We start from the raw sequence: 57,671 nt of genomic DNA, 5'->3' as shown, positions 1-57,671 counted from the left end.
AAAAGATTTCCATTAAATAAAATGGAAAAACTCAGTATTGGCGCGTTTCCAATTAATCACCAAACAAGTTGGTATCAATAAGTGAGCGTTAAATCAAAAATCTATTCGGATTATATGCTAAAAAGACTAGTCAAATAGACTATAAGACGTTATACTTAATTCAAGATATAGAAAAAGGACCTAATGCCTATACTATAAAATAACTAGAAAGCGGGATGAGGAGTATGCACCCCTACCAAGAGTACATAGAAAAACTGGAAAAAGAATATAATAAAAGCATAAAAGATGTTATATACGATTATTATATTATCCAAGACGAAGGGCCGTCTGTTACAGCGAGAGAGCTGGACATCCCGCGCAGAGCCGTGCTGCATTTCATCTATGAATACAACCTTCGCCCGCTTAAACACCAAAATATTAAAAAAAAAGCAGTAATTTCACCTAACAACCTGCGCGCTGCGCAATAGATGTACAAAGCTGCCCAAAGTCATGAAAGAAGACTGGGGCAGTTTTTGTTTACTTAAAACAAAAAACCACAGGAGCTCTTGCGAGCTTCCTGCAGTTCCCGGTATTACATATTCAAATGATCTTTCAAAGTGGACTTAATCTCAGCCAACTCATTCTCATCCATCATATAATACCAAATGCCATCAATCGTTTCACCGTAGCCATCATCAACGATGATCTGGTCAACTTTGCCAACAGCATCGCGGTAATTCTTCTGGACTTCCATCATTTCGCTGAATTCCATATTCGTACGCACGTTATTGCCAAGTGCCGTGAAGATATCTTTATAGTTAACTAGGCTGTTAACCGAAGCGCCTTCGCGCATAATTCCTTGGATAACTTGTTTCTGGCGATCCTGGCGGCCGAAATCTCCGCGTGGATCCTCTTTACGCATGCGCACATAGCCTAAAGCTTCGTCGCCGTTCAAGTGGATTTCACCAGCCGAGTAGCCATCAAATGCCATCGGGCTGTTAACCGTTACGCCGTCAACTGCATCAACGATATCTTTAAAACCTTCCATATTGACCTGTACGACATAGTCAATCGGAATATCAAGTAAGTTTTCAACTGTAGCCATCGACATTTCAATTCCGCCAAATGCGTAAGCGTGGTTGATCTTGTCCATCATGCCGCGTCCGATAATTTCGGTATACGTGTCACGTGGAATCGACACCATCTTCGTTGTCTTGTCTTCCGGGTTAACCGTCAACACGACCATTGTATCGGAGCGGCCGCGGTCTCCTTCACGTTCATCGACTCCAAGGAGCAGGACAGAGAAAGGATCTTTTTCATTCAATTTCACTTCATCAACGCGCATATCCGAAACAGGGCGGTCAATTGGTTCGTGGATTTCATCCATTGTATTTGTGAAGCTGTTATACACACTGAACAGGTAAATCCCGACACCAATTACGATCAGTCCCAAAATCCCGACGATCCAGGGCCATTTTTTCTTCTTAGCCTTTTGTCGGCTTCTTTTCATGTTGTCTGTCCTCCGTTAGCTGCCGGTGAAATAAGCGATTAAAGCATCTGCCCATGTAGCGGCACCTGTATTATTAGGGTTGCTGTCTTCCGTTAAATATTCCTTAAGTGTCAAATCTTCTGTAGAAGGCCACCCGACCCAATGGTTAATATACGCATAATCGCGCATCTCCGCAAATTGTTCCAAAGCACTTACCTGTGTCTGGTAGAACTGGGCGCCGTAAATTGGCTGAGGCGGATGCAAGACCAGCTCGGCGTCGCTTTCAGCACTCAAAATCTCTCCGAACACATTTTGGATATGTACATGTTCCGTCTCGATTTCTACACGTCCGTTATTCTTTAACGTAAAAGGTTCCATCAATACGACGTCATAGCCCGCCGAAAGTTCCGGCCCGCTCATCAGAAATTCTTCAGAAGTCCCATCAAAAGACATGACTTCCGTTTCAACGAAACCTGCATATGAACTTTCCAAAGCATCAGTCAGCAGTTGAGCATAACCTGGTTCGCCATCATTCATCACTTCAGATCCAATGATTAGAAATTGAACCTTCTCGCCTTGTTCTTTCCTATTAAAGAACACTTCCTGGACTTGCGAATCCATCGAAGCAGTCAACCCGTCCAAATCGATATCCGCTGTTTCTTCCGATACTGCCTCCACGTCTTCTTCGGTTTCTTCTGCCGGAGCGGCAACAGTTGCCTGCTCGGCAGGTTTCCCGGCAGAAGCGAGTTTCTCTTTCCAGGACGCATAACTAAAAATCAAGATAATTCCACATAACAGTATAGATAGTCCAATGCTAAGCTTTTTCAAAACAATGATTGCTCCTTCCCAATACACTATATATAAAACTAAAGATAGCATAAATCCGTCTATTAGCCTAGAAATCTTTTATAAATTTGAAGTTAACATAGTCATGGATTATGCTATACTAGCATAAGTTGTTTAAAAAAGACCTTAAAGGAGCTACCACCTAAATGGAAGAAACTATCAGTTTACAGGATCTCTTCAAGACGATCCGCAAGCGTCTCGGCCTTATTGCGCTGCTGACAATCCTGGCAATCACGATTGCCGGAGTCATCTCATTCCTTGTCCTAACGCCTGTCTACCAGACTTCGACAGAAATCCTCGTCAACCAGAGCCCTGCTGAAACCGGCCAATTGACGAACCAGAACATCCAAACCGATTTGCAATTGATCAATACATATTCCGGAATCATCAAGAGCCCGGCAATTCTCGATCAAGTAGTTGAAGAAATGAACTTGGATATGACAACAGATCAGTTGACTAGTAAAATTACCGTCAGCAACGCCGACCAATCACAAATAGTTAACATTACTGTGCAGGACGAAGACCCGGCGATGGCAGTAGAAATTGCCAACACGACAGCTTCCGTATTTGAAAACGACATCCAGGAATTGATGAATGTCGATAACGTTACCATTCTTTCACCAGCAGTATTGAAAGAAAATCCTTCACCAGTAGCACCGAACCCGATGCTGAACATGGCAATCGCTGGAGTAGTCGGATTGATGCTTGGAGTCGGAATTGCATTCCTATTAGAGTATTTGGATACATCAATGAAAGACCAGCAAGATATTGAAGACGTTCTTGGTCTTCCGTTACTCGGTGTCATTTCACCAATTGTTGAAAAAGCCGAACTTGGACCGGACAATAAAACGACATCAAGAAGAAGGGCGGGGTAAAAGATGGCCAGAAAGAAAAAAGTTCTCCAGCAGACAGCACGTAAACTCATTGCATACACGACACCCCGTTCGTATGTAGCTGAACAATTCCGTACGCTGCGTACAAACATCACGTTTTCATCACCCGATGCAGACATACGCACCATGGTCGTCACATCAGCAGCGCCATCAGAAGGAAAGTCGACAACGTCGGCAAACCTGGCCGTGGTATTCGCACAGGAAGGCAAGAAAGTTCTTCTGGTCGATGGTGACATGCGTAAACCGACAACCCATTACACATTCCATACAGGGAATACAACTGGTTTATCAAGTGTATTAACCAGACAGACTACAGCAGAAGAAGCGATCCGCCCAACTGCGGTGGAACGTTTGGACTTACTAACGTGTGGACCGATTCCACCGAACCCGGCAGAATTGCTGTCATCGAAATCGATGGATGCGTTAATTCGCCAATTGAAAGGGATGTACGATCTGGTCATCTTTGATGCACCGCCAGTTCTATCAGTTACGGATGGTCAAATCCTTTCCAATAAATGCGAAGGAACGATTCTTGTAATCAACTCAGGCGGTACAGAGAAAGAAATGGCATTAAAAGCGAAAGAAGCGATTGAATCTTCGAATAGCCGGATAATCGGTGCTGTGTTAAACAACTTCGAACTTCCAAAAGACAGCAGCTATTATCAATATTACGGCGCAACGGAGTAAAAAGAGGCGACTCTTTTTACTCTTTCTTTTGGAAAAGACATGAAATATTTGGTAAAAAATATTACAATTAAAAATTAAAAAAATTAAACTACAGTATATATAGAAGAAACTCAAAATAACTTCTCTATTTACGGCCGACTAAGGAGGAACACCGAGTGATCGATACGCACGCTCATATACTTTCAGGACTGGATGATGGCGCACAGAACATGGATGAAACAAAGGCTTTGCTGCAAAAAGCTGTGGATGAACAGCTTACAGGTATTATAGCGACTCCTCACGCCTACCACCCAAACTTTAAAACGGATTTGGATAAACTAAAATTACAGCTTGAAAATACGCGAAGTTATTTAGCTGAACAAAACATCCCTCTTAAAATCTACAGTGGACAGGAATGCCGCTTAACAGAAAAACTGCCTGATCTACTAGATGAAGGCAAAGCATTAACGATGGCTGAGTCGCGTTATGTACTTTTAGAACTGCCTTCTTCAGGAGTGCCGGGCTATACCGTACCGATCATCCAGCAATTGATCACCCGCAATTATGTACCGGTCATTGCGCATGTCGAACGCAACCAGGGCATCATCGAGAAACCTGAACGACTGAATCGTCTATTGCTTCACGGGGCAATGGCGCAAGTGACGGCTGGTTCTGTATCCGGCCATTTTGGTAAAGCGATTCAGAAAACAGCTTTTGATCTCATCGAAGCTAATTTGGTCCACGTGTATGGATCGGATGTGCACAGCATCGATCAACGTCCCTTCCATTTTAATGCCGGACTGGATCTGTTGGAGAAAAAGAACCTGCATGAATTTGTCGATATCTTCCTTGAGAACAACGATCGGATACTGCTTAATGAAAATCTTCATGTGCTGGAGCCGCAAACTGTTCAAAAAGGGAAATGGTGGAAAATATTTTCTTAATATAATTAATAATATTTTTATAGTCTTTAGACCTATATTCTGTTGAATTTTTATGGAGGGCTGAAAATGTCTAGCGTTTTCAGCCCATTCTAGGATTTTCCCAACACAATCGACACAATTCGACAGTGACTTAGTATAATAGTCGTGTTACTATAAACTAAGTTTTTGTTATATATTCACTGCTTATGCAAAAAAATATTATTTCATAACAGAAAAGAGCGATTGTATGTCTTTGAAAAACCGAACATCATTACTCGCTGTGGTGGACTCTTTAATTGTATTTTTCTCTATTTTCATCGGATATTTTCTCCTCCACCCGCTGGTCAATCCCTTCGAAAGGCCTTTCCTGATAGCAAGCGCTATTACGATTTTTGCAGCCCATCACGCTTTTGCAACTTATTTTGGTCTTTACCGTAAAGTATGGGAATATGCTTCAATCGGCGAATTGAAGCTGATTTTTAAAGCTGTAGGCTTTTCAATTCTTGCTGTGGGTATAGTCCAATTCCTATTTAAAGGTGAAGTATTGTGGCGCGCCTTGGCGATCACCTGGATGCTTCATCTCTTATTAATTGGAGGATCTCGTTTGTCCTGGAGAATTTTCAGGGATTCGAAGTACCGTGTGAAAACGGGCGATTTAAAGCCAACCATGATTATTGGAGCCGGCCAAGCTGGGCAGATGGTAGCAAGACAATTATTGACCAATCCGGAAAACGGTTTGGTACCTGTCATTTATTTGGATGATGACGTCAAAAAGCATGGTTATGAAATTCATGGCATCCGCGTAGCGAACTCAGGCACCGATTCTATCGAAGAAATTGTTAAAGACAATGAAATAGAGCGGATTATTGTGGCGATTCCATCCATGAGCAGACAGGAAAGCGCAGAGCTGATGAAACGCTGTGTTGATACTGGGATCCACACACAAACAATTCCGATGATTGAAGACATCATGACCGGAAAAGTGTCTGTAACAGATATGCACGATGTAAAAATCGAAGATCTTCTTGGACGCGATGAAGTGCAGTTAGATATGAATAAAATCGCGAACCAGTTAACGGGGAAGACGATTCTCGTAACTGGGGCAGGCGGCTCGATCGGTTCAGAAATCTCCAGACAGATTATGCGCTTTGGTCCGAAGAAACTTCTGCTTCTTGGGCATGGAGAAAACTCAATATACCTAATTGATATGGAGTTGCGTAAGAAGTTGACACCCGATACTGAAATCATCCCAATTATCGCGGATGTACAGGACAGAGATCGCATGTTTACCGTTATGGAACAGTACAAGCCAGATGTTGTTTATCACGCAGCGGCACATAAGCACGTTCCTTTAATGGAAGGAAACCCGATGGAAGCGGTCAAGAACAATATCTTCGGTACGAAGAATGTTGCGGATGCAGCACACATCAGCGGAGTGAAAAACTTCGTTATGGTTTCTACTGATAAAGCCGTTAACCCACCGAATGTCATGGGAGCAACAAAGCGCTTTGCAGAAATGCTTGTGCAAAATTTGGCAAAACGTAGTGATACGAAATTCGCAGCTGTCAGGTTCGGCAACGTACTTGGCTCAAGAGGATCGGTTATCCCGCTCTTCAAGAAACAGATTGCAGCAGGCGGGCCGGTTACAATTACAGACAGTAAGATGACTCGATATTTCATGACAATTCCAGAAGCATCCCGTCTCGTAATTCAGGCAGGTACGTTAGCCGAAGGTGGAGAAGTCTTCGTGCTGGATATGGGCGAACCCGTGAAGATTGTCGATCTTGCGCGCAACTTAATCCGCTTATCAGGCTATACAGAGTTGGATATACCAATTAAAGAAACGGGTATTCGTCCTGGTGAAAAACTTTTTGAAGAGCTATTGAACGAGGATGAAATTCAGAGCGAAATGGTTTTCCCTAAAATATATGTGGGAAGAGCGAATCCGGCTGCAGAGCTTGAGTTGATGTTGTTGATGGAGAAGTTGCATGAGATGAGTAATGAAGAAGTTAAGGAAGTACTCATTGGGTTAGCGAATCGGAAGAATGTAGACATAGATAAGTTGCCAATTGGTACAGCTTAAAGAGCGCTAAAAAACTATTTAGTAACTAAAGTTAAATGTATTAAAAGGATTCGGTATGTTTAATGATTTTTCGATTTCTATACCATTTTTCATCAAGAATTTAGGTAAATTAACATTGCAAAGAGGTTTAAATATGATTTTTGATAAAGTAAAAAAAAGTACTTTTGGTAAAAACTTTCTCTATCTTTTTTCGGCTTCACTATTAGCGCAAATGTTCACTTTATTAACTTCTCCCTTTCTAACTAGATTATATTCACCAGAAGAATTTGGGGTATTTTCCTTTTATTTATCACTAATATCTTTATTAGTAGTTTTTACTACAGGAAGTTATGAATATAGTATAAATACTTTGTCAAGTGATCGAGAAAGTATAAATATGCTGAAAGTTATAGGATTTTGTATTTTATTTTCAGTAACATTTTTTTATGTAATTTCAGAAATACTTATTAATTTTGTTATTGGACCCACTAGTTTTTATAACTCGAATTTTAATTTTTTATTAGTAGTGACCTTATTTGTTATCAGTAGTTTGAATGGGATAACTTACTATCTTAACCGAAAAAAAGAATTTACAATAATATCAAAAGGAAATATTTATAAAAGTCTAATAAATAATTCTTTTTCTATTTTTCTCGGTGTGCTAGGATTAAATTTTATTGGATTAATTTTATCTCACATATTTTCTAACTTATTGGTATTGGTTCATAATTTCAAAAAAAGTGTGTTAAATAAGACTTTTTTTGAAAAGAAAACTGATTACTCGGATTTGTACTTAGTCGCCAAAAAAAATATAGAGTATCCATTCTACAATACTCCTTCTCTTTTTTTTAATAACGTTTCTTTACAAGCTCCAGTATTAATATTAATTAACTTCTTTACCGAAGCTGTTGTCGGCTTTTATTCGCTAACAGTTAGAGCAATTGGAATGCCTTTAACATTAATTTCTTCTACACTGTCACAAATATTTTTAAGTGAAATATCTACTTTAGAAAGAGAAGGGAAATCTTTTAAAAAAATATTATTGAAAACTTTATCGGTTATGGCAGTTGTAGGGATTTTACCAGTGGTGGTTATATTAATTTGGGGCGAATCGCTTTTTATTATAATTTTCGGTAATGAGTGGGCGTTAGCTGGAGAAATTTCACAAATAATAATTTTTTCGTATTTTTTCAAATTCATTATATCTCCTTTAAGTGTTGTATTTTATGTAACAAAAAAAGTGAAATTATTATCGAAAATTCAATTTGTTAGAAGTATTACAACATTGCTAGTTCTAATATTAAGTTCTTTAAACTTTGATCTTTTATCAGTTATCTTTTTCTATACAATTCATGAATGCGTATTTTATATAATATATTTATTATTCATTTTAAAAGTTTCAAGATGATATCGATATTTTTTGAGGAGACATTTAATGATTCTTTATTTATACTTTTGCATTATAATATTTGGAATTTCTTTATTTAAAAATGAAACTTACATAAATAATAAATATAACAAACTTGGATTGTTAATATTATTTGTTGGGTTTTTAACTTTCTCATTTTCAACTACAATTAATTCGTTTATTACAGGTGATAAAGCCATAAGTGACACTATAATTTATGTAAGGAATTTTTATGAATATGGAAATATGTCCATTAATGAAGTTTTTAAAAATAGTGATCATGAGCCTTTATTTCTAGTACTTTCGTGGATTATATATCAAGTAACGCCATCTCATTACATATACTTAATTATAATATGGTTGTTATTTAATTTTATATTAATATTTTCTCTTAAAAGAATGCTTTTATCGTCATCCTCTTTAATCTATGTATATTTAAGTTTTATGCTTTTACCTTTCTTACTACCATACTTAATTAATGGAATAAGACAAGGATTTGCAATGTTGTTCATTTTACTTTCTATTAGTTTTTTATATAAAACTAAAAAAATGTTGTATTTTTATTTGTTTTTAATAATAGCTTTAGGGTTTCACTATTCTGCTCTTCCATTTGTAATAATTTTGATATTAATAGCAAATATTAGGATATCTGTAAAATCTCTATTAGTAACTTGGGGACTTTGTACATTTTTTTATCTTACAGGTATTAATGAAATTCTTGGGAACGTATTTCTTAATAATATAGGAATACTAAGTAGTTATTCAGAATACTCTAGAGACGGAACTGTTAACGTAGGATTGAATGATTTTTCTTATTTATTATTTAGTTTTCTTTTTGTAATTTATGGACTAGTTTTTTATAAGAGATTTAATGCCAGTGATATTTTAATATACAAAGTCTATCTTGCTTTCAATATAATTTTTTTAATGCTAGGGTTTATAACTTATTCAAATAGAGTTAGTGCATATTCGTGGTTTTTTATACCTTTACTTTTATGGTTACCATTTACATATACTAATAATAGATATATCCGATCGCTTTTAGTAATGTTAACCATAGTAATTGGCATATTTAGTAATAGTTATTTCTATTTCACTAACTAAATACATGATTGAAGAATGGATGGATAATATGAGTGGAAGAAATTTATTTGAAAAGCATGAGAAAAAAATTAATTTTGTAGTCAGTTTAACAAAGTTAATACCTAAACCTTTTTTTATTTTCTTATGGAATGTCTCAAGCTCCTCAGAAGGTAAAATACCTTTATTGATAAGATATTTATTTTTAAAAAAATATTCTAGAAAATGTGGCACTAATATATTTGTTGGAAAAAATGTTGTAATTAAAAATGAAGAAACTATCGATTTTGGAAGTAATATTAGTATTCATGCTTTTTGTTATATAGATGGATATGGTGAAATTGAAATAAAAGATAGTGTTTCGATATCAAACCACTGTTCAATTATTTCGTTTAATCATACATACACGGATGCCGCCCTTGAAATTAAATATAACCCAGTCGAAAAAGGGAAAATTAAAATTGGTAGTGATGTTTGGATAGGGAGCGGATGTAGAATTCTCCCTAATATATCTATTGGTGATAGAAGTATTATCGCTGCCGGGGGCGTTCTAACTAAAAGTGTACAAGGAAATTCAATTTATGGTGGGATACCAGCGAGAAAAATAAAAGAAATATAAGAAAAAGGAGGTTTATTCATTTTGTTAACAGTTTTTACCCCTACGTTTAATAGAGGATATACCCTTGGTCGTTTATATAACAGCTTATTGAGACAAACAAGCAACGATTTTGAATGGATAATTGTGGATGATGGTTCCACCGATAACACACGAGAAGTAGTCGATAAATTTATTTCAGAAGGAAAAATTCCAATTACGTATATTTATCAGAATAATAGAGGTAAACATATTGCACACAATACTGGGGTTGAATATTCAAAAGGTGAATTATTTACTTGTTTGGATTCAGATGACTGGTTTTATGATGAAACTGTGGAGTCTATTCTAAAAAAATATTCTGTTATTAAAGATCGGAATATTGCAGGTGTAATTGGATTAGATACTTATGAAAATAATGAAATAATTGGAAGCTTGTTTTCTGAAAAACTAATTTTTGCAAGTTGGGAAGAGTTAATATTTAAATATAAGATGAAAGGTGATAAGGCTATTTTTTTTGTTACTTCTCTCCTTAAAAAATTTCCTTTTCCTGACAATGAAGATAAACATATGCCACCGAGTTATCAATTATATAAAATGAGCGGGAAATATAAATTCAGTTTAACTAACCAAAAATTAAAATATGTCGAGTACCTACCTGATGGTATTACAAATAACATTAGAAAAAAATACAAAACAGCCCCTAATAACTATTGTGAGTACAGGCTCTTAATGTTAAAAATTTCTCCATCACTTTTATTCAGAATAAAAAATGCAGTACATTACAATGTAAGCAGAATTTATTCAAATAAAAATAGAGATTTAAGTAATCTAAGTTTTGGTAACAAATTATTAATTTTTCTGAACTACCCAATCGGAAAGTTAATTTGGATGAGATTGGAAAAGAAGGAGTAAGATGTATAAATGAAAAAGGTATTAATTACTGGTGCAAGTGGGTTTATAGGTTCTCACTTAGTAAAAAATCTCTTGAAAAGAGAATATAAAGTTACTGGATTAGATAATATGAATGACTATTATTCTGTGGAATTAAAAAAGTCTCGCTTAAAGACATTAGAAAATAAAAATTTTAATTTTTATCAAGCAGATCTAGAAAATAGAGATGAAATAGAAAAAATTTTTTTAAATGAACAACCTGAAGTTGTCGTGAACTTAGCAGCACAAGCAGGTGTTCGTTACAGTTTAGAAAATCCACAAGCATACATTGATTCTAATATAGTAGGTTTCATGAATATTTTAGAAGCTTGTAGAAATAATGAAGTAAAGCATCTCCTATATGCATCTTCAAGTTCAGTATATGGGGCAAATACTTCCCTGCCATTTTCAGTCCATGACAACATCGATCATCCGTTAAGCTTATATGCTGCAACTAAAAAGGCCAATGAATTAATGGCTCATACATATAGCAGTTTATATAACATTCCAACTACAGGACTTAGATTCTTTACAGTATATGGACCATGGGGACGACCGGATATGGCATTGTTCATGTTTACAAAAAATATTATAGAAGGCAAGCCAATTGATGTCTTTAACAATGGAGAAATGTTAAGAGACTTTACTTTTGTTGATGACATTGTTGAGTCGATTTCTCGGCTTATTGAAAAACCAGCTAAACCCAATCCAGACTGGTCGGGAGATAAGCCAGATCCCGGTACAAGTTATGCACCATATAAAGTTTATAATATTGGAAATAACAGCCCCGTACGATTAATGGATTTCATAGAAGCTATTGAAGAGAAAACAGGTAAAAAGGCAATCAAAAACTTTATGCCACTTCAGGCAGGAGATGTTCCTGCAACTTATGCGAACGTTGAGGATTTGTATAATGAAATTGATTTTCAGCCAGAAACAAATATTAAAGATGGTGTAGGAAAATTCGTTGACTGGTATGTTGACTATTATGGAGTGAAATTATAATGAATAGAAAAATTGGCGTAGTAGGATTAGGATATGTAGGATTACCAGTAGCTGTAGCTTTTGGTAAAGAGCACAATATTATTGGATTCGATATAAATGAAGGAAGAATATCTTCATTAAAAAGCGGTACTGATTATACTAACGAAGTAACAGATAAAGAACTAACCGAAACATCGATTGAGTTCACTTCTGATCCTTCAAGATTAAAAGAGACAGATTTTATGATAGTGGCGGTGCCAACTCCTATTAATGAGCACAATCAACCTGATTTGACGCCTTTAGTTAAAGCATCTGAAACAGTGGGGAAAAACTTATCGAAAGGTACAATTGTAGTATTTGAATCTACAGTGTACCCAGGTGCAACAGAAGAAATTTGTGTGCCAGTACTTGAGAAGATTTCCGAATTAAAATGTGGAGAAGATTTCTTTGTCGGATACTCTCCGGAACGCATTAATCCAGGGGACAAAGAACATACTTTTACAACAATCACGAAAGTAGTATCTGGTCAAACGCCAGAAGTTTTGGAAATAGTTGCGGATACTTACGCGAGTGTAGTAAAAGCAGGTGTTCATAAAGCTAGTTCAATTAAAGTAGCAGAAGCAGCGAAAGTTATCGAGAACACTCAACGAGATGTAAACATCGCTTTGATGAATGAGCTGGCTTTGATATTCGATCTATTGGATATTGATACTGCAGAAGTTTTAGCTGCAGCAGGAACAAAGTGGAACTTCCTCAAGTTTTCTCCTGGCCTAGTAGGTGGTCACTGCATCGGTGTAGATCCATATTACTTAACGCATAAAGCGCAAGCAGTTGGCTATCAACCTGATGTAATACTTGCCGGCCGTCGAATTAACGATGATTTAGGTAAGTATATTGCCAGAACATTAGTCAAAAAATTGATAAAACAAGGAACACCGGTTCAAGGTGCAAAAGTCACAATGCTTGGTCTAACTTTTAAAGAGAATGTCCCTGATTTACGTAATTCCAAAGTAATCGATGTTATACGTGAGCTTCAGGAATACGATATTGATGTCCAAGTTACCGATGCTGAAGCAGGCGCAGAAGAAGCTAAACATGAGTATGGCGTGAACTTAATTCCTTTTAGCGATTTGGATAAAGCTGATGCAGTGGTTTTAGCGGTTCCTCATAGAAGTTACGTTGAAAAAGGGTGGACTAATGTTCAATCACTGCTTCATAACAATAAAGGAATTGTAGTAGACGTTAAAAGCATACTTCCTTTGCAAGAAAAACCTGAAGAGATTTCATTATGGCGATTGTAAGAGCAGAAGCACCAAAAATCTTGCAAGTCTGCGCAATTGATTTTTCTGTGGACCGACTTTTGAAACCGCTTATCCTCGAAAGCATGAATAAAGGATATGAAGTTCATAACGGCTGTGAAGATACCGGCTTTTTTACAGAACTTGAATCTGAAAACCTAACGATGGTTCGAGTGCCAATTGAACGTAAAATATCACCTATATCGAATTTAAAAGCTATTAAATCGCTTATGAGCCTGATGAAACAAGAAGAGTATGATATTGTCCATGTTCATACTCCGGTAGCAGCTCTGCTTGCTAGAGTAGCAGCGAAGTTAGTCGGACAAAAAAACATTGTCTATACAGCACATGGGTTTTATTTTCATGATGATATGAAGCCTCTGGTATATAAGGTGTTTTATACAATCGAGAAATTTGCTGCAAGATGGATGACAGATTGGTTATTAGTTCAAAGTATTGAAGATTACCAACTTGCTATAGATAACCGTTTTTCATCGAAAGAGAAGACTATTCATCTTAGTAATGGTGTCGATATCTGGAATCGCTTTAATATGAATCATACTTTTGATGTTGAAGGCATGAGAGAAAGTATCGATATAGAAAAAGATGATATCGTCTTCACTTTTATTGGCCGGCTGGTAAAGGAAAAAGGGATATTCGAATTAATCGAAGCGTTTAATGAGTTATATAAGGAAAACCAGCATGTGAAACTAGTGCTAATTGGTGGTCTTTTAGATAGTGAAAGAGATCAAGAATCCTATAACAAGTTAGAAGAACTCCTAAAGTCACCAGGAGTTAGACATTTGGGCTTTAGAAATGACACACCTGAACTATTGGCAGCCAGTAACGTTTTTGTATTGCCTTCTCATAGAGAAGGATTGCCTCGTTCTATAATTGAAGCAATGGGAATGGGGTTGCCAATCATCGCTTCAAATATTAGGGGCTGTAGGGAAGAAGTGTTTCCCGGAAAAAATGGTTTTCTTTTCGAAAAGGAAAATATAAATGAATTATATAAGGCTATGAAGCAAATGGCTACTGATGGAGAAATGAGAAAAAAATTCTCAATTAATAGCCGGACTATAGCAGAAGAGTTATTTGACGAACAAAAAGTACTAGCAAAGCAAATCGCACTTTTTGATAAATTGACGAAAGTTGTGAAATGATGAAAAGAACTTTTGACTTCATAGTTAGCCTCGGGGCTTTGATTATTTTATCTCCGATCATTTTGATAACTGCTTTGTTGATACGGATAAAAATTGGCAGTCCAGTTATTTTCAAACAAGAACGACCTGGCCTTAAAGGAAATCCCTTTTATGTTTATAAGTTCCGTACAATGACGGATGAACGGGACGATAAAGGAACCCTGTTATCAGATGATATAAGGTTAACTTCTTTTGGCAAGCTCTTAAGGAAACTTAGCTTGGATGAACTGCCACAATTAGTAAATGTACTTAAAGGAGACATGAGTTTCGTCGGACCACGGCCATTATTAATGGAGTATTTGAATTTATACAATGAGAGACAGTTGAAGAGACATGAAGTTCGACCTGGAATAACAGGATGGGCCCAAGTCAACGGGAGAAACGCAATTTCCTGGGAAAAGAAGTTTGAATATGATGTATGGTACGTAGAAAACCGTTCATTTTTCTTGGATATAAAAATTCTCCTCATGACTGTATTGAAAGTATTCAAGTCGGAAGGAATTTCTCAGGATGGTCAAGCGACGATGACAAAGTTCAAGGGAAACGAAAGCAGCAGGGGGCAGTAACATGAATGTGATTTTGATAGGCGACAGCGGACATGCTCGTGTAATAGCTGATAATGTTGTTTCCTCTGGAAACAAAGTGATAGCTCGTCTGGATGACAAGTACGAAGAACTTTTCAAAGAAGGCGAAATTTGGCTTGGACCGGTTTCTGAAGTCCACGGCTTAATTGACCAGGAAAATGCTAAAGTTATAATTGCGATTGGGTCTAACCCAATCCGCAAGAAAATTGTCGATCGCCTTGATTTACAGGATTGTCACTACGCTACTGTTGTTCATAAAGAAGCTATAATTAGCCCAAGCGTTTCCATCGGGCATGGCTCGGTTGTTATGCCCGGAGTAATCGTTAACGCGGCTGCTGCTATAGGAAAGCACGTTATATTAAATACTCGTTTGGTGATTGAACATGATTGCCTGGTGGATGATTATGCCCATGTTTCTCCGGGTGCTATGATAACTGGTGGGGTATCGATTCATGAAGGGGTTCATGTTGGGGCAGGAGCAACAGTAATTCCCACAAAGTCGATCGGTCAATGGAGCGTAATTGGGGCAGGATCTGTTGTTATAGATGACATCGAAGAATATTCTACGGCGGTCGGTGTGCCGGCTAAAGTCATAAAAAAAGAATCGAAAACAACAAATGCAGCTAACCGTTAAAAATTAGGAGAGATGGAAATGACAGATCGTATATTTCTTTCTTCGCCTCATATGAGTGGGAAGGAACAAGACTATATTAAAGATGCATTCACAACAAATTGGATTGCTCCTTTAGGACCCAACGTCGATGCATTTGAACGGGAAATTGCTAGTTACGTTAAAATGGAAGATGCTGCAGCTACAAGTTCTGGTACCGCGGCGATTCATTTAGCGCTAGAATTGTTGAACGTTGGAAAAGAAGACACAGTATTTTGCTCCAGCTTAACTTTTGTTGCTAGTGCTAATCCAATACTTTATACAGGAGCTACTCCAGTCTTTATAGATTCTGAAGAAAGTACTTGGAACATGTCTCCAGATGCATTGGCACGCGCAATGAAAGAGGCGCATGAGAATAATAAGCTGCCAAAAGCCGTTATAATCGTAAATCTATATGGTCAAGTAGCTATGATGGATGAATTGATGAATATCTGTAATCATTACGATGTGCCAGTTATTGAAGATGCTGCTGAGTCCCTTGGAGCTTCTTACAAAGGAAAAGCCAGTGGATCTTTTGGCAAGTTCGGTGTTTTTTCATTTAACGGCAATAAAATTATTACAACATCCGGTGGCGGAATGTTAGTATCCAATGATGTTGCTGCATTGAAGCAGTCTCGTTTCCTGGCCACCCAAGCGCGTGATAATGCATTGCATTATCAGCATAGCGTAGTCGGTTATAACTATCGATTGAGCAATATACTAGCCGGGGTTGGACGTGCGCAACTAGAGGTGCTTGACGAGCGTGTTGAAGCGAGGAGAGCTGTTTTTAATCGATATGTGGAAGCTTTTGCAGATATAGACGGAATAGACTTTATGCCTGAACTCGACAATACATATGGAAACCGCTGGTTAACGACATTGACCTTGGATCCTGAAAAGATTAAGGCAACACCATATGAACTTATTGAAGAATTCGCTAAAGAGAACATAGAAGCTCGTCCAGTATGGAAACCGCTTCATCTTCAGCCGTTATTTGAAAATGCTGTGTTCTATTCACACGATCAAAATGGGGCAGTCAGTGAGCGTTTATTTGAACAAGGTCTATGTTTACCAAGCGGATCAAACATGACTGAAGAACAGCAGGGAAGAGTTATTGATAAGTTTTTTGAAGTATTACAAAAAGAAAAGAAAAATCTACAGGCAAGTAGTAAAAGCAATTAACTACAAGCATCTATGACCGGTATCACGGTTATTAGATGCTTTTTTCTTTTGATATAAAAGATCGAGGAGTTAACCTTCTTTTAACCTGGTTTATATATTCTATTCCTACAAAGGATTTTTGTATTAGAATCGACCAATTATTGGAGGGGAAGAGATATGAAAAATCTTATTCTGAACCAAAATTATGGGAAGCTATATGAAGATGTCTATAAGGGGAAATGTGAGGTTTTTGAATTCCAAAACTCCTTGGGATCCGTAAAGCATCTATTTATAAAAAGAGAAGTGCCTAATCCGCTTGAAGGAGTGATTTACTATGATTTAATCACACCTTTCACTTATGGAGGGCCAGTTATTGAAGGATGTAAAGAAGAAGATAAATGGGATTTGATCAATGATTTTCAAAATGAATTTATGATGTATTGCCAGGAAAATAATATCGTTTCGGAATTTATCCGTTTTCATCCATTGCTATTTAATTCGATGGATTTTTTACATTGTTATGAGCTGGATTATGTGGAGGATTCTAGAGGGGTAAAGATATCAAGACACTCTAATCCCGTAACTGAAGGGTTTTCAGTCGATAGCATAGAAAAAATATTAGAAGCTTTTAAACAAGGTTTAAGTTATGAAATATTCCTAAATGAGGATAAAATAGAGGACTTTAATCATTTTTTTGAAAAAGGAAATAGCTATGCAGAACGAAATAGACAAAAATATTTGGAAGGATGTAAACGAGTACTGAAAGATCAAATAGTATTTGTGGAAGTGAGATTGAAGGAAGAAGTCGTAGGAATGGCAATGAGCTTTTTATATGATAGAACTATAACCACTCATTTATTGGTAACTAATGAGCTAGGTGACAGATTTAACGCAGCTTTTGTTCTGCACTATGGATTAACAGTATGGAGTAAGAGTAATGGAATAGAGATAATCCAGTTAGCGGAAAATTGGGTAAATAAAAGTGATGAAGAAAACTTAGCTTTTAAGGAGAATTTTAGTGTACTCTCAGATTATAAGTGTTGTATTGGGAGAAAAATTTGGAATGAAGTAATTTATGGAGAGTTGTGTGAGAGAGCAAAGATTGAAAAGTATATTGATTATTTTCCGGCATTTCGTGCCTCAGCAGAGAATAAAAATGCAGTTGAATATTAATAAGAAGAACCTAAGACTGAGGGATTATCAACTCCAAGTCCTAGGTTCTTTTATATCAAAAAAAAATTAAATAGTTTAGCAGAAATCTAAACATCTTTAATTATACATTTACAGCAAGCAGCAAAATACCTGCAGCCTTATACATTGCGTTGAATATCAGAATGTTTATTTGGAGTACTTATTTTGTGTGAAGATTTACGAATCAGGAATGCAATTATAATCCACATTAAAACAGAGATAATTTCGAACTTGTAAATAAGATGCCCTTCGAAAACCTGTAAGAACAATATTGCAATAAAGTATCCTAAAAGGATTCTGAAATCGAAATCAATTACAGTAGCTTTTCCTATCGCCAAAGCGAGCGTAATAAGCAGAATTCCCACTAATATTAAACCGATAATACCGCCATGGAAAAAAACTTGTACATACAAGTTATGTAAGTATCCATTTAACAACTCGAATTCAATATTATTACCTAATCCAGTCAATATCATGCCATTATTAATAACAACATCTGCAGCGTCTTTCCATATCCAATCCCTGCCATTAAAGACGTTCTCTAAGGTGAATATTTCACTCCGGTAAGTAATAATTTGGCTTAAGCCAGTGTGCTTTATATACATAGCGAAAACCGTTATTATTGGACTAATTAACATCATCGAAGCAATGATATAAAAGGTGTATTTGTGAAAGTATTTAGTAGCGAAAAAAACGAGTCCGACTATAAAGAAAGCTATTACAGCGGCTCTTGATGTTGCTGTATATAAAGTGATAACTAACAGAAGAGTCGAATATATATTAAGAGATCGTAATAGTAAATTTTTCTCTTTAAGATTAATCAAACAGAAGAACAATAGAAGAAAAGCAATTATTCCATTTGAGTTTGCTGCAATTAATTTATTGATAGACAACAAGGTCGGTAAAAAGAATATATTTGCGTAGATAAAGACAAAGACAATCCACATCCGTTTATCTACTATTCTATTCTTGAAAAATACGATTGCAGTAAAAAGCAAAACGATAGTGACGAAGTAAGTGATATATTCAAGTTTTAGCGGTGCATTGCGGTTGATATTCAATACATAATACGTAGCGAATAGTATCAGTGAACCTGAAACGAGTAAGTTGTTCTTATTGGTGATTAACTTTCTATCGATCAAGAGATGATAAATTAATACAATGGAAAGAATTATGATTGGAAAAATTAAAGACTCCTTGCTTGTAAAGTGATGTACAGTGAACTGCATTCCCATGACTATTAGAGTTGCAAATATAACGGCCGTTGCAATGAGTTGTGCAACAGGTCTTACTCTTGTTGAATCCAAATTCTTCACCTCAAAATCAATTTTGCAATCAGGACTCCATTCTATAATTAGAAGGCAGTATTCCAAAATCACACTTTTACTATTATATAACAATTTCTTATACAGTAGAACGGTGTAGTGAAAAACAGTGAAATAGTTAGAATGATAAAGCTCATTATGTGAAAATCCATTAAGAAGAGTATTAAGTATTTTAAAATAACTATCAGAGTTAATTTACATATTGCCTTTTCTTTACTGTATTAATTTAATCATTTTTGCTGAAAAAGCTTGTAAATATAGAAATATTAACCATTATTCATTAGAGAAATACTTTTACCCTGATTTTTTATATCCTTTAATTACCAAGAAAATACTAAAGTTACTTCCATTTTATTAAAAATCGTGGACACTGATGAGGGAAATCTTTATACTATAATAGTGTGTGCAAAAGAATCCGTTCTTCTGACACAAAATAACAACTTAGTGTTCCTTACATAAGTTATACAATGGAGAATGAACGTGAAAAATTTAAATGAAATTAATATCATACGGGCAATCATGTGTCTTGCCATCGTTCTAACGCATTCCATCACGAATTATTTACGCAATGTAGAAGTCGATCAGGCTGCCTACGATCAATATATCCTCTGGATCCGTTTTGCGCTTCTTTGCTCAACCCCGATTTTTATTCTGCTGTCAGAAACTTTGCTTTCCAAAAACTACCCGAGCGGTTTACCAAAAGGTTTTTTCTTGAAACGGATCAAGTTCATTTTAATTCCTTATCTATTAGTCGGTCTGATAGTCAGTTATAGAAGCGCCGGCGGGGACCTGGTGGTATTCATGGAAGTGATCCAGCGCAAAGTGATTTATGGCCAGTGGTACGGTTTCTTTGTCATCGTCATCTTCCAGTTCTATATCCTGCACTGGCTGATCGGGAAATACCTGGCACGCGTCAATCCGATTGGGCCGATCCTGATTTCGTTCGTCATCTCGTTCGCCCATGTCTACTGCTATGTACATATGGAAGCGTACCAGAATTTCATCCTGAACGAATATCCGCTATGGTATAAGACGCATATCTTTACATGGCTGTTCTACTTCATCGTGGCCTTCTACATCGGCCAGTATTACGAGCAGCTCGTCACTTTCCTGACCAATAAAATCTGGGTGCCTATCCTGATGACTGTCGCCAGTTATGGCATCATTGTTTTCAACTACAAAGTCATGGACTATGGAAGAATTTCGAGCGAACGTTACGACATGTTCCTGTTCTCCGTCAGCGTCTTTTTCCTCCTGGTAGCCCTGATCCGGAAATTCAGTTTTGATAACCATACTTTGGTTATGATCAGCAATTTCTCATTCTTTATTTACCTGACACACATGATTTTTCTTCCGTACTTCGTGAAGCTATCCATGACGTTCGGCGATCACTTCTTCAGTTACGTCATCTCGATGGCGTTCCTGACAGTTGCCTCCTGTATTGGAGTGGCCTTCCTGTTGTATCAAAGCAAGTTAACGAGGTATTTTACAGGGAAGATTAAGTATTTGGAGCCGGCTGTGCCTAAGAAGAAGGTGGAGCGGGAGAGAGAGCCTGAATATGTGAATAACTGATTTAAAGAACTAAATGATAAACTGCAAAAAAGCCGTATCCACAACCTAGAAAGGTTGTGGATACGGCTTTTTCATATTAACGATCAAAGGCAATAGCGGCGATTACGAAGTTATAGCTGCTCGAAGAGCAGTTCGTTGAAAGAGAAGAATTAACATGGGCAAAGATGCTTGAAGCATATAAAAATTATAGTTCTTAAGGTAATAGTAAAAAAACACTAGTTAGATGTAAATGTCTTGAAGTATAATAGGTACAGATTTATTCTATTAATTTTATCTGAAAGACTACTATAGACGACAGGAGAGCAATTATGGATTTTCTTAATGCAGCATATCCCCAATCAGCAATAACAAGTGTTTTGAGCAACAGCGGTATTAATTTAAATGGCACCGTTGCCCTGCCATGGCCTGGAGATCAAATGATTCTACTGGATTCGACTGGCAATGCGCTTGGGTATATGGTGCAAAACCAAATGGGCGGCATAACGGTAACGGATGAGCATATGGGTGTGCTGAGTACTTCATCAGAACTTCCCGGCGGCGGTCAATCCATTATGGATGCTACTCACAATCAGCAGGCATTTACTGTTGATAATGCGGCTGGCGCTGATCTGACTTATACGAATGATTTTCAATTAGAGAGTATGTCTTTTGACAGTCCGACTGGAGAAACGGTGTATTACTCTAATGATATGGAATTGTTGGGTGTTACGGAACAGCTGGGGAACTCCACGCAATATAATATCAGCGGCTCATTGACTGAAAACAGCCTTCCGACTTTAACAGAGTATATAAGTGGAACTTTCGCTCATGGTTCAGAAGCAGCTTCGGTGCTGGGCTCAGAATTGCTGATGGATATTGATATGGATTCACTGGATGCGGGATTAGGAATTTTTGATTGGTTATAAAATCTAAGGAAAAGTGATGGAGAATGAGATGAGTAACAAGGGGTATAGCAAGGCGCTAAACGAGCAAGTGCAGAAACTTAAGATCAAACTCACCAAGGACATGAATCAAAAGATTAATCAGCAATTGCAGGATCAGGCGAAAAAGGATGCGGCAAAAGATCTTGAGAAGATCAAGAATGCTATTGATAGACGGATTTTCAATCGCTTGAGTTCAATAGATCAGCAATTGAATGATAAAAGCACAACCCATGATAAACGGAAAAGTTTAGTCAGAGAACTTTCCGTTTTAATTCAGCCAAAGACTTTTTTAGAAGAATTGAACCCTGTCTTGACGGTATCGAATACTTGGAAGACCTACAGTGATTTTTATGAAAAAGTCTCGAAGAATTCGATGTTCTCATCGATATTAAAGAGATACAAGGCAGACAGCAAAGTCTTTCCGTATTACCAGCAGGGACTGCTGGAAAACATGGGTGACTTGTTGAAGGCACTTGAAACCCATGGCCAGCAGCTGAAGAGCCATAATGAGCTAATGCAGGAAATTGCGGCTGAAAGAGGCGATAAGCAATTACTGAATTTTGGTGTTGGCTTAGTGGGAACGTTCATCGCAGGGCCGTTAGGGGGAATAGTCAGCAGAAAAATCTCCCAAGCGATGACCAGCGATGAAGACAGGATCAATTATTCCGGGGGGTTGGTTGATAAAACCTGGGATCAGGTTTACGCCGCTTACCAGAAGCTATTAACGAAACTTGGAAGTGAATACTTTAATATTTACTTCTCGCTTTACGGGGGCTTTGCTCAAAGGGTCAATAGCGATTTAAATAAGTTCGGATACGAAGCTGAAGTTTTTGATGCGGAAGCCATGAGCTTTTCATTCAGGGTAAAAGAGTCTGAAGTGAAAAAAATAGATGTTTGGCTGCAGAAGAATGTTGAGACGTTGGAAGAGGCTTTCCGGAGAAGCCAGCATTCATTTAGCCGGGATCTGTTTCAAAAAATGGAATCGTATGTGAAAAGCAATGTACCTTTTGGTGAAGTTACAATAGACGGCGGGAAAGTGAAAGACAAGGTTGTTGACCTTAAATTTAAGTATATGCTTGCAGTGATTGAAAAGGATTTATGGCAGAAAAAGAACGACGCGGAAGCATTGAAGCAATACATACTGTTATTGGAAAAGATGCCGGTTCAAATTGAGGAGCCTTCAGTTTTTGCAGACGTTCAACTTCCAGCGATGCAGGTAATCGTTTCACGTATGATCCACTTATCCGTTACAGAATTTAAGGAAAAGAAAAAGTCGGTCTTTAATTCTTTCTATCATTACCATTCGCTTCAAAAAGGGGCTATACCAAGTTCCATTCAAATGATGAAGTTGTTTGAACTATTCCATGGTTTAACTACAAACAAAAAACGGGTTTCGTTAAAACTGAGTGATGTGAACTACAAAGCGCTGCGATTGATTTATATGGGTGTGCTTAAGGAAAGGGAATATTCAAAAGATGCCTTTTCTAAGCATTTGAATAAGAAACTCTCTAGAACGAAAACAAAATTGAAGCCTTTGTTCAGTTTCTATGACAGCTATAGGGAAGCCTTTCTAAGATTTAAATTCATACAGCCGAGGTATATTGTTTCTTTCTTTGTGGCTTCATCAATCATGTTGAACTGGGCTTCATTTGCTTCAGCCGGCAAATTCCTGCCGGGAGCTGATGGACTATATTTCAATTTTATTGAGAACAAAACATTCGATACACAATTGGATGTCTATGCCTTGAACAAAGCCGTTATAGCAGACGATAAGCCCCGGATTCTGCAATTATTATCATTAGGCGCTGATCCGAATCTGCTGTTGAATGAAGGTAGCACCCTGCTGGAGAAAGCAGTCCTTGAAGGGGAAGACATAGCATATATTGAAAGCTTATTGTCCTTAGGAGCCGATCCGAATATACGGATCGGGAAAACGCCTGTGATCTTTTCTGTTATCGATACTAAAGATGAAGAACTGGTAAAATTGTTCTTGTCTTTTGGAGCGCAAGCATTCATTGAGGGCGAAAATGGTTACGACGCTTTGGCCTATATCGATTCACTGGGGACTTCAAATGAGTACTATGACATTATGATGCTGTTCCTGGATGAATATGAGAATATGGATGGCTATGTAGTGGAAGGGACAATGCTTAAAAAAGCCCTTGTTGAAAATGATCTGATTGCTTTGGAGAAAATGTTCGATTTGGGAGCAGATGCAAATGCGATGATTGATGATAAACCTGTTCTTTTCCATGCGGTTAGCGCAGGAGCGTCAAAAGAAATATTCGACTTCCTGATTGAAGAAGGCGCGAAAGTCAATGCTGTCAATAAGGATGGAAAAAACCTGCTTGTGTATTTGACCACTCATGTGAAGAAGTCAACTTCATTATACGAATACTTTATCGAACAGGGTGTAAATATAAACAGGCCAGACAACTCGGGGAACACGCCTTTAATTGCAGCTGCCAAAGAGAAAGAAACTGAGCTGATCGACTTGTTGCTGAAGTCGAAAGCAAACCCAAACCTCAAAGATTCAAAAGGTTATACAGCATTGGCTTACGCAATGGATAATGATACGCATTCCACCATTGAAAAATTAGTGCCGCTTACAAAAATTGATGAGGAAGATTATCTGAAGTGGTTAAAAGCTGCTGTCAAAGACGAATATCCAAATTTTGTAAGCCTCTTCCTTGAATTAGAAATGGCGAGCATAATTCCTGAAAAAGATGGACGGAACATGTTGTTCCTATCATTGAAGAATGAAGATTATGCTATTTTATTAGCCTTATTGGAGCATGGTGTCAATCCGAACTTTTTAGATGGGGATAAATTATCGCCTTTGGAGTATGCTCAGGACCATAATCTCGAAAAAATCGAAAAGGCATTGGTGGATAATGGTGCTATAGAAAATTTAGGGTACTTAACGAAGCACGAAGGGTATTGGAAATCCGACAATAATACGATTGCACATGTTTATTCAAAAGACAATCGTTTTATTTTAGAAGAGTACAGTGAAGGGGACTCAACAAAATATACGATTAGTCCGAAACTGGAAATTGAATTAGGAGACAAATCATTAACGATAGTAAAACCTGAGAACATAGAAGGAAGATTAGTGTTTAATGAAATAACTCTTGAATCTGATTCTTATAGCTATTTGGGATACCGACGGATCGAAGAAGAGCAGTTTAAAGAGTATTTGAAAGCACAAGTAGATGAGAAAAAGGAAAAAGAAGCCCAGATACAAAAAGAGAAAGAGGAAGAAGCTGAGATTTTAAGAGAGGAAAATAGAAGAAAAGCGGAAATGCAAGAAGAAAAAGATGCCATCGTTAAACAACTCAATCCTTTAGTTGGCGAGTGGAAAACAATAGAAGGAGAACAGTATGAAGGAAGTGTTAAAGTTACCTGGACTGTAGATGAAGAAGGGGAGCCCATTTTAAAGATGAGTTTTGTTGATTTTCCTTATACACATGAAAGCCATGTGAGACTGAATGATGTGGAATTTAGTAATGGTAATATACGATTTTACGGACCTGTAATTAATGCGAAAATAATAAATAAAAATACTGTTAAGTTCAATTTCAACATCGTCAGGGGAAGTGTTTTTGAGCGAGTGAATTGAAGAATAAGAATTCTGTAGTAAAGATCATTAAACTGATTACTGTAATTGTATTCAAAAGAAGTTGCCTCCGGAAACCTTAAGGGTTTCCGGAGGCAGCTTCTTTAAATTTATCTAGATAATAAATAGTCATAATTGCGCCGGACACAGAAAACAGCTTGGAACTCCTAGTAATTATAAGTAAGTCAATACATCCATCAATTCCCGGACAGACACTACAGTCAACATTAGAACATTTTGAAATAGCGTTAACAAATATAAAACCCGAGAATGGATAGCATTCCCGGGTTTATCTTCAACTTTATTATATTATGCTTTTGACCACGGCGACGGTTGAATTCCTGCCAATTGTGGCTTTACTGACCAAGGATTTGGCTGAATACCCGCTAATTGTGGTTTTGAAATCGCGCCCCTGTGTCAGACACAACTCAGTTTATTTACGACAAGTGTATGCAAAAGAAGCTGTCTTCAGAAATCCCAACGGTTTTCAAAGACAGCTTCCCTATTTTTATTTAAGATCGTAAATAGTCATAATTGCACCGGACACAGGGACAATCTGGGAACTGCTGGTAATTCACTAAATGTATCGACTTTGCTTAGCAATACACAGGGCTATGTGAACCTCATAGAACTTCCGTATTCTTTTCTAATATGGCAGCAATATCATCCAGAGTATATCGGTGGTTCACCACATCCACCACAAAATCCTCTTCCATTTGAGGAGACGAAAAGCGCAGTCGGTAGCCATTGTATCGGAAAAAAACGGCCGTGCACATAAGCGCCGTTCGTTTATTGGCATTATGAAACACTTGATTTTGAGCAAGTAACTCCAGCAAAGCAGCCGCTTTCTTATGAATGGAAGGGTAAGCGTCCTCGCCAAAAAGCGATTGCTGCGGCCTTTTCAACGCTGAATCCAATAAGGCATGGTCTTTCACACCTGATTGTTCATCGGCAGAATGTTCCAGTATGACTTTCTGATTGATGAGAATAGCCATTTCGGCAGTAAGGAAAAAAAGGCTCATCGATCAACGAGCCCTTTTAATGCTTCATGATGAGCTTCCATCTCTTCTTCAAGCAAAGTAAAGAAATCAACGGGAATGCCATCCGGCAACTCAACCATTTGGGGGACTTTTTTAATAATCACCTGATTGCCCACCAATTCAACCTGTACTTCGTCGCCTTTTTTGACATTCAAAGCCTTCAGAGTTTCATGGGGTAGCGTCAGTCCCAGTGAGTTGCCGATTTGTGTGATGCGTCTTTCTGTAACAGCCATTGGAAGTCCTCCTAACATTTCTAACCAACAGTTATAACTATTTCTAATTGTTATAACAATATTAACTAATTTTCAGCTCCTTAGCAAGGAATTGCTCTCCAAATCGAGTTCCTAATTATTAAATTCGCGCCCCTGTGTCAGACACAACTCAGTTTATTCACGACAATTGCATCCAAAAGAAGCTGCATCCAGAAACCCCAACGGTTTTCGGATGCAGCTTCTTTATGTTTATCCGAGAATGTAAATAGTCATAAAAGTTTGTGACACAGGGACAATCTGGGAACTGCTGGGAATTCGTTATATCCGTCGATTTTGCTTGGCACGGCGTATAGCTGAGAGGAATCTCATGAAATTTCCGTGTTTCTTTCTAAATTCGCGCCCCTGTGTCAGACACAACTCAGTTTATTCATGACAATTGCATACAAAAGAAGCTGTATCCAGGAACCCCAATGGTTTTCGATGCAGTTTTTCTATGTTTATCCGAAAAGGTAAATAGTCATAAAAGTGTGCGACACAGGGACAATCTGGGAACTGCTGGAAATGGCTTTGGGTGCAGACCCGAAAATAGCTCGCGAGCCACCCTTCTCGTGAAAAGACCCACATCGGATGAAAGCGCGATTCCCTCCAATCACGAGCAGCCATTCCATCAATTAAGAACATCGGGTCTGTCAAACAACTTTTACACCTTGGATTGCACAGCGCTCCGCCTTGTTTTATTGTATAGAGAGAACGAGAACGGCAAAGAGGTGAAGCGGCATGGAAAAATGCCAAACGTGTAAAAAGGATGAATCCACTATTCGTTACGGGGAAGAACGGTTCTGTTTAACATGCTACAATACCCTGATGACAGAGGAACTCGGTGTAGAGGCCACCAGCTATCCGAAATCGCTGTCTATAAGGGATGGTCTAGGAGAAGTGCATCGTTATCGCTTACGTAAGCGCCTGGATCCGATTGGTGTCATCATGGAGGCGGAAGAGCAGGTGGAAGAAGGTGGCTATTTCTTTCAGCTGTCTGGTGACATAGATTGTGATCAGGAGAAACTGTTGATGAAATTGTTGGCCAAAGCTGAAAAGGGGATGGCTGAAGCATACGTTGAGGAGAAATTATTTGAAGATGAAACCACTTACCACGGTCTCCGTAACGAGCGGTTAGCGGGGCGAATCGAATGGAATCCGGCAGCTGAAGAAATTCCGTTGCTGGTGGTGGACGGAAAACCCTATATGTGGGAACAAATTGGGAAGCTGCTGATGCACTATGAAGGATTTCAGTTGAAGATGGAGATATTGGATCCTGGAGAAGAAATCGAATGGAACAAAGATAAATAGAAAAAGAGCAAGGACAGTAATTTCACTGTCCTTGCTCTTTGATCGTTTCGAAAAATACATCGGCTACCTCTATTTCTTTTTTGCCTTCTAATTGGGAATAGATATAATCCTGATCCAATTCGTTTGCTTCATAGAGTTTCGTCATCCATTTGAGCTGCTCTTTCTCTTTCCAGTGCACTAGTGCCCGTAACCTGTCACAGAATATATCTTCCGGGCTGATCATATGAACAATGCAACCGTCATCAGTCAGCACATCTCTTACTTTTTCGTAACTGCCAGCCAGATGGTTGTCAGGTACTTCGACGGAAACTTGCAATTCCTTTAAATAGCTGTCTTTTCCCTGTCTTTCGAAACCTAACTCCACAAGAGATTCCATAATTTTTTCATGGGAAGTTGCAACAAAATCAATATCAGCTGTTGCATATTGGCCGGTGGTATAATACTCGACACTGAGACCGCCGACTACTATCAGCTGTATATTGGGATGTTTACTCTCAATATATTCAGTAACAAGACCGGCAACTCGGATATTTTTCTCTGCTAAGGGCAGGCCTTTTAATCGAGCTAATTTTTCTTTATATTCTTCCGTTTTGTTTTCCATACTCTTTTTCAAACATCAGAAGGATTTTTGTCTCATCTTCAGAACGGGGACGTTGTCTGCCCGGTTTTAGATCAGAAATAACTTCTTCTGTCCTTTCTTCTAAGGTTTTTAGAAAATCATCCGGCAGCGTCGACTTGGAATTTCGACGTTTCTTCATTGCAATGCTGGCAATTTCGAGTTTCCGTTTTGAACCCATGGTCGATCACCTCTTTCCTCTATAATAGCATATTTTTGTGGTATTCAATATGTATGCAATTCGGTGTTAAAATCGCGCCCCTGTGTCAGACACAACTCAGTTTATTCACGACAATTGTATGCAAAAGAAGCTGCCTCCAAAAACCCTAATGGTTTTGGAGGCAGCTTCTTTGTATAGAGGTATAGAGCCGCCAAACTATAAATTGGTGTAGGTTTATGTGGAGATATTTAGGTCAATATAAGTGTATATAGGTATTTTTTCTATGCAAAATTGAATTTGATAAAATATATAATTTTTGGGGAGCGCTGTTCGTTAAAAGCAATAGCGTTTTTATTGTACAGCCCCGTTATAAAAGGACAGGTATTATCGATCTTTAACATATTTTTATAGTCCGGCTTTTGCCAAGGAGGGATGTCCGTTATGGAACATACGCAGGAAGAACTCACCGCCAGATTGAAAGACAATGTGACGTATTCGAAAAAAGGCAGCTTGAATATTATTAATAAGGAAATTCCTTTTGAGGAAGAGAGCCGCGGTTTGGATCCAAGGGTGAGGGACTTTCTGGCAAACGAGGTCGACCCGAATGCGAGACGTCCCCTCACAATCGATGACCTGGAGGTTACTAGGAGCAAAACAGAAGTGAATAATAAAGATTTAAGCCGAGGCATCCGTTCGGAAACTGCGAAATTTGTTTATGCGGACCATGAAGTTCCCTTAGGAATCTATAACCAGACAGAGGAAAAAAAGCCGGTGCTTATTTATCTTCATGGCGGCGGATTTTTCGAGCGGGATGTAGAGGTCATGGGGAATATATGCAAACTGTTGGCGCAAGAGGCCAATGCGGTAGTAGTAGGCGTAAACTATCGCCTTGCCCCGGAACACCCTTATCAGGAAGGGTTGGACGACTGTCTGGAAACCGTGCGCTATATTTACGAAAACCCAGAAAAGTTTAATGTGGATGCTGAAAAAATCGGTCTTGTCGGAGACAGCGTAGGGGGCAATATTGCACTTGGCGTGCATCAGTTGAGTGAAGAGGAGGAGTGGGAGATAAATTACATAGGGCTGCTGTGTCCATTGGTGGATTTATCTGACGTCTCCAGGAACACCTGGAATATCAACCACTACGACACGACAAAGGATTACGATCTGATTTATCAGGAGCTTGTGACCATGAAAGACTCGCTTCTTTTCATTCAGTCGCTGTATCTTGAAAATTTGGAAGATGTACTGCTGCCGCTTGTTTCTCCTTTATTGCGCGAAGTTAAAACCACGCTGCCGCCGATTACGCTTGTGACCGCAGAATTCGATTTTCTGCGCATTCAAGGAGAAGAGTTTTCAGCACAGCTGGTAAATGCCGGCGTCCCGGTACGGCATATTGAATACAAAGGAATGGATCATGCTTTCGTCAGAAAGCTGGGCTACTATCCTCAAGCAGCGGATGCCATAAAAGAAATTGCCAGCCATTTTTTAGAGGAGCTGCGGTAAACTTTAATAAATTTGGAAAAAACTCCCTCGCTTTGAACTGTTTGTTCAGGGTGGGGGAGTTTTGATTTATATGCAGTTAATTTCCCCAATATTACTTTTATTTTATTTTTGTAAAAGAGGATTTAGAAGAAGGAGAATCGGTTATTTACGGAGAAACAAACTACAATCTTTCGGTGCTGGAACCCTAGGAGCCACTGGACTTATGCAGCAGGAGATTTTGGACATAGAGGAGGATTATTTATGCCGAGCATGAAAGACAGAGGAGATTATCTCGAAATTACAACTGGAGCCTCGCGGGTGATTTTTACGAAACAGTGCAAACTCACAAGGACGATCAATGATTTGCTCGTCGGGATCTTCTTTGTGTTCGGCAGCTTGCTCAATTTTCTTGGAGCAGCGGAGTTTTATGGCAATGTGCTGTATCTACTCGGCAGTTCGATCATAGCGGCTCGTGCCGTCTACAGTATTAGAGAGAACATCCGGGTGGAGCATGAAGTGAAGCAGGCGAATTTTGATGAACCGGGTGTTGAAGTGACAAGTACGAATTGGGATTGAAAGCAAAAGAACATCCGAAGCCAAGAGTAGTGCATTCTTGGAATCGGATGTTTTTTTAAAATCGCTTCCCTGCGCCAAACACAGGGAGTGCCTGGATTAAGCTCTTCCTATTAATGGGGAAGATTCAGTTGCCACGAAACTCCATAACGGTCATTCAGCCAGCCGAATTTCTTACTGAATCCATAATCGCCTATTGGCATAAGAGCTTGCCCGCCTTCGTTCAGTTTCTGATAAAGGCTGTCGATTTCTTCTTCCGTGCTGCAAGTGACATAGAGTGAGAACGAAGGTGTGAAAGAGAACTCGTGTTTTATATTGCTGTCTATACACATGAATTCCTGGCCTTTCAGAGTGAAAGTTGCCTGCATAACAGTTCCTTCATCTCCCCCTTCATTTGGGCCATATCGAATGAGGTTTGAAATTGCTGAATCCTCAATCAGTGATGTGTAAAAATTCATTGCTTCTTCTGCTTTGCCCTCTTGAAACATTAAAAACGGCGTGACTTTTTCCATTATCAATCCACTCCTTTTAGTATCCGTATTTTATATTACTCCTTAACTATTCTATCCTTTCTACACTGAAACTGCGCGTTAGTTCAACAAGGCTTGTTAAATTCAGCTGAAATAAATATAAATATGTTTGCCTGCCTGGGAAATAAACCAAGATGGACTGCAAAAGCATCCGCTCCTAAGAGTAAAGAAATCTTAGGAGCGGATGCTTTCTGCCATCTATTCTTCGTCTTCGCTTTTCCGTTCTCTTTCTTCATCATCTTTCGGCTTGTAATCTTCTTTGTAAAAAGCCTGTTTCGCGCCTGAGACGATCTGCTGAGCTGCGTTGACATCCATTTCGTCTCCGGTCAACTCTTCATCCCGCTGTTTCTTATCGCTCATTTTGGCAGCTCCTTTCGTTTGATAGAGTTTAGTGTTTTATTTCCCATTTAGGTTATGAGATAAACGGTTCGTCGGCGATGCGAGATAAATGCTGAGTGTGTAATGAATGATCGTGTGTGAGAAGGAATAATTTCCTTGATTGTTGAATTTATTTTAAGAGGTGAGGGCTTTCGAAGCTTATTGGAAATTAGTGTGTATAAAAGGGAGGAATTTAATTGAGCTACAAGATTGTTACGCTGCCGTCCTATCGGGCAGTGGGGTTGAAATGGGAGGGAACGTTTGCTGAAATCGTGCCGGATTTAAAGAATGTTATTCGGCAGGCCAAAGAGCGTGCTGATGAATTGGAGCATAAGGTGAATCCCGGAGTTCAGCTTGGTTTATCGTATCATGTGGTCGAGGATGGTTTTGCGCATTACGCGGTGTATGAAGTGAGTGAGGAGCAGGAGATACCGGAGGGGATGGTTGAGATCTGGGTGCCGGAATGGACTTATGTGATGACGGCGCATCCCAAAGGCGAAGATGTCCAGCAGACGTATACGGATTTGCATCAGTGGCTGTTCGACAGCGAGTACACGGCATTGAGGGAAGCTGGTGTAGATTATTCTGATCCGTATATGCCGATCAAGCATGAGTATTATCCGGCGGACCAGGATCCGGATGATCCGCATTTTGAGGTTTATGTGCCGGTTGTGAGAGAGTAGATTTGGCGTTTATGTTGATATTGTTAGTTGTTAAAAAAGCTGGCTCCTTATATTTATTGGAGACGGCTTTTTTGGTTTTTTTGAAAAGTGGATGGTTTAATTTTATGGCAGCCAGACTCAAACCATCACTATGATATAATTATTGATATTTTAATGGATTATTAATTCTGATAATTTAGGAGGGCTCCTTTGGGAAAGCGAATTTTAATGGGTTCTGTATTTGTGGTGATAGTCCTTGTCGCTGTGATTCTGCTGATGACGAGGGAAACGGACGATACGCCGCCGGAAGTGCAGGGCGTTGAGAAGGATTTGTACAATGAAACGGTTACGCCGATTTTTGGTGAAGGCACCGGTGTGTTGAACGGCGAAGAGTTCTCTAGCGGTATGGCCATCTCGGAAGACGGCGCTTATACGCTGGAAGTGACGGACGAAAATGGGAATACGGCGGTGAAAGAATTTACGATTGACCAAACGGCGCCGGAAAAGCCAGCTGTAGGTGAAGTGGATGATAAGACGGAAACGATAGAAGGAAGTGCTGAGCCGAACAGCAAAGTGAAAGTGTGGTCGGATGAGGAACTTCTGGCGGTTGGGATGTCGGATGATGACGGTGGATTCAGTTTACCGGTGGCTGCTCTTGCTGGGGGCTCTGCAGTTTTTATTGCAGCGATCGATACGGCGGGAAACCAAAGTGCGATGACTGAGGTTGAAGTGCGCGACGTCACAGCGCCGGATGCGCCGGAAGTGACTGATATAACTGACAGCGATAATCGGATCGAAGTGCAGGCGGAGGCTGGTTCGACCGTTTTCATCTATGCGGGGGACGACAAGCTGGCTGAGATGGAAGCGGAAGATGGGAAGTTTTCTGCTCCTGTTGAAAGTATTGAGGCCGGGCAAGAAGTTCTGGTGTATGCCGTTGACGAGGCTGCCAATAAGAGTGAGGCGGTTACTGTGACCGTCAAAGATGGCACCGCGCCGGCTGTACCGGAAGTCAATGCGGTGGCAGCTGGAGCGAAGGCCGTTTCCGGGAAAGCGGAGGCCGGAGCGGTCATTCGGGTTTTTGCCGGTAATGAGAAAATAGGCGAGGCCACTTCTGGTGCCGAGGGTTTATTTGAGGTGAAAATTACTCAGCAGGCGAGCGGGACGGAGCTGGTGGTTACGGCCACTGATGCGGCTGGCAATAAAAGCGGTGCGCAGACTGTAAAAGTGGGCGACAGCCAGGGAGCGGCGGTGGAGCCTACTTATATTGACGGTATTCTCGTCGCCAATAAAAAATACGGCCTTCCGCCAAGCTATGCGCCAGGCGTCGATCCGACAGCCCAATCAGCGTTAAATCGGATGCTTGCGGATGCGGCGAAAGCCGGCCATGAATTGAGCATCATCAGTTCTTACCGGTCCTATTCATACCAGAAGGATTTGTATAATCGCTATGTAGCAACGCATGGCGAAGACCAGGCCAAGCGATTTGCGGCGCTGCCGGGTCACAGTGAACATCAGACCGGGCTGGCGTTTGACCTCGGAGGTACCGAAAGCGAGGGCGACTGGCTGAGCGGCTCGTTCGGCGATACGCCGGCTGGCAAGTGGCTCGCTTCAAATGCGCATGAATATGGTTTTATTGTGCGCTACCTGAAAGGCAAAGAAGCCATCACCGGCTACATTTACGAGCCGTGGCATTTCCGCTACTTGGGCGTCGAAAACGCGACTGCTGTTTATAACAGCGGATTGACGCTGGAGGAGTATTTGGGGATTAGCGGGAGGTAGGTTGTTGGTGGTAGGGGGAGGATATCGGGTGGAAATTGGCGAACGTCGATATAATCTTCTGAGCGTTGATATAATTTCCTGAGCGTTGATATAATTCGCTGAACGGAGATATAATTCGCTGAGCGTTGATATAATTTCCTGAACGCCCGAATAAATCACTGAGCGCCTGAATATTTTTTTGAACGCCCGATTAATGCCCTGATTACGGATATCTCCTGATATTCAGACGCTAAATATGAGAAAAATGTTATATAAAACCCTAATCAGCCCCAATAAGGCGGCCATTCCTTCAAATATCAAATTCAAAAGACTGAATGGATGCTTTTCGCAGGCGAAAAGCGATGAAAGATGTTGATATAGTTTAGAATAATGCAGAATCTCCACAATAATTGCGTATATGAAAAAGCTGTCGCCAGAAAGCCCATAGGGTTTCTGGTGACAGCTTTTCTTTTAGTTTTATTGGTCACGCGTTAGCCGCTTCGTCTTCAGTAATAACTTGCTGCAAAGCCTGGACGAACAGCTCAGTCGGCTGTGCCCCGGTGAGGGCATATTTTTTATTGATCAGATAAAACGGCACTCCGTTAACGCCGATCTGACGGCCTTCTTCTTCATCCGCGCGGACGGCATCCGTCATGTCGCCGCTGGCAAGCATCGCTATGACGGCTTCGCGGTCGAGGCCAATTTCGGCAGCGAGGTCCGCCAAGGTTTCGTGATCGCCGATGTGCTTGGACTCCGTGAAGTAGGCATGGAGAATGCGTTCGGTCATTTCGGCCATCAAGCCGTGTTCTTTCGCAAACATGGTCAGGCGATGGGCGTCGAAGGTGTTCGTCAGAATCAGCGTATCCATTTTATAATCCAGGCCGGATTCTTTCGCCATCTGGACCATATTATCTGTATTCGCTTTCGCTTGCTCGATTGTCATGCCGTATTTCTTGGCAAGCTTTTCATGCATATTTTCTTTGATATCCCGCTCTATCGTCGGGTCCAGCTCGAAGCTTCTGTAAGTCACTTCGATCGGATGGTCAATCTTCTGAATGGCGTCTTCCAGACGCCGTTTGCCAATATAGCAGAACGGTCAAGCAAAGTCTGTCCACATTTCAATCTTCATGGTTAGATCCCTCCAATAGTGTTGATAAGTACAAGGATATAAGAAAAGTGGGGATTTTACACGTGATTAGGGTTGGGGCGGCTGGATCTGTATGATCTTTAAATAGAAAACATCATTAGCCTCTGTGGAAATGCCTAGTTTAGATTGGAAGATTAAAACCTCAGCAACCAGTAAAAGGAATGAAATTCTTTCAAGTTAAATAGTAAAATAAGACTAGTCTTTTAGCTTCATTAAATTTATAATTATTCTAACAAAGAAGAATGAAGGGGTGGCTCTATGTTTTGTATAAAATGTGGGGAACAAATCGATGCTACGGCTAAGTTCTGTAAGAGCTGCGGAGCGGGAACACAGTCAGGAACAACTAAGAAATCAAAAGTGACAATTTTTATACTAACTCTACTTTTGGCAGCTGGAAGCGGATTTGGCATTCACCAATATATAACGAATGAAACAGCTTTCGATAGCCCGGCAATCGGTAAAAGCGTTACCGAAAAACATTCTATAACAAATGGGAAGAAGGAAATTATCAAAGCTTCACAGAAGAAAGTGTATACGATCATTACAGATAATGGAATTGGTTCTGGTTTTTTATTCAACAACGACGGTATGGTTGTTACAAACGCTCATGTAGTGGCTGGCTTTACGGATGTATTGGTGCGTAATAGTGAGGGGGTGGAAGAACCTGGACGTGTGATTGGCATTTCTGATATTGAAGATATAGCAGTCATCGAAGTGGGTGCCTATAAAGGACAGAAACCATTGCCTGTGGAAATGGAAGTTACGGATGTAGGTTCTGAGGTAATTGCGCTGGGCAGCCCGAATGGTTTTGAGAATTCGGCGTCAATTGGTTATTTGACGGGGGTGGACCGGGACATCAGTTTCGACTTTGAGTATGAGGATATTTACCAGATTGATGCACAGATAGCTCCGGGGAGCAGTGGAGGCCCGTTAATCGATGCGGAAACCGGAAAAGTTATTGGTATCAATTCTCTTCTATATACTGACGGCAACGCAATTGGCTTTTCCATTCCCTTGCACTCCGTCCATGATTCGTTGACTGACTGGATTAATAATCCCATGTCAGCTTCCGCCGTTGCGTCAGTATTCGGTGTATATGAAAGCTACGATTATTTTGACTGGTTAGAGGAATATGATTATGAAGATGAAACTGTCTATGATTACGATTCAGAATGGGCTTATGAAGAGGAAGATATAATCGTTTCCGAAGAACCCGTTGAGTATGAGGAAGAAGCATACGAAGATTATGACTATGAAGCCTACGATAATGAAGATTATAGCTATGAAGATGAAACTTTTGCAGAGGATGATTACACAGAAGATTGGCAGTTCGATGAAGAATTAGTCTCTGGTTTCGATGAGCAGTCAGTAGGTATCTTTGTTGAGGAATTCCGTTACTATTATGAAATAGCCCTAGCGTATGAAGATTTCTCTTACGTATCGGACATGCTGTTATATGAAAGTGAAATTTATCAAGAAATTGCGGATTATATTTACGAAATCAGCGGACAAGGGATGATCTTCGATTTTATTGATACAACGATTACAGGAACTGAAATTCATGAGGGCTATGCTTTAGTCCATACTTATGAATCTTTCGATTTCATGAATGCAGCAGGAGAATGGACTTTGGAGGAGCGTAATAAAACGTATACGATTGTGGCAGATGAATATGGATGGTATCAAATTTCAGATATAGTGAATGACTGAAAGTTGTTGAGATATTGTGATACTACTCTATTAAACAAATAGAAGTTAATGCAACGTCATATCCTCTGTATGAAAAGTTATCAGAGATGGCTTTTGTAATTTGATTAAGCCAAAAAATTTCAGTTCATTTATTACAAATTCTTATATGATCATTTCAGAAGCTTATGCAGCTACCAATGATTGCCTCTACCACTTATTCCTTTTTCTATTCATTGAATGGAAATGGTGTATTGGGTTAGGGGCAGTCATTTTTCACCGATTTATATAGAAGAAGGGAGAAATGCAAATGGGATAGGATCTGTATTTGTATAGTTATCAGGATGTCGAAAAGAGGAGCCATGAGGTGTCGATAACCGGGGTGATTATCCGGTGCCGAGGGAGATGCTGGTCGAACTTACGGAGCTGTGTTCTAAGACGCAAAGACGCGACCGAAACGAAGCAAGGTCTCCATTACCAGCAATGGCAGCACCGTTCTTTGGCAGGACAGATTATGGTGAGCTTTATTATGTTTATCTGAAGTACACGGTGAAGCAATTGAAGATTTTGCTGGATACGTCGGAGTCGAAGAAGGTTCATTATTAGTAGGCTTGGTGTTAATTTTTGAGTTTTCAATAATGTATCTATAAGTTTTGTTACAATAATAACTCTTTCATTACTATTTGTATAAAGTTTCCTATTATATTATTTAATAGGCTATAATAAATTTCGTAGAAGAAACTAAAAATATGCTGAAGGAGCTAACTATGACTAACAAAACGCAAGCACTTTTGAAGCAGTTTCAATTTATTGCAGCAACAGCTTTGCTGCTCTTTATATTCACGGCAGCGCCGACCTCGGCCGCTTCGTCGTTCTCAGATGTATCGAAGAATTATTGGGCATATACCGAGATTACGGCTTTGGCGGATAAAGGGATCATCAAGGGGCATACGGACGGCACTTTCCGGCCGCATGATTCGGTGACGCGCGCGCAGAGTGCCATGATGATTGTCCGGGCACTCGGCATCTCGACTGCAAATCGTCCGGATCCGAACTTCCAGGATGTAACGCCGAAAACTCCGGGCTATGCGGAAATCGCGGCGCTTGTTGACATCGGCGTGTTCTCGAAGGATAAGAACTTCAATCCGACACAGCCGGCGACCCGCGCGCAAGTTGCCAAGATTCTGGTAGAGGCATTCAATCTGAAAGGATCAGGTTCAGGAATCAAGGCGTTTACAGATGTATCGGCGTCGCAGTGGTATTATCCGTATGTTGATACACTGGTCCATAACGGCATTACGACCGGCACGACGAAGACGACATTCAGTCCGAATCAAAACGTCGACCGCGTGCAGATGGCGGTATTCATCTACCGCAATTTGAATGCAGAAGCTCCGACATCACCGGGAGTTCCGGCCGGAGAGGCAGCAATGATGACCGAAGTGATGAACTTGGTCAATCAGGAACGAGCGAAAGTCGGTGCGCCTGCACTGAAACCGCACAAAGGGTTGCAGGACGCGGCATTGCTCAAATCGAAAGACATGGCTGACAATAATTATTTCAGCCACCAATCACCGACATACGGCAGTCCGTTTGATTTGCTTAAGCTGCGCGGAATTTCATATACAGCGGCAGGCGAGAACATTGCTGCGGGACAACGCAGTGCTGAAAGTGTTATGTCTTCATGGATGAACAGTCCGGGCCATAGAGCGAATATCTTGAATAAGGATTATACGCATTTAGGCGTTGGGATTTACAAAGGCGGCTCGTACGGGATTTACCATACGCAGTTGTTTATACGGCAGTAGAGAGGAAGACCACTTCAGGGATGAGGTGGTTTTTTTAATGGAATAGATTTGAGTCATTCCGATACAGCTTTAAAGGAACTAAGGCAAGCTTTACGAAACACTGTGCATAGCACTAAGTAGTTCTTTATTATTATATATTAAAAGTATTCAGAATATTTAGGTATTGATATAGCCTAAAAGGCGTGCTATCATTATCTTAATTTATTATATATTTAGTTTATTCATAATAAAATACTTATAGGAAAATCATGGATAGGTGTTTTTGTGAAAATAATGAATACCATTCTAAAAGCTTTAGCTGTCTATGGAAAGTCACACCCGCCAATATATAAACGCGCGAAACAACAAAGTGAATATTTTTATATCAGGTACACGCCACTGTTGCTTTTATCAAGGATATCAGACTCAGTAAAAGCAGTAACACAACTTAAGATTTTTGTATGTTTATCCCGAGGAGCATAAAACAGGAGGGGCGTGTTGAAGTTGAAATCACTTGGGACTTTTTTTATTTTAGTAACAATTCCGTTGGTTATCATAATAATCTCGGTCTTCGCTTTTTTGATTGTAATTGAAAGTGAAGGATCGCCTTTTTACTCACAGGAAAGATTAGGGAAAAACGGCCGGTGTTTTAAAATCTATAAATTGCGCTCGATGTATTCGGATGCGGAAAAGAATGGTCCTCAATGGGCGCTTGCCAATGATGACAGGATTACCGGAGTGGGAAGATTCATACGTAAAACTCGTATTGATGAATTGCCTCAATTATGGAATGTGCTTAGAGGGGATATGTCATTAATCGGACCGAGACCTGAAAGGCCCGAACTGATTAAAGAGTTCGAAAAAGAGGTGCCTAATTTCTCCGATAGAATGGCGATTAAGCCTGGTCTTACCGGTTGGGCGCAAATTAACGGTGGCTATGAACTAACTCCAGCTGAAAAGCTTGACTATGATTTGTATTATATAAACAACAAATGTATGATATTGGATTTTAAAATCATGTTTCTTACAGCGAAAATAGTGTTTACAGGGCATGGAGCGAGATGAGTGCTCTGTACAAAAAGGGATTCATCCTGATTCATTAAAAGAAATAGTCTTATTTTTATCAGAAGAATTTTTAAGAGGTCGTATCCTGAAGCCGTAAAGGTTGCTGAATACGGCTTATTTATTTCAGAAAAACAGCTTAAAGAAGAACGGGGGCGAAAAATGTGAAGTTACAAGTGATAGTTTCAACTATGTTTCAGAAGGATCATGATCTGATTGAAAAGATGAATATAAATTCAGATGCAATTATAATCAATCAGAGTGATTTCAATAAGTTTGAAAGATTGGAACGTGGCAATCATACTATAGAGTTTCTGACTTTCAACGAAAGAGGAATCGGGAAAAGCCGGAATAACGGATTAATAAGAGCTTCGAATGAAATACTGCTGTTCGCAGATGATGATGTTGTATATTTTGAGGATTATGAAAAAGTAATTTTGGATGAATTCAGGAAGAACACTAAAGCTGATCTCATAATCTTTAATGTGCCGAGCAGTAATTCCGAAAGAGAAACCCAGTTGATTGAAAAAAATAAACAGCTTGGTTTTCACAATTGTTTTAAGTATGGCACTTATCAATTCGCTGTACGACTAGAGTCGATTAGAAAGGCGAATGTACATTTTTCTTTATTATTTGGAGGAGGGGCTGAATATAGTGCAGGGGAAGACAGCTTGTTCCTGGGGGAATGCTTGAAGAAGGGATTAAAAATATTCTCTTCTAAGGAAACTATAGGGACGGTCTCTCACGAAGAATCGACATGGTTCAATGGCTATACAGAAAAATACTTTAAAGACAAAGGGGCGTTTTATACCAATCTTTCTCCAAAGTTAGCGAAAGTTCTGAGCTTGCGATTTGCCATAAAACACAGAGATGAATTTGAAAAAGAGAAAAATTGGTACGAAGCCTATACGCTGATGAATAAAGGGATAAAAGAATTTAAGAATAAACAAATTTAATTTTTTAGTGTAGCCGAGTTTATGTAAAACAAGAGGAAATCTTTTGTATAACTGATAATAAATTAACAATTCGGAATACTTTTTGTAATGTGACTGATATACTGGTTATATGAAGTGTATGCTACTGATTAGGATATTTTAAAAGAACAGTTAAGTCGGAAATATGGGTATAATGATGGTTTTTAATATCTGAATATTCAGTATTATATTCATTTATATTATTGTATCCAATTGGACTCAACAAAATCCGAAGGAGGGTGGGTGGCGTGAAAAGGAAAATTTTAATAGCCTATCCTGAAATGAATATTGGGGGCAGCACGACGAGCTTGTTGAACCTTTTGAATACAATTGATTACAGTTTATATGATGTAGATCTTTTATTGTATAGAAAAACCGGGGATCATTTTAAGGATATTCCGCCAGAGGTGAACATTTTGCCTCAGGCTTTCCGGGATGTAGGGAATTTCGTGAAAATAAGGGAAACCCTGAAGAATGGGTATTTGCTGCGGGCGGTAGCCAGTCAGATGAAATATAAAAGAAGGCTGGGCCTGAACATGCAGGTAATGGCATATGCCCAGGCTTCGATTTCTAAAGGGGTTACGGAAAATTACGACGCGGCAATCGGTTTTCTTGAGCTTTGGGCAAATGCATTTGTCATAGACGATACAAAGGTGAAAGCGGACAAGAGAATAAACTGGATTCATACTGATTATAAAAATTGCAGTTTTATTCCAGAAATCGATAGACGATTTTTTAATAAAACCAATGCCATGATTTGTGTATCGAGTACATGTTTAGCTAATTTCACTTCTGTATTTCCTGAGCTGGCGAGCAAATCATTTTTTATTGAAAATATCTTATCTGAAAAGTTTATTCTATCGAAAGCTGAAGAAAAACCTGATTGGGCAGACTTTCCTGAAGCTGTCATGAAAGTTTTAACAGTCTGCAGATTGTCCATCGAAACAAAAGGATTGGACAGAGCCGTTAATGCGATGAAAAGGCTGAAGAGTGAGGGATATAAATTCAAATGGTATATTGTGGGTGATGGAGAAGACCGGAAAGAGTTAGAGACGATGATTGACGTGGCAGGGTTGCAAAATGACATGATACTTCTCGGGAAAAAAACAAATCCGTACCCTTTTTACCGGCAATGTGATTTATTCGTTTTGCCATCAAGATATGAAGGTAAACCAATAGTTGTAACGGAAGCGCAAATTTTAGGCATTCCGGCATTGGTTACGAAGTATGCGTCAGCGGAAGAGCAAATTGAGAGCGGTGTTAATGGCATGATAATCGAAAATAACGACGAAAGCACTTATTCGGGAATTAAACAAATTCTTGATCGTCCAGCTTTACTGCCATATTGGAAAGAGAATTTGGGGCAAACAAAATTCAGTAATGAAGATATCATAAAAAAATTTTATGCATTACTAGAATGAGTATATGGGAGAACGAGGGGGGTTCAAATGAGTGCTTCCGTAGAAAGTAGAAAGATAAAAAACACTGCGACTATTCTCGTACTGTCTTCAGCTTATCTGGTTGCTCTTTTTGCTTATTTTGGTGGTGGATTCACTTATGGTTCTTCAATATTCATATTGATGGCGATTATACTTCTGTTAAAAGAAAAAGAATTCTATTTGTTTTTGCCTTTATTCATTTTTTATTACAGCCAACTGATACTCCCAGGTGAAATCTCTGTCTATAGGCTCTATACTGTTTTATTTTTTTTAAAACTTGCAATGCAGGCAAGAATTCATTTTGACAGGAGTTTAACTGTTCCTTTGGTCTTGATAATTTTATATTCACTGTTCGTTATCGCTTTTTATGATGTTCGCTTTGCTGTCATGACAATTCTTGATACTTCTTTCGTTGTATTGTATATTTCCGTGTTCCTTAAAGATAAGTTGAATTTGGAATTATTTTTTAAATATTATGCATATGCTGCAGTCCTTTCTGTTTTTTATGGAGTACTTAGTTTAAGTGACCAACAATCCGGCAGTGTCTATTTAAATGGACAGTGGATTGAAGTGTCGAGATTTCTAGGGTCGTTTGGGGATCCGAATTACTTTGGATTTTTCACTAATATTGCGATATTTTCTGTCTTAATTCTTAAGAACATGAACAAAGTAACCAGAGTGATTATCCTGGTTATTCTTTATATGGGTCTCATAGCCTCAGTCAGCATCACTGCGCTGTTGTGCAATGGATTGGGGATCATTCTTTATTTTTTGCTTCTGAGTGGCTATCTGAAAAAGATTATTTTACTGGCTGCAAGTGCTATGGCTTTGTTCATACTGTATCAATTATATCTGTCGGAAAAAATTCCTATTATTTCAAACGCCGCTCTTCGTCTGGAAAGTATGAGATCAGGGTTGGATAGAGGCAATCTTGCAGGTTTGACTTCTAACAGAACTACCATTTGGTCAAAGCATCTGGATTATTTTTCTGATCAGCCTAATTTAAATATTTTGTTTGGCGGAAATTTTTTAACTGATGGCGGCTTTAACGAATCTCTCTTTTCCATGGTGTCGCATCAAGTGTTTATAGATATGCTTTTGAATTTCGGTTTAATCGGAACGCTGCTGTTTCTTATTTTTATTATCTATAAAATAAATTCACACTTCCGGGGATTTTATTTTTTTAAAGATAATCATTTTCTATTACTTGTGTTAATTAAATTTATATGGCTGTTTTATGCTTTTGGCTTAAGTATGTTTCCATCTTGGATGTTTTTATTGTTTTTCTTTTTATAATTCATTTTCTCAAGATTTTTAATGAATCATCTTCTGAAACTATATTTAAATGAAGGAAGTAGAGAATGAAAACTAAAAGCGTATCTTTAAACATACTTACTAATATCATAAGCAAACTGTTAACAGTTTTTTTTGCGGTGCTGATTCCTAAGCTTTATATTGATTATTTTGGATCTGAAGTAAATGGACTGATTTTTTCTGTAGCGGGAATTTTTGTGTATATCAATCTGTTTGAAGCGGGTATAGGTGCAGCATCAATTCAAGCTTTATATAAGCCGATTTCTGAGAGGAACCAGAAAAAAATCAATGGAATCCTCTCGGCTACCGACACTTATTACAAGAAAGCCGGCATCTATTTTTTGGCATGTTTATCGATCGTTATTTTCTTGTATCCCTTACTTATCGAAACTCCAATATCTTTTTTTACAATTGTTATGGTGATACTTCTCTCGGGGATTTCTTCATTTCTAAGTTTTTTTATCCAAGGAAAATACAATGTGCTTTTGCATGCAGATAACAAATTTTATATTTTGACTACGATCAGTACAGTTTCGAATCTGCTATCCAATATCATTCGAATTGTCTTAATTATACAAGGCTATGATGTTATCACAGTTCAAGCAACTTTTGCATTGGTCAGCATATTGCAGCTTTTAGCGGTACATAGGTATGTTAAAAAAAGATATCCCGAAGTCAGCTTTAAAGCCGTTCCGGATAACCTGGCAATTTCACAAAAAAGTTCTGTAATGGTCCACCAAATTGCTGGAGTGATTTTTGCAAATACAGACGTATTGATTATTTCTGCATTTTTAGGTTTGAAAGAGGCAAGTGTCTATATGATTTACAATATGATTTTTATGCAAGCAGGCTTCCTCCCGAACATTTTGGCCACCAGCCTTACCGCAGGTTTAGGGCAATTGTATACCGAAAATCAAAAAAAGTTTAAAAGTATATACAATTTCTTTGAAGTATATTACATAGCCATCGCATGCAGTGTCTTAACAACGGCCTATCTGTTGATACTGCCTTTTTTGGAGATATACACGGCCAATGTCGAGGATATAGAATATTTGGATGCCTATTTAGCTGTATTATTTTTTGTAGTAAATATACTTAGTGCGGTGCGTTGGCCGAGTGTCCTCTTGGTAACCATAACTGGCCATTTCAGCCAGACAAAAGTGAGTGCTATTATCGAGATGGTTCTGAATATTGTGCTTTCACTTACACTCGTCTTTTACTGGGGGGTGTATGGGGTGCTATTTGCTTCGCTGGTTGCATTGCTGTTCCGGACTGCCGATATAATTTTATATACGAACAGGCAAATATTAGTGCAATCAAGTTGGATTACTTTCAGAAGACTTCTGTATAATGTTTTCTTCACACTAGTCATGATTTATATATTTGCAGGAATTGAACTTTCTTTTGATTCTTATTTGGAGTTTGTATTGATCGGCGGGGTGCTTCTATTTGTACTAACGGTATTGTATTGTGTAGTGAATTCAATTTTTGAAAAAGATGCAAGAGTTGTTTTGAACAGTTATATGCTTATGATATGGAGAAAGATATTCAGCATGGTCTAAACATAGTAACAACAGCGAAAACCTTTCCGGCTCACTCGGAAAGGTTTTTTATATAGCATGAAAACAGTGATTTTTAATGATTACTCCTTATTTCCGAAGAAATCTTACAAATAATAGTTATTTTAGCACAGTGTTTTTTTATTTTTTTATTTTTTAATGATGACATAGTTAAAAAGGCGTGGTATCATTATCTTAATTTATTAAATTTTTTGAATATTTCTTAAAAATAAGTTTTATTGTTTTCGATCATGTTTATCAGACTTAAAGATAATGGTCATAAAACAGGTTTTCATTTTAATGACCGAGTTGGAGGTGGCGAATGAGAGAATTGGACGTATTATTCTTAGGGGGACTTTTTCCGCAGGAAATTGAAGAAGAAGTGATATCACATTCAGTAGGATTCGTGGAAAACGCTGCTAATAACCTTCAATGGGAAATAGTGAAAGGATTGGATAAGAACCTGAAATATCCTCCGAAGATACTTAATAGTATTTTTATCGGTTCATTTCCCCGACGATATAAAAAAATGAAGATTAACAGTTTTGAGTTCTCACATTTTTCGGAGTCGTTCAAAGATTTGAATGTCGGTTTCCTGAATCTTCCCATACTAAAAAACACCAGCAGGTATCAGGCGTTAAAATCCCATTTGAAAGGTTGGGTTAATTCTGGTGGAGAAAGAAAAAAAGTGATAATAGCTTATTCGGTGAATGCTACTTTCACGAAACTGTTGAGATACGCCAAAGAACTTAATGCCGAAGTTAAAACATGTTTAATAGTTCCTGACCTCCCTCAATTTATGAATTTGACCGGTAAAACTAAGTTTCTTCATGAAATATACAAAAGCATACAACACAAGGAAATCGATAGAAATTTAAAATTCATTGACAGCTATGTTTTATTGACCGAACAGATGAAAGAAGCGTTGAACATTACTGTTCCCTACGTAATTGTGGAAGGCATCGCTCCTAACTTGCCAAATGAAGAAAAGAATGTAAAAGAAAACCCTGAAATTAAATCCATATTGTATTCAGGCAGCTTGTATGAAAAGTTCGGTGTATTGGATTTGCTCAATGCTTTTAGGGAGTTGGAAGGCGATCATCTTAGATTAGTAATCTGCGGAGAAGGTGAGGCCGAGTCGACCATTCAAAAGGCCAGTGAAGAAGACAAGCGCATACTGTATAAGGGACTCTTAAAAAGAATGGAAGTTTTACAACTGCAGAAATCCGCAACATTGCTTGTTAATCCAAGGACCAATAAAGGGCATTACACTAAATTCAGCTTTCCCTCAAAGATTATGGAGTATATGTCATCAGGTACTCCTGTTATAGCCTACATGTTAGATGGTATTCCTGAAGAATATAGTGAGCACATCTATGTTATCGACGAGGAAGAAGGAATTCTTTCGAAGTTGAAGGAAGTGCTGGCTAAAAAAGATGAAGAATTAAAGAACAAAGGGGTTGCAGCCAAAAAATTTGTGTCTGAGCACAAAAATAACGAAGTGCAGGTGAGAAAGATAGTCTCCATGTTCAATAGCCTATAAAAATCTGGTGTCAAAAATCCACTGGCTTTACGATCGGAGGAAGTTATGGTGAATATCAGTGTACTTGTCCCTGTATATAACGAAGAGCTTTTTATAGAATCTTTATTTAAAGCATTGGCGAATCAAAAAGACATATCCCGTGAGAATATGGAAATAATAGTAGTGGATGGTAATTCTACAGACGATACACTGCAGAAATTGAGAGAATTGAACGAAAAATACAGAGAGTTTAATTTGAAAATATTAAACAATCCTAAACGTTATATTTCCTCCGCTTTAAATATCGGACTTAAAGAGAGCAGTGGCAAATATATTATTAGAATAGATGTTCACAGTACTTTTTCAGAAGATTACATTAGTCGCGTATATAATCAATTGGTCGAACATTCTACAGAATACTGTAATTTTGGAGGAAGAACCAACACCAAAGGGTATGATGAAAAATCGATAATAGTATCTAAAGCTCTATCGAGTAGATGGGTGCTGGGCGGTGCTCATTTCCGGTTCAGTAAAAAGCGCATGGAAGTAGATACCCTATTTCCAGGAGCCTGGTTAAGGGAAGATTTACTTAAAGTTGGCGGCTGGAATGAGCACTGGCTCATAAACGAAGATGTTGAATTAAATTGTCGGTTAAGAAAAATTACAAATAAAAAAATTATCATGGACCCCACTATAGTCGTAGATTATTTTCCTCGAAATAAGCTGAAGAAATTAGCGAAGCAATATTTTAATTATGGTTACTGGCGTATAAAAACTGCTGTAAAGCATGGAGAATCGATAAGAGTACCGCATCTGGTGCCCTTGTTTTCACTTTTAACTCTATTAAGTTTCTTATTGTTGGCAGTTATTGATATTAAGGCAGCTATTGCCTTGCTGTTGTCTATGGCGTTTTTCTACTCTTTATATTTAGTGATTTTAGCTTCGCGTATATTCGAGAAAAAAGAGATTCTAATAGGGATAGCGGCTATATTTGTCATCCAGTTTACTTGGATATTGGGTGCTTTTAAAGGATATTTAATATTTGGTATTCCTTTGAAAGGATACTACTTGCTTTTCAAAAGGATTATCGCTGGAGAGCGAAAAGTTGATAGCAAGAGGTTCAGTTGGAATAAGTAAAACTATTTTCTCTGTTATAAAGACTGCATATTTCAAAACATTGATTTAAGAGCGAATCCAAAATTTTCACTCAAACCTTATCAAAATTAATGGCATCATGAAAAGGGGTTGATTGTATTGTTGAAAGATCGGACTTTATTAATTACAGGTGGAACCGGATCATTCGGAAATGCAGCTTTAAAATTGTTTCTTAAATCCGAGTTCAAGGAAATACGGATTTTTTCAAGGGATGAAAAAAAGCAGGATGATCTCAGAAGAGAACTTAAAAACGATAAAGTTAAGTTTTACATTGGTGATGTGAGAGATATTTCGAGTATTCATAATGCCATGATAGGGGTCGATTATGTTTTTCATGCGGCGGCTTTAAAACAGGTTCCTTCGTGTGAATTCTTTCCAATGGAAGCCGTGAAAACTAATGTCGTTGGCACAGATAACGTTTTGATGTCAGCCATACAGCATAAAGTTAAAAAAGTTACCGTACTATCTACGGATAAAGCTGTATATCCAGTTAACGCCATGGGCATTTCTAAGGCGATGATGGAAAAAGTGGCCGTTTCCAAATCACGGATGGCCGATTTAGCAGATACCATCATTATGGCAACGCGTTATGGAAATGTAATGGGCTCAAGAGGTTCGGTGATTCCGTTATTTATTGAACAAATAAAGGAGGGCAAACCGATTACAGTTACGGATTCGGAAATGACACGTTATTTAATGTCAATCGATGACGCGGTGGAGTTGGTGGTATTCGCTTTTAATAACGCAAATCAAGGAGATATTTTTGTTCAAAAAGCACCTGCCGCTACAATTGGCAACTTAGCAAAAGCGCTGCTTGAAATTTTCGAGGCAACAAACCCGATAAACGTAATCGGCACACGGCATGGGGAAAAAACGTACGAAACACTTGTTTCCCGTGAAGAGATGGCGAGCGCCGTCGATATGGGTGATTATTTTAGGCTGCCGGCAGATAACAGGGACTTGAATTATAAGCCATATTTTACGGACGGCAGTAAACAAATTACGAAAAGCTGGGAGTATAATTCGCAAAACACCCAAATCCTGTCTGTACCGGAAATTAAAGAATTGCTTCTGACACTGGAAGTCGTTCAAAAAGAATTGATGGGATGGGGGATGGCTAAACCCTCATAAAAGATTTCTCTGCATCTTAAACAATTTAATAAATCTTTATTAGTAAAAAAATTTAAGTTAAAAAGATAACTGAAAATATAGAATATTAAGAATTAAATTTCGTTTTCCAGGTTTTTATTGATTATAAAAACAAAAGGAGCGGTGACATTATGAATATACTGGTATCTGGCGGAGCTGGTTATATTGGATCACATACTTCCCTGGCATTACTCGAAGCGGGGCATAAGGTGATAATTGCAGATAATCTTTGCAACAGCAATCGTGAAACAGTCGAGAATATAATGAGAATCTCGGGCAAAGAAGTGGATTCGTATGAAATTGATGTTACCGATGCCCAAGCTGTCGAATGGATATTTAATAATTATCAGATTGATGCAGTTATCCATTTTGCTGGATTCAAAGCTGTTGGCGAATCCGTAGAAAAGCCGCTGGATTACTACTTCAATAATCTTATCAGCACAATGGTGCTTGCCAAAGCCTGTCTCGCTAAAGGCGTTAAAAAGTTTGTCTTCAGCTCTTCTGCAACTGTCTACGGCAACAATGAAGCTGTTCCTTTTGCGGAAAGTACATGTCTTTTGCCGACAACGAATCCGTATGGGGAAACGAAAGCGATAAGTGAGCGGATCCTAACAGATGTCGGCAAAGCTAATCCCGGTTTCTCTGTAACGATCCTCAGGTACTTCAATCCTGTTGGAGCCCATAAAAGCGGACTGCTCGGCGAAGCTCCTACCGGTACGCCCAATAACCTTATGCCCTATATCACTCAAGTGGCATTAGGGAAGCTGATGGAGCTGAAAGTTTTTGGCAATGATTATCCGACAGTCGATGGGACAGGGGTGCGTGATTATATACATGTATTAGATTTGGCAGATGGTCATGTCGCTGCGTTAAATAATTTATCGGAAGGAGTTATTACTTATAATCTGGGTACCGGTAAAGGAACCAGCGTATTGGAGTTGCTTAAAGCATTTGAAGAAGCTAACGAAATCCGTATACCCTTTGAAATTACAGAACGCAGACCGGGAGATATCGCTTCCTGTTATGCGGATGTTTCAAAGGCGGAACAGGAGTTGGGGTGGTCAGCTAAACTGGATATAAAGGATATGTGCCGGGATGCATGGAATTTTGAAAGAACCATGGAATATTGGAATCTCGAGCATTTGCGGAGACAGGCTTAGTGAGGAAAGAATTGAAAGCGTGGGTAGATATGTGGGATGAAAGAATCTATTATTTTGTTGGAAATTATAATTTTCATCACTATATTTTCTGGTATGATAAATTCAGAAGCTTATGCAGATACCAATGATTGCCTCTAACACTTATGCCTTTTTTCTATTCATTGAGTAGAAATGGTGTATTGGGTTAGGGGCAATCATTTTTTATTTCACCGATTTGATAAATGAAGGGGGAAGACGAATGGGGTTGGACATGTATCTTTACAGTTACCACGAGATGGAGAAGAAGGAGTACAAAGATCGTGAATACTGGCTGGAGTGGCGAAAGGCGAATGCAATCCATGGGTGGTTCGTAACGGAGATTCAAGGAGGCATTGATGATTGGGGAGAGTATCCAGTTCCGAGGGAGAAGCTGATTGAGTTAAGGGAATTGTGTTTGCACGCGCGCAGCAGCGACTGGTTCGAAGCAGAGAAACTTCTGCCGCCGATGCCGGGGCCGTTCTTTGGCTCACTCGATTATGATGAATTATATTATGGGGCGCTCGAATATACTGCAGCACAGCTGAAAATCTTGCTTGATACGAAGGAATCCAGCGAAGTATTTTTCTATTATCAGGCTTCCTGGTAAAGGTGCAATGCGGCTATCGAGTAGAAGACCACTTCAGGGATGGGGTGGTCTTCTCTTAATTCTCGTAAGTGATTTGGTACCTGCAGGTTTACGATTCGAAGATCTGCATTAAAATAAAGAAAGGAGGCGAACTCAATGACTAAGAAAATGTTTGCAAGCGATAATAATTCAGGAATCCATCCCACTATTATGGAAGCGATTATACAGGCGAATGACGGCCATGTTCCTGCCTATGGAAGTGATCAATACACGGCTGCGGCCATCAAAAAGTTCAAGGAACATTTTGGAGAAGAGAGCGAAGTAGAATTTGTTTTTAACGGGACAGGCGCGAATGTGACGGGATTGAAAGCGATGGTACGATCGCATCAGGCGATTATCTGCACGGACGGCGCTCATATCAACTCCGATGAAGGCGGCGCGGCAGAAGGGTTCATCGGGGGCAAATTGCTGACGGTCCCTTCGGCGGACGGCAAACTGACCGTAAGTCAAATCTGGCAGCATTTGCACAATATCGGCAACCAGCAGCGAAGCCAGCCGAAAGCCGTTTCCATTTCACAATGCACGGAACTTGGAACTGTTTATACGATTGAGGAGATTAAAGAAATCACTCGTTTTGCGCATGCAAATGGACTTTATGTACATATGGACGGGGCGAGGCTGAGTAATGCGGCGGCTCACTTGGGTTGTACCCTGGCCGAAATGACGGTGGATGCCGGCATCGATATGCTGGCGTTTGGCGGAACGAAGAATGGCTTGATGATTGGTGAGGCGGTTGTATGCTTTAACCCGAATTTGATGTCTGAGCTGAAATACATTCGAAAGCAAGGGATGCAGCTGGGCTCTAAAATGCGCTTTATTGCTGCTCAATTTGAGCGTTTGTTGACAGATGATTTGTGGGTGGATAATGCCCGCCACGCCAATGGAATGGCCGGGCTGCTTGCAGAAGGGTTGATGGAATTCCCTGAGATCTCACTGACTCAACCCGTCGAGTCAAACGCTGTCTTTGTTTCATTGCCAAAAGCGCAGATTGAACGGCTTCAAGAGAAACATTCGTTTGCGGTATGGAATGAAGAAAAGAATGAGATCCGGCTAGTTACGTCTTTTGATACTTCAAAAGAAGATGTGGAAAGTTTTCTTGCGGATGTCCGGGAAAGCGTTTCTTAAATGTTTTATCTAGAATGCATGAAGAATTCCAGAAATGGAGTCTTCATGCATTTTTTTGTAAGCGGAATGGGAGGCAGGATGTTTATTGCAAGGCTAGAAGGGAATAAAGTCGATAGAAATAATTTATGTATAAGACGAATTTCAATTTTGGAGGTAAAAGAATGAATAAAACAATTCAAGCAAAAGTCATGGAAGAACAACAGGTCATTTTCTGCAAGAGTCAGGAAGAGTTTGCAAAAACTTTGCGAGAAGTCGCGACTGCGGCTGATGAGAATGGATTTATGGAAGAAGTGGATGAAAAGTTATAGTGAAGCGAAGCAACTCCTATAGGGAGTGCTTTTTTATTTTTGGGGAATCTAATGCCTCGGAATATTGAGGCATTAGATTCCTTTTGGCAATGATGCAAAGCCAGTCTGCGTCTTGAATTTCATTTTCATCCCCCATGATTTAAAGGTTGATTATAGTGAAACAGAATTCTATCCTTCCCGTTCAGGATATTGATATGATGATTGGAGTAAAAGAAGTGGTGAGGTGGAGACGATGAAGAAGATACATAGCGATATTGTGCAGTTCCGTGGCAGCCATTATGATTTGGGATATTTGCATGGACAATATTTAAAGGATTCGATCACACTTGAAAACAGAAGAAAGCAATGGACGGCGAAGCGGCCGCGATTTGAAATCGATGTAAATGAAACGATGAATGCTTTTCGGCAATTTGCGCCTGGCGTCTGGGATGAACTGACGGGGATGCAGGAAAGTTTGGAGCTGCCGATGGAAGAGGTGCTGCGCGATTACGGGGGATACCGGATTGACGCGATGCCGTCAGGGTGTTCCATTGTGGTGGGCGATGATTTTCTGGTTCGCAATTACGATTTTCATCCGCAGACTTATGAGGGACGCTATGTTTTATTTCAGCCGACGGATGGTCATGGCTATGCGACAATCGGACCGGCGCAGCGGATTACCGGCAGAATGGATGGCATGAACGAGAAAGGGCTGGCGATGGGCTATAATTTCACGCATCGCAAAAAGCCGGGGGATGGATTTGTCTGTTACACCATCGGCCGGATCATCTTGGAGACGTGCGCGGATGTGAATGAAGCGGTGGCGCTGTTGAAGGAAATTCCGCATCGCGGTTCGTTCAGTTATGTAATGAAGGACCGGTCGGGGCAAAGTGCGATTGTCGAGGCGAGTCCGCGTGCTGTCAATGTGCGGTCGGCGAATGTCTGCACGAACCATTTCGAGATTCAGCAGACGGAGAATCGTAATTATTTGAAAGATTCATATGAACGGCTGGAGGCGATGACGAGCCGGCCTGAAGATACGGAGGAAGTTGGCCGGGCTTTTCGGTTGTTGAATGATAGTGACGGCGGCGTTTTCGCCAAGCAGTATAAGAGCTGGGCGGGGACGATTCACACTTCTGCCTATGTGCCGGAAGAGGGGCAGGCATGGTTTGCGCTGGGCGGAGATAAGGAGCCGGTTGTTTTTGATTTTGATAGCTGGCTGCAGGGCGAGGATTTGGATGTGAAGAAAGTTTTCGGGGAAGTGGATACGGATATCGGGTTTGGGCATCTGGATAGGCTTTATGGGAAGGTTGTGTCGAAGGGGTAGCTTTGTATTAGAGCAAGGCTGTAGGTTGAGGAGATTTGACTGAAGTTTTTAGCGGCCCGTCGGCATGACGGGCCTTGTTTTTTGCAGCTGGGTTTTGGGTTTTGTTGAGGGAAGATGTGCGGGTGGAATGTGTGAACGCCCGATTAAATCGCTGAGCGCCGGAATAATTTTTTGAACGCCTGATTAAATTGCTGAGCGCCCGATTAATCATCTGAACGCCCGAATAATTTCTAATCGAAGATATCTGCTGGATTCCAACCAGGAAAATGAGGGAAAGTAGCTTGAAAACTGGCACTAACTGAGAAAGGCATGACTATTCCTTCAAATAATAAGATCAAAACCCTATAATGCATGCTTTTCGCAGGCGAAAAGCGAAAAAGACTAGAAGAAATCAGCGGGAAATTGGCGAACGGGGATATAAATCGCTGAACACGGATATATTTTTTTGAACGCGGATATAAATCGCTGAACACGGATATAATTTCTTGAGCGCGGATATAATCTGCTGAACGCGGATATCTGCTTCCAACGCGCCATCTGACTAAGAAAAAGCGCTTAGAAAAACGGACATTCGCTTAAATAGAGCCACACATACTAAAAAAGTTAAATTCAAACGACAAAATGCATGCTTTTCGCAGGCGAAAAGCGAAAAAGAAAAGAACAAAAGGCCCGTCGCTAGGTGACGGGCCTTTTGTGCGTGTCTATTTAATTCCCTTTGCCTTTACCTTTACCCTTGCCTTTATCTTTTCCTTTCTTCAGATCGATTCCGATGGCTGCTCCGTTTCGGCTGGAGTCAGCGACACCTTTGAATTCGCCGGTTTCCGGATCGATTTGGATGCTTTGGACATTACCGATGACAGTTGGAGATGCACCGAATGAGTGTCCCATGCTGTTTAATTGTTCTAAAACATCGGCTGAAATGCCGGTTTCGTAACGATAGGAGTTGAGGTTATTTGTGAAAATACGCGGTTCTTCCACCGCGGCTTTCAGCTCCATGTCGTATTCGATGGCATGAAGTATCGTCTGCAGCACAGATGTGATGATGGTAGGTCCGCCTGGAGATCCGACGGTCAACACCGGCTCGTCTCCATCAAAGACAATTGTTGGCGTCATAGAGCTGAGCGGCCGTTTGAACGGCTGTACTTCATTGGCGCCGCCTGGCACTGCGTCAAAATCGGTCAACTCGTTATTGAGCATGAAGCCGTATTCCGGAACCATGATGCCTGTACCGAATACCTGCTCAATCGTTGTGGTGTAGGAAACGACGTTGCCCCAGCGGTCAGCTACCGTGAAGTGGGTAGTTTCGCCGTACTGGTTTTGGTCCGGCTGTTCAGTTGCTTCATAATCAGGCGTTCCATTTTCATATTGCCACGGGTCGCCGGCTGTCGGGTTTTCATTGACTGAATTCAAATCAATCAAAGCGCGGCGTTCCGCGATATAGTCGGGATGCAATAAACCGTTGAGCGGCACGTCGACAAAATCAGGGTCGCCGGCATAAGCTGCGCGGTCCGCGTAAGCCAAGTGCATGGTTTCAGCTAATAAATGATATTTCTCCCAAGATCTTACGTCATATTGGGAGAGGTCGAAGCCGTCCAAAATGCCAAGCATTTGCAGCAGGAAGACGCCGCCTGAACTTGGAGGAGGCATTGACGCGATATCATAGCCTTGGAATTCGCCCCAGATCGGTTCATCAATTGACAGTTCATAATCTGACAAGTCGTCTGCTGTCATGGAGCCGCCAAAGTCCTGCACGGTTTCAGCCAAAGCATCAGCAATTTCGCCTTCATAGAAAGCATCGGCCCCGTGGGAGCGGATGAGTTTCAGCGTTTTTGCCAAGTCTTTTTGAACAAGCCAGTCGCCTTCATCCAGCGGCTGCCCATCTGGCAGGAACACTTCTGCTGCTGCGCTGCGGCTAAGCTTGCCTGAGTTGCTTTCAATTGCATCGGCAAGTACCGAGTCGATCGGGAATCCTTTATGTGCGAGTTTGATGGCAGGATTGATTAATTGTTGGAATGGTTTCGTACCCCAGCGATCATGTGCTTCTTCAAGTCCTTTGACGGTTCCAGGTACACCAACGGCCGTTCCGCCTGTGGAACGTTCACCGAAAGGAATCGGATTGCCATTTTCGTCAAGGAACATATCAGGAGTTGCACCAGCCGGAGCGCGTTCGCGGCTGTTGACGATCTGTGTTTCGCCAGTTTCAGCGTCGTACACCATCATGAAACCGCCGCCGCCGATTCCGGACATCATCGGTTCAGTGACTGTTAACGCAAACTGTATTGCAATCGCGGCATCCATCGCGTTGCCGCCTTTCTCCAGCACTTCTGCGCCGATTTCAGAAGCCAGTGGGTGGGCGGTTGCGACCATCCCATCTTGCGCAATAGCGACTTCATCGTAGCTGTCGTAATCAATAGCCTTGTTTTTTGCGAGTCCTGTTGGCGTGAATATTCCAATGACCAATACGGCAATGAGCAGCATGAAACCGGTCGATCTGAGAAAAGTCTTCATTGATTTCCTCCTTCAAATTTAGGTTCTTCTTTAAAAATAAGTAAAAATTAGGGATTAATCAATTAGAAAACTAATTATTCTGAAAAATGAATAGTTAAGACTAGCAGACTTGTAAAATATTGGGCTTAAAGAATCAAGATATTAAACATTTTTTCACAGATGAATTCTTATAAAAAAAGATGATGTATTTAATTATCAGTTATGATAACATTATTAAAAATGATAATAATGAAGAGGTGAGACAGTGAACAAGGTGGAAACGATTCTCCATCCGGTGCGGCTCCGGATTATTCAGCAGTTGCTGGACGGGCAGGCGACGACGGCCAAGCAGATGGCGGGGCAATTGAAGGATATTGCGCAGGCGACGCTTTACCGGCAGCTGGATATTTTGGTTAAGGCTGAGGTGCTGGCGGTGACGGAAGAGAAGCAGATCCGTGGTGCGGTTGAGAAGACGTATGAGTTGAACGGGGCGGCTGCTGTTCTGACGAACGATGAAGTGATGGAGCTGACGAAGGAAGATCACCTGAAATATTTTATGTTCTTTGCGGTGCATTTAACGAAAAGTTTTGAGGAGTATCTGGACAATGGGCCGGTGGATCTTGAGCGGGACGGGGTCGGATACCGGCAATTGGCCTTGCATCTTGATGACGAGGAATTTGATGGGCTTTTGACCGACCTTCGGGGTGTGTTTGCGAAGTATATAAAGTATGAACCAACAGAGGAGCGGACGAAGCGGGTCATATCAACTGTCATTATTCCAGAAGCGGAGAGGGGAAAAGCGGATGAGTAAGAAGCTTGAAGTTTTGATTGAATCGGAAGTCGGGATTAGCGGGACGATGACGATTCCGAATTGCACCGATGAAGCGTTTCCGGCGGTGCTGATCATTTCCGGTTCGGGGAAAGGCGATCGTGACGGCAATCTGAAGAAGCTGGAGATGAACATTTACAAGGATCTGGCGGATTTTCTTACAGGCATTGGATTTGTCACATTGCGATACGATAAGCGCGGTATCAATAAAAGCGGCGGCAGTTTCCTGGAAGCGGGCATCAGTGATTTTATTGAAGATGCAGCAGCAGCTCTGCGGTTCTTGAAGAGTTATCCGGAAGTCGATTCTGATCATGTGGTGATTCTCGGGCATAGTGAAGGTGCTTTGATGGCGCCGGCTGTTCATGTGCAGGAAGCGGCTGCAGGAATGATTTTATTGTCAGGAGGAGCGGGTCCTTCCAAGGATTTCTCAGCTTTACAGAGTGAAGCAGCGTTTGGCGAGATGGATCGTGCCGGAGGAATGAAAGGATGGCTTTACCGGAAGCTGAATGTGACGGCTAAGGCGAAAAAGCAGAATGAGAAGATTTTCCGGAAAGTGGCGGAGTCGAATAAAGACGTGATGCGCGTCCAAGGCGTGCGGATCAACGCGAAGTGGCTGCGGGAGACATTGGCTTTTGATACGACGGCGTATTTGAGTAGAGTGAAATGTCCGGTGCTGGCTGTCACGGGAGAGAAAGATGTGCAGGTGCCGCCCGAGGATGTGAAGCGGATACCGGAACTGGTGAAAGGCGAGGCTGAGTGGCGGATTATTCCTGGAATGAATCATATTCTGCGGAAATACGACGGGCAGCATACAATGCTCGGGTTGATCAAGGAATATAAAGCTCAATTGGGGCA

At 39.9% G+C, this 57,671-nt stretch carries 52 protein-coding genes (1 of these 52 only partly in view); 41 read left to right on the top strand and 11 right to left on the bottom strand.

Annotated elements, in window-relative coordinates; genetic code table 11:
* Positions 1–224: 224 nt before the first annotated feature.
* Positions 225–467 carry a hypothetical protein gene (locus AC2Q9J_RS09470; RefSeq protein ID WP_499039313.1) on the top strand — a complete coding sequence of 81 codons (243 nt, stop codon included), beginning with the start codon at positions 225–227 and terminating at the stop codon, positions 465–467.
* Positions 468–571: 104 nt separating this feature from the next.
* Here AC2Q9J_RS09470 and AC2Q9J_RS09465 read toward each other — a convergent pair whose 3' ends face one another.
* Together AC2Q9J_RS09465 and AC2Q9J_RS09460 are read right to left on the bottom strand one after the other, a co-directional pair.
* Positions 572–1,489 carry an LCP family glycopolymer transferase gene (locus tag AC2Q9J_RS09465; RefSeq protein WP_499039311.1) on the bottom strand — a complete coding sequence of 306 codons (918 nt, stop codon included), beginning with the start codon at positions 1,487–1,489 and terminating at the stop codon, positions 572–574.
* 15 nt (positions 1,490–1,504) lie between these two features.
* A complete protein-coding gene (locus AC2Q9J_RS09460) occupies positions 1,505–2,248 on the bottom strand; it encodes an SGNH/GDSL hydrolase family protein (RefSeq protein ID WP_499039309.1) in 744 nt (247 codons plus the stop codon).
* Between the two features lie 212 nt (positions 2,249–2,460).
* On the opposite strand from AC2Q9J_RS09460, the gene AC2Q9J_RS09455 reads away from it, so the two are divergent.
* From AC2Q9J_RS09455 to AC2Q9J_RS09385, 15 genes are all read left to right on the top strand, one after another.
* A complete protein-coding gene (locus tag AC2Q9J_RS09455; protein ID WP_341201682.1) occupies positions 2,461–3,189 on the top strand; it encodes a YveK family protein in 729 nt (242 codons plus the stop codon).
* A 3-nt stretch (positions 3,190–3,192) separates the two neighbouring features.
* Positions 3,193–3,894 carry a CpsD/CapB family tyrosine-protein kinase gene (locus AC2Q9J_RS09450; protein WP_499039307.1) on the top strand — a complete coding sequence of 234 codons (702 nt, stop codon included), beginning with the start codon at positions 3,193–3,195 and terminating at the stop codon, positions 3,892–3,894.
* Positions 3,895–4,049: 155 nt separating this feature from the next.
* Entirely contained in the window at positions 4,050–4,817 is a 768-nt protein-coding gene (locus tag AC2Q9J_RS09445; RefSeq protein ID WP_101803144.1) for a tyrosine-protein phosphatase, read from the top strand.
* A 226-nt stretch (positions 4,818–5,043) separates the two neighbouring features.
* On the top strand, positions 5,044–6,879 hold the full coding sequence (locus AC2Q9J_RS09440; protein WP_499039305.1) for a polysaccharide biosynthesis protein: 1,836 nt from the start codon (positions 5,044–5,046) through the stop codon (positions 6,877–6,879).
* Positions 6,880–7,012: 133 nt separating this feature from the next.
* The gene (locus AC2Q9J_RS09435; RefSeq protein ID WP_499039303.1) at positions 7,013–8,266 is read left to right on the top strand and encodes a lipopolysaccharide biosynthesis protein; all 1,254 of its coding nucleotides are present in this window, start codon (positions 7,013–7,015) and stop codon (positions 8,264–8,266) included.
* A 27-nt stretch (positions 8,267–8,293) separates the two neighbouring features.
* Entirely contained in the window at positions 8,294–9,370 is a 1,077-nt protein-coding gene (locus AC2Q9J_RS09430; protein WP_499039301.1) for an EpsG family protein, read from the top strand.
* 28 nt (positions 9,371–9,398) lie between these two features.
* A complete protein-coding gene (locus AC2Q9J_RS09425; protein WP_499039299.1) occupies positions 9,399–9,965 on the top strand; it encodes an acyltransferase in 567 nt (188 codons plus the stop codon).
* A gap of 21 nt (positions 9,966–9,986) precedes the next feature.
* Complete coding sequence (locus AC2Q9J_RS09420; RefSeq protein WP_499039297.1) at positions 9,987–10,856, top strand: glycosyltransferase family 2 protein; 870 nt, start codon at positions 9,987–9,989, stop codon at positions 10,854–10,856.
* A 9-nt stretch (positions 10,857–10,865) separates the two neighbouring features.
* Complete coding sequence (locus AC2Q9J_RS09415) at positions 10,866–11,879, top strand: NAD-dependent epimerase (RefSeq protein WP_499039295.1); 1,014 nt, start codon at positions 10,866–10,868, stop codon at positions 11,877–11,879.
* Complete coding sequence (locus AC2Q9J_RS09410; protein WP_499039293.1) at positions 11,879–13,159, top strand: nucleotide sugar dehydrogenase; 1,281 nt, start codon at positions 11,879–11,881, stop codon at positions 13,157–13,159. Before AC2Q9J_RS09415 ends, AC2Q9J_RS09410 begins: the two co-directional genes overlap by 1 nt.
* Positions 13,147–14,319 (top strand): glycosyltransferase family 4 protein, encoded by a 1,173-nt coding sequence (locus AC2Q9J_RS09405; protein ID WP_499039291.1) that lies wholly within the window; start codon positions 13,147–13,149, stop codon positions 14,317–14,319. The genes AC2Q9J_RS09410 and AC2Q9J_RS09405 overlap by 13 nt, the downstream gene beginning before the upstream one ends.
* Positions 14,319–14,924 carry a sugar transferase gene (locus AC2Q9J_RS09400; RefSeq protein WP_499039734.1) on the top strand — a complete coding sequence of 202 codons (606 nt, stop codon included), beginning with the start codon at positions 14,319–14,321 and terminating at the stop codon, positions 14,922–14,924. Before AC2Q9J_RS09405 ends, AC2Q9J_RS09400 begins: the two co-directional genes overlap by 1 nt.
* A 1-nt stretch (position 14,925) precedes the next feature.
* The gene (locus tag AC2Q9J_RS09395; RefSeq protein WP_341201697.1) at positions 14,926–15,576 is read left to right on the top strand and encodes an acetyltransferase; all 651 of its coding nucleotides are present in this window, start codon (positions 14,926–14,928) and stop codon (positions 15,574–15,576) included.
* Between the two features lie 12 nt (positions 15,577–15,588).
* The gene (locus AC2Q9J_RS09390; protein ID WP_499039288.1) at positions 15,589–16,773 is read left to right on the top strand and encodes a DegT/DnrJ/EryC1/StrS family aminotransferase; all 1,185 of its coding nucleotides are present in this window, start codon (positions 15,589–15,591) and stop codon (positions 16,771–16,773) included.
* Between the two features lie 156 nt (positions 16,774–16,929).
* A complete protein-coding gene (locus tag AC2Q9J_RS09385; RefSeq protein WP_499039287.1) occupies positions 16,930–17,925 on the top strand; it encodes a hypothetical protein in 996 nt (331 codons plus the stop codon).
* Between the two features lie 137 nt (positions 17,926–18,062).
* On the opposite strand, the gene AC2Q9J_RS09380 is transcribed toward AC2Q9J_RS09385, so the two are convergent.
* Complete coding sequence (locus tag AC2Q9J_RS09380) at positions 18,063–19,250, bottom strand: O-antigen ligase family protein (RefSeq protein ID WP_499039285.1); 1,188 nt, start codon at positions 19,248–19,250, stop codon at positions 18,063–18,065.
* A 498-nt stretch (positions 19,251–19,748) separates the two neighbouring features.
* On the opposite strand from AC2Q9J_RS09380, the gene AC2Q9J_RS09375 reads away from it, so the two are divergent.
* From AC2Q9J_RS09375 to AC2Q9J_RS09365, 3 genes are all read left to right on the top strand, one after another.
* Positions 19,749–20,840 (top strand): acyltransferase family protein, encoded by a 1,092-nt coding sequence (locus AC2Q9J_RS09375; RefSeq protein ID WP_499039283.1) that lies wholly within the window; start codon positions 19,749–19,751, stop codon positions 20,838–20,840.
* A gap of 308 nt (positions 20,841–21,148) precedes the next feature.
* Positions 21,149–21,745: a hypothetical protein gene (locus AC2Q9J_RS09370; protein ID WP_499039281.1), complete on the top strand. Its 597-nt coding sequence runs from the start codon at positions 21,149–21,151 to the stop codon at positions 21,743–21,745.
* 28 nt (positions 21,746–21,773) lie between these two features.
* On the top strand, positions 21,774–25,385 hold the full coding sequence (locus tag AC2Q9J_RS09365) for an ankyrin repeat domain-containing protein (RefSeq protein WP_499039279.1): 3,612 nt from the start codon (positions 21,774–21,776) through the stop codon (positions 25,383–25,385).
* A gap of 620 nt (positions 25,386–26,005) precedes the next feature.
* Here AC2Q9J_RS09365 and AC2Q9J_RS09360 read toward each other — a convergent pair.
* Together AC2Q9J_RS09360 and AC2Q9J_RS09355 are read right to left on the bottom strand one after the other, a co-directional pair.
* Positions 26,006–26,404, bottom strand: a complete 399-nt coding sequence (locus tag AC2Q9J_RS09360) for a type II toxin-antitoxin system death-on-curing family toxin (RefSeq protein ID WP_499039277.1) — start codon at positions 26,402–26,404, stop codon at positions 26,006–26,008.
* Complete coding sequence (locus AC2Q9J_RS09355; protein WP_499039275.1) at positions 26,401–26,655, bottom strand: AbrB/MazE/SpoVT family DNA-binding domain-containing protein; 255 nt, start codon at positions 26,653–26,655, stop codon at positions 26,401–26,403. Before AC2Q9J_RS09355 ends, AC2Q9J_RS09360 begins: the two co-directional genes overlap by 4 nt.
* A 756-nt stretch (positions 26,656–27,411) precedes the next feature.
* Here AC2Q9J_RS09355 and AC2Q9J_RS09350 point away from each other — a divergent pair.
* Positions 27,412–27,981 (top strand): DUF7713 domain-containing protein, encoded by a 570-nt coding sequence (locus tag AC2Q9J_RS09350; RefSeq protein WP_117314152.1) that lies wholly within the window; start codon positions 27,412–27,414, stop codon positions 27,979–27,981.
* Between the two features lie 22 nt (positions 27,982–28,003).
* On the opposite strand, the gene AC2Q9J_RS09345 is transcribed toward AC2Q9J_RS09350, so the two are convergent.
* Both AC2Q9J_RS09345 and AC2Q9J_RS09340 read right to left on the bottom strand, forming a co-directional pair.
* Complete coding sequence (locus tag AC2Q9J_RS09345; RefSeq protein ID WP_282020635.1) at positions 28,004–28,582, bottom strand: hypothetical protein; 579 nt, start codon at positions 28,580–28,582, stop codon at positions 28,004–28,006.
* Positions 28,557–28,778, bottom strand: a complete 222-nt coding sequence (locus tag AC2Q9J_RS09340; RefSeq protein ID WP_117314150.1) for a hypothetical protein — start codon at positions 28,776–28,778, stop codon at positions 28,557–28,559. The genes AC2Q9J_RS09345 and AC2Q9J_RS09340 overlap by 26 nt, the downstream gene beginning before the upstream one ends.
* A 420-nt stretch (positions 28,779–29,198) precedes the next feature.
* Here AC2Q9J_RS09340 and AC2Q9J_RS09335 point away from each other — a divergent pair, with 420 nt between their 5' ends.
* Together AC2Q9J_RS09335 and AC2Q9J_RS09330 are read left to right on the top strand one after the other, a co-directional pair.
* Positions 29,199–30,263 (top strand): alpha/beta hydrolase, encoded by a 1,065-nt coding sequence (locus AC2Q9J_RS09335; protein ID WP_499039272.1) that lies wholly within the window; start codon positions 29,199–29,201, stop codon positions 30,261–30,263.
* Positions 30,264–30,503: 240 nt separating this feature from the next.
* A complete protein-coding gene (locus tag AC2Q9J_RS09330; protein ID WP_499039270.1) occupies positions 30,504–30,818 on the top strand; it encodes a YrhK family protein in 315 nt (104 codons plus the stop codon).
* A gap of 110 nt (positions 30,819–30,928) precedes the next feature.
* Here the strand turns inward: AC2Q9J_RS09330 and AC2Q9J_RS09325 are convergent, their stop codons facing one another.
* On the bottom strand, positions 30,929–31,327 hold the full coding sequence (locus AC2Q9J_RS09325; protein WP_101802619.1) for a VOC family protein: 399 nt from the start codon (positions 31,325–31,327) through the stop codon (positions 30,929–30,931).
* 216 nt (positions 31,328–31,543) lie between these two features.
* Positions 31,544–31,705: a hypothetical protein gene (locus AC2Q9J_RS09320; RefSeq protein WP_158241182.1), complete on the bottom strand. Its 162-nt coding sequence runs from the start codon at positions 31,703–31,705 to the stop codon at positions 31,544–31,546.
* Positions 31,706–31,920: 215 nt separating this feature from the next.
* Here AC2Q9J_RS09320 and AC2Q9J_RS09315 point away from each other — a divergent pair, with 215 nt between their 5' ends.
* Positions 31,921–32,406 (top strand): GyrI-like domain-containing protein, encoded by a 486-nt coding sequence (locus tag AC2Q9J_RS09315; protein WP_499039267.1) that lies wholly within the window; start codon positions 31,921–31,923, stop codon positions 32,404–32,406.
* A gap of 189 nt (positions 32,407–32,595) precedes the next feature.
* Positions 32,596–34,164, top strand: a complete 1,569-nt coding sequence (locus AC2Q9J_RS09310; protein ID WP_499039265.1) for a D-alanyl-D-alanine carboxypeptidase family protein — start codon at positions 32,596–32,598, stop codon at positions 34,162–34,164.
* Positions 34,165–34,627: 463 nt separating this feature from the next.
* On the opposite strand, the gene AC2Q9J_RS09305 is transcribed toward AC2Q9J_RS09310, so the two are convergent.
* Positions 34,628–35,227 (bottom strand): DsbA family oxidoreductase, encoded by a 600-nt coding sequence (locus tag AC2Q9J_RS09305; RefSeq protein WP_499039732.1) that lies wholly within the window; start codon positions 35,225–35,227, stop codon positions 34,628–34,630.
* Between the two features lie 321 nt (positions 35,228–35,548).
* Between AC2Q9J_RS09305 and AC2Q9J_RS09300 the strand changes: the two genes are divergently transcribed.
* The 15 genes from AC2Q9J_RS09300 to AC2Q9J_RS09230 all read left to right on the top strand — a co-directional run bounded on the left by AC2Q9J_RS09300 (position 35,549) and on the right by AC2Q9J_RS09230 (position 53,500).
* Positions 35,549–37,000: a trypsin-like peptidase domain-containing protein gene (locus AC2Q9J_RS09300; protein WP_499039263.1), complete on the top strand. Its 1,452-nt coding sequence runs from the start codon at positions 35,549–35,551 to the stop codon at positions 36,998–37,000.
* 743 nt (positions 37,001–37,743) lie between these two features.
* Positions 37,744–38,784 (top strand): S-layer homology domain-containing protein, encoded by a 1,041-nt coding sequence (locus AC2Q9J_RS09295; RefSeq protein ID WP_499039261.1) that lies wholly within the window; start codon positions 37,744–37,746, stop codon positions 38,782–38,784.
* Between the two features lie 477 nt (positions 38,785–39,261).
* The gene (locus AC2Q9J_RS09290) at positions 39,262–39,828 is read left to right on the top strand and encodes a sugar transferase (RefSeq protein ID WP_499039259.1); all 567 of its coding nucleotides are present in this window, start codon (positions 39,262–39,264) and stop codon (positions 39,826–39,828) included.
* Positions 39,829–39,989: 161 nt separating this feature from the next.
* Entirely contained in the window at positions 39,990–40,781 is a 792-nt protein-coding gene (locus AC2Q9J_RS09285) for a glycosyltransferase family A protein (RefSeq protein WP_499039257.1), read from the top strand.
* A gap of 266 nt (positions 40,782–41,047) precedes the next feature.
* On the top strand, positions 41,048–42,220 hold the full coding sequence (locus tag AC2Q9J_RS09280; protein WP_499039255.1) for a glycosyltransferase: 1,173 nt from the start codon (positions 41,048–41,050) through the stop codon (positions 42,218–42,220).
* A gap of 27 nt (positions 42,221–42,247) precedes the next feature.
* Complete coding sequence (locus AC2Q9J_RS09275; protein ID WP_499039253.1) at positions 42,248–43,534, top strand: O-antigen ligase family protein; 1,287 nt, start codon at positions 42,248–42,250, stop codon at positions 43,532–43,534.
* 65 nt (positions 43,535–43,599) lie between these two features.
* Positions 43,600–45,114 (top strand): lipopolysaccharide biosynthesis protein, encoded by a 1,515-nt coding sequence (locus AC2Q9J_RS09270; protein WP_499039252.1) that lies wholly within the window; start codon positions 43,600–43,602, stop codon positions 45,112–45,114.
* A gap of 319 nt (positions 45,115–45,433) precedes the next feature.
* Positions 45,434–46,654 carry a glycosyltransferase family 4 protein gene (locus tag AC2Q9J_RS09265; protein WP_499039250.1) on the top strand — a complete coding sequence of 407 codons (1,221 nt, stop codon included), beginning with the start codon at positions 45,434–45,436 and terminating at the stop codon, positions 46,652–46,654.
* A 48-nt stretch (positions 46,655–46,702) separates the two neighbouring features.
* The gene (locus tag AC2Q9J_RS09260; protein ID WP_499039248.1) at positions 46,703–47,770 is read left to right on the top strand and encodes a glycosyltransferase family 2 protein; all 1,068 of its coding nucleotides are present in this window, start codon (positions 46,703–46,705) and stop codon (positions 47,768–47,770) included.
* 117 nt (positions 47,771–47,887) lie between these two features.
* Positions 47,888–48,919: a polysaccharide biosynthesis protein gene (locus AC2Q9J_RS09255; RefSeq protein ID WP_499039246.1), complete on the top strand. Its 1,032-nt coding sequence runs from the start codon at positions 47,888–47,890 to the stop codon at positions 48,917–48,919.
* Positions 48,920–49,068: 149 nt separating this feature from the next.
* On the top strand, positions 49,069–50,097 hold the full coding sequence (gene galE / locus AC2Q9J_RS09250) for a UDP-glucose 4-epimerase GalE (protein ID WP_499039243.1): 1,029 nt from the start codon (positions 49,069–49,071) through the stop codon (positions 50,095–50,097).
* Between the two features lie 238 nt (positions 50,098–50,335).
* The gene (locus AC2Q9J_RS09245) at positions 50,336–50,722 is read left to right on the top strand and encodes a hypothetical protein (protein ID WP_499039242.1); all 387 of its coding nucleotides are present in this window, start codon (positions 50,336–50,338) and stop codon (positions 50,720–50,722) included.
* 135 nt (positions 50,723–50,857) lie between these two features.
* A complete protein-coding gene (locus tag AC2Q9J_RS09240) occupies positions 50,858–51,886 on the top strand; it encodes a threonine aldolase family protein (RefSeq protein WP_499039240.1) in 1,029 nt (342 codons plus the stop codon).
* Positions 51,887–52,047: 161 nt separating this feature from the next.
* The gene (locus tag AC2Q9J_RS09235) at positions 52,048–52,194 is read left to right on the top strand and encodes a hypothetical protein (RefSeq protein WP_499039239.1); all 147 of its coding nucleotides are present in this window, start codon (positions 52,048–52,050) and stop codon (positions 52,192–52,194) included.
* Positions 52,195–52,426: 232 nt separating this feature from the next.
* A complete protein-coding gene (locus tag AC2Q9J_RS09230) occupies positions 52,427–53,500 on the top strand; it encodes a C45 family autoproteolytic acyltransferase/hydrolase (protein WP_499039237.1) in 1,074 nt (357 codons plus the stop codon).
* A 705-nt stretch (positions 53,501–54,205) separates the two neighbouring features.
* Here AC2Q9J_RS09230 and ggt read toward each other — a convergent pair.
* Positions 54,206–56,008 (bottom strand): gamma-glutamyltransferase, encoded by a 1,803-nt coding sequence (gene ggt, locus AC2Q9J_RS09225; RefSeq protein WP_499039235.1) that lies wholly within the window; start codon positions 56,006–56,008, stop codon positions 54,206–54,208.
* A 244-nt stretch (positions 56,009–56,252) separates the two neighbouring features.
* Between ggt and AC2Q9J_RS09220 the strand changes: the two genes are divergently transcribed.
* Both AC2Q9J_RS09220 and AC2Q9J_RS09215 read left to right on the top strand, forming a co-directional pair.
* Positions 56,253–56,798 (top strand): helix-turn-helix domain-containing protein, encoded by a 546-nt coding sequence (locus AC2Q9J_RS09220; protein ID WP_341202550.1) that lies wholly within the window; start codon positions 56,253–56,255, stop codon positions 56,796–56,798.
* Positions 56,791–57,671, top strand: partial view of an alpha/beta hydrolase family protein gene (locus tag AC2Q9J_RS09215; protein ID WP_499039233.1) — the 5' portion only. Its footprint extends 61 nt past the window's final position; the window shows 881 of its 942 coding nt (coding positions 1–881); its start codon is at positions 56,791–56,793; the stop codon falls past the right edge of the window. Before AC2Q9J_RS09220 ends, AC2Q9J_RS09215 begins: the two co-directional genes overlap by 8 nt.

Source organism: Planococcus sp. RAB007_Raresut, from assembly GCF_057369535.1.
This window is presented reverse-complemented; position numbering and strand designations above follow the sequence as displayed.

Coding starts and splice junctions, on each gene's coding strand:
- AC2Q9J_RS09330 (WP_499039270.1), top strand. CDS start 30,504: ATGCCGAGCATGAAAGACAGAGGAGATTATCTCGAAATTACAACTGGA.
- AC2Q9J_RS09275 (WP_499039253.1), top strand. CDS start 42,248: ATGAGTGCTTCCGTAGAAAGTAGAAAGATAAAAAACACTGCGACTATT.
- AC2Q9J_RS09340 (WP_117314150.1), bottom strand. CDS start 28,778: ATGGGTTCAAAACGGAAACTCGAAATTGCCAGCATTGCAATGAAGAAA.
- AC2Q9J_RS09455 (WP_341201682.1), top strand. CDS start 2,461: ATGGAAGAAACTATCAGTTTACAGGATCTCTTCAAGACGATCCGCAAG.
- AC2Q9J_RS09350 (WP_117314152.1), top strand. CDS start 27,412: ATGGAAAAATGCCAAACGTGTAAAAAGGATGAATCCACTATTCGTTAC.
- AC2Q9J_RS09320 (WP_158241182.1), bottom strand. CDS start 31,705: ATGAGCGATAAGAAACAGCGGGATGAAGAGTTGACCGGAGACGAAATG.
- AC2Q9J_RS09390 (WP_499039288.1), top strand. CDS start 15,589: ATGGAAATGACAGATCGTATATTTCTTTCTTCGCCTCATATGAGTGGG.
- AC2Q9J_RS09240 (WP_499039240.1), top strand. CDS start 50,858: ATGACTAAGAAAATGTTTGCAAGCGATAATAATTCAGGAATCCATCCC.
- AC2Q9J_RS09230 (WP_499039237.1), top strand. CDS start 52,427: ATGAAGAAGATACATAGCGATATTGTGCAGTTCCGTGGCAGCCATTAT.
- AC2Q9J_RS09300 (WP_499039263.1), top strand. CDS start 35,549: ATGTTTTGTATAAAATGTGGGGAACAAATCGATGCTACGGCTAAGTTC.
- AC2Q9J_RS09410 (WP_499039293.1), top strand. CDS start 11,879: ATGAATAGAAAAATTGGCGTAGTAGGATTAGGATATGTAGGATTACCA.
- AC2Q9J_RS09400 (WP_499039734.1), top strand. CDS start 14,319: ATGAAAAGAACTTTTGACTTCATAGTTAGCCTCGGGGCTTTGATTATT.
- AC2Q9J_RS09385 (WP_499039287.1), top strand. CDS start 16,930: ATGAAAAATCTTATTCTGAACCAAAATTATGGGAAGCTATATGAAGAT.
- AC2Q9J_RS09325 (WP_101802619.1), bottom strand. CDS start 31,327: ATGGAAAAAGTCACGCCGTTTTTAATGTTTCAAGAGGGCAAAGCAGAA.
- AC2Q9J_RS09415 (WP_499039295.1), top strand. CDS start 10,866: ATGAAAAAGGTATTAATTACTGGTGCAAGTGGGTTTATAGGTTCTCAC.
- AC2Q9J_RS09435 (WP_499039303.1), top strand. CDS start 7,013: ATGATTTTTGATAAAGTAAAAAAAAGTACTTTTGGTAAAAACTTTCTC.
- galE (WP_499039243.1), top strand. CDS start 49,069: ATGAATATACTGGTATCTGGCGGAGCTGGTTATATTGGATCACATACT.
- AC2Q9J_RS09265 (WP_499039250.1), top strand. CDS start 45,434: ATGAGAGAATTGGACGTATTATTCTTAGGGGGACTTTTTCCGCAGGAA.
- AC2Q9J_RS09355 (WP_499039275.1), bottom strand. CDS start 26,655: ATGGCTGTTACAGAAAGACGCATCACACAAATCGGCAACTCACTGGGA.
- AC2Q9J_RS09450 (WP_499039307.1), top strand. CDS start 3,193: ATGGCCAGAAAGAAAAAAGTTCTCCAGCAGACAGCACGTAAACTCATT.
- AC2Q9J_RS09365 (WP_499039279.1), top strand. CDS start 21,774: ATGAGTAACAAGGGGTATAGCAAGGCGCTAAACGAGCAAGTGCAGAAA.
- ggt (WP_499039235.1), bottom strand. CDS start 56,008: ATGAAGACTTTTCTCAGATCGACCGGTTTCATGCTGCTCATTGCCGTA.
- AC2Q9J_RS09430 (WP_499039301.1), top strand. CDS start 8,294: ATGATTCTTTATTTATACTTTTGCATTATAATATTTGGAATTTCTTTA.
- AC2Q9J_RS09245 (WP_499039242.1), top strand. CDS start 50,336: ATGGGGTTGGACATGTATCTTTACAGTTACCACGAGATGGAGAAGAAG.
- AC2Q9J_RS09425 (WP_499039299.1), top strand. CDS start 9,399: ATGAGTGGAAGAAATTTATTTGAAAAGCATGAGAAAAAAATTAATTTT.
- AC2Q9J_RS09335 (WP_499039272.1), top strand. CDS start 29,199: ATGGAACATACGCAGGAAGAACTCACCGCCAGATTGAAAGACAATGTG.
- AC2Q9J_RS09395 (WP_341201697.1), top strand. CDS start 14,926: ATGAATGTGATTTTGATAGGCGACAGCGGACATGCTCGTGTAATAGCT.
- AC2Q9J_RS09235 (WP_499039239.1), top strand. CDS start 52,048: ATGAATAAAACAATTCAAGCAAAAGTCATGGAAGAACAACAGGTCATT.
- AC2Q9J_RS09470 (WP_499039313.1), top strand. CDS start 225: ATGCACCCCTACCAAGAGTACATAGAAAAACTGGAAAAAGAATATAAT.
- AC2Q9J_RS09345 (WP_282020635.1), bottom strand. CDS start 28,582: ATGGAAAACAAAACGGAAGAATATAAAGAAAAATTAGCTCGATTAAAA.
- AC2Q9J_RS09360 (WP_499039277.1), bottom strand. CDS start 26,404: ATGAGCCTTTTTTTCCTTACTGCCGAAATGGCTATTCTCATCAATCAG.
- AC2Q9J_RS09295 (WP_499039261.1), top strand. CDS start 37,744: ATGACTAACAAAACGCAAGCACTTTTGAAGCAGTTTCAATTTATTGCA.
- AC2Q9J_RS09405 (WP_499039291.1), top strand. CDS start 13,147: ATGGCGATTGTAAGAGCAGAAGCACCAAAAATCTTGCAAGTCTGCGCA.
- AC2Q9J_RS09270 (WP_499039252.1), top strand. CDS start 43,600: ATGAAAACTAAAAGCGTATCTTTAAACATACTTACTAATATCATAAGC.
- AC2Q9J_RS09440 (WP_499039305.1), top strand. CDS start 5,044: ATGTCTTTGAAAAACCGAACATCATTACTCGCTGTGGTGGACTCTTTA.
- AC2Q9J_RS09370 (WP_499039281.1), top strand. CDS start 21,149: ATGGATTTTCTTAATGCAGCATATCCCCAATCAGCAATAACAAGTGTT.
- AC2Q9J_RS09465 (WP_499039311.1), bottom strand. CDS start 1,489: ATGAAAAGAAGCCGACAAAAGGCTAAGAAGAAAAAATGGCCCTGGATC.